Genomic DNA, 56742 nt, shown 5'->3' on the forward strand with positions numbered 1-56742 from the left:
GTAGTGGTATGAGTGGTGCGATGTCGACTATGCTTGGTGGGGAGGGAGCAAGTGGTCCATTAAGTGATTTTAATTTTGTAGAATTTATGTTTCCAGGAATTATCGGTATGACGGTTTTCAATACTGCCATTTTTTCCGCACTTTCGGTCGTCCAAGATAAAGAATTTGGTTATATGCGGGAAATTCTGGTTTCTCCAATGTCAAGAGTGTCTATAGCAATTGGTAAAGTATTAGGAGGAAGTACTGTAGCTGTTTTTCAAGGTTTAATGATGCTCGTATTTGTTCCCTTTATCGGTATATCGATTTCATATATGACGATAATAAAGCTTTTTCCAGTTATGTTTTTAGTAGCTTTTGCGATTTCGTCAATCGGCTTGCTTATAGCTAGCTCCTTAAAAACAGCACAAGGTTTTCAAATGATTGTACAAATTTTAATTTTTCCAATGCTATTTTTATCGGGAGCGCTTTTTCCGTTAAGTGGCATGCCTGCTTGGATGGACGTGTTAGTAAAAATTAATCCACTAACATACTCTGTGGATATGTTCAAAAAAATCATTTTTGATGTCGAGCAAATGAATCCTGTTCTGGTAGAAGCAATGGGCTTAAATCTAAGAATATTTGATCATGTCATTACCTTTACGGAAGAAGTTGTCGTTGTAACAATCATTAGTATTGTTTTCGTTGTATTGGCAACCATCAAATTTTCGCGTGCAGAGGCTTAATTATATATTGTCTTTCCATTAATAATATGGTAAATTTTATAAGGTAAAAAAATGATTGGAGATGTGTGATGATGAAAAGCGATGTTCAAGGAAAGGTAATTGCATGCTGATATAACCTGTAAATGTTTTTTTACAGTGTTATTTGCTATGCCATTCCATCTTTCTTGGACAACGTTCTTCGACTCGTCATGTTTCTCTTAAGATGCTTATGATGAACGAAATACGTTTGTCATGGGCTTTTTTGTGCTTTTAGAACAGTTTAGGCTTTGATGAAGTGTTAATTTATAGGAAAGAGGATATTCTTCTTATTACAAATCTACTTTTCTTTTCGCTTCTTTCAACTGAACTAATTCAATTGTTCAGAGCTTAGAAAGATGGAATCACCACCGACTATAAATCATTAAGAAAGAAGGGAATAAAATTGAGGTGGAAAGATTGGGATCTGAACTTAAAGGTTCGGTTATTTGGTGAATTTTTGATAAACGTATTGTTTTGGATGTTTTTCCCGTTTATGGCAATTTATTTTTCCAACCATTTCGGAAAAGAACTCGCTGGTGCTTTATTGATTATTTCCCAGTTAATTGCGGTTTTCGCAAACTTAATTGGGGGGTATTGCGCGGATAAGTATGGACGTAAAAAAATGATGGTATTTGCAGCGTTTGGTCAAGGGGCTGCTTTTGTGGTATTTGCTTTTGCCAATTCGCCATGGCTAGAGTCGCCTATGCTTAGTTTCATTAGTTTTTCAGCACTAGGTATTTTTGGCTCCTTCTATTGGCCTGCTAGTCATGCAATGGTTGCGGACGTAGTTCCTGCCAAACACCGTACTGAAGTGTTTGCAGTTTTTTATACAGCTATTAATATTTCAGTTGTAATCGGACCAATTCTTGGGGGTATCTTTTTCTTCGAGTATCGCTTCGCTTTATTATTAGCAAGTGCTTTAGCGAGCTTTCTTTTAACAATTTTGATTTTAAAATTAATTAGAGAAACAGCTCCTACTATAATAGGTGAAACAAGTGTGGAAGTTAAAGAGCGAAGAAAATGGTACACAGCAATAAAAGAACAGCTAAGGGACTATCGTGTTATTATAAATGATAGGGCATTCTTATTCTTTATCATCGGTGGTATTTTCGTTGCTCAAGCTTTTATGCAAATGGATTTACTTTTAGCGGTATACATGAGTGAACAAGTCCCTGCTCAACAATTATTCTCCATAGGCAACTGGACTGTTGAAGCAACAGGAGAGAAAGCATTTGGTTGGATTATTGCAGAAAATGGCCTGTTAGTAGCTTTATTAACAGTATTTATATCTAGATGGATGTCTAAATATTATGAGCGAAATGTATTTGTTATTTCAGCTTTTTTGTATGGAACTTCTATGTTGATATTTGGTCACACGACTAGTCTTTGGATTATTGCAATAGGAATGTTAGTTTTTACTATGGGTGAACTAATGGTTGTTGGTATTCAAGAAAGCTTTATTTCAAAACTTGCTCCTGAGCATATGAGAGGGCAGTACTTTGCTGCAGGTAGCTTGCGTTTTACAATTGGGCGAACGATAGCACCAATTGCTATTCCACTAACAAGCTGGGTAGGATTCCAATGGACATTCAACATTTTATTCCTATTAACCTTACTAAGTGCAGGAATGTATATGCTAACTTTTAAACTAGTTGCCGCGAGAGACAAAAAGACGTAATGAGATAACAGGGGATTGTTGAAAATTCAACAATCCTCTTTTTGGTTTGCCTCATTACATATCGGGTTATCCTAATTCAGCGTTCCATTTGAAACTTACAAAGCCGCACATAAAACACGAAAGGAAGAAAACAATAATGGTGTAGCAATAAGATGGAAGGGAGTAATAAAATGAAAAAGGCTTCGAGTGTATTTTATATTTCTGCTGCAATTATAGCTCTCTTGGTTGTGTTTGGAGTTTTTATGCCAGAAGTATTAGAGGAATTTACAGGTAAATTACAAACATTTATTTCTAATTCGTTTGGCTGGTATTATTTAATTGTTGTAACGTTAATGACAATTGTTTGTTTGTGGTTCCTAATTAGCCCAGTTGGAAGAATTAAATTAGGTAGACAGGATGAGAAACCTGAATTTACAAGACCTACCTGGATTGCCATGTTATTTAGTGCGGGTATGGGTATTGGACTTGTGTTCTGGGGTACAGCAGAACCACTAAGCCATTATGCAGTAAGTTCTCCAACAGGTGAAGTTGGAACAAATCAAGCTATTAGAGATGCGATGCGATTTACTTTTTTCCATTGGGGCATTCATGCATGGGGTATTTATGGCATTGTTGGCTTATCACTAGCTTATTTCAATTTTAGACATGGTGAACCTGGATTAATTAGTGCAACTTTAAAGCCAATTTTTGGAGAGAAAGTGAAAGGCGTTTCTGGAAAAGTGATAGATATTATAGCGGTTGTTGCAACAGTTCTTGGTGTAGCGACTACGCTTGGTTTTGGAGCAGTACAAATAAATGGCGGTTTATCTTTTTTATATGACATCCCTAATAATATTCTAGTTCAGCTCATTATTATTACAATTGTAACCGTTCTGTTTATGATTTCTGCATGGACAGGACTGAGTAAAGGGATAAAATATTTAAGCAATGCAAATATGGGACTTGCTGTTATTTTGTTTTTAATCATGTTATTTGTAGGTCCAACAATATTTATATTGAATTTATTTACAGATACGATAGGGACATACATCCAATCCATTGCTCGAATGAGTTTTAGAATTGCACCTTTAGATGGAGAAATTCGCGGATGGATAACCGGATGGACTATTTTTTATTGGGCTTGGTGGATTTCCTGGTCACCATTCGTAGGGGTCTTTATAGCAAGAGTATCGAGAGGGAGAAGTATACGTGAATTTGTGTTTAGTGTATTACTAATTCCATCTGTTATAGGTTTTTTATGGTTCGCCGCATTTGGTGGTTCTGCCATACATTTAGAACATAATGGGATTGCCCAAATTTCAGGTTTAGCCACAGAAGAAACGTTGTTTGCGGTATTTGAAAATTATCCATTAGGATTAATTGCATCCTTCATTGCGATTATTCTAATTGCAACGTTCTTCATTACTTCAGCGGATTCTGGTACGTATGTGCTTGGAATGATGACAACTAATGGATCACATTCACCAGGGAATCAAGTGAAATTAACTTGGGGTATATTACTTGCTGCCATCGCAGTAGCACTTCTTTATACAGGCGGTCTTGATGCTCTACAAAATACGATGATTATTGCAGCTTTACCATTTTCCATCATAATGGCCTTAATGACTGTTAGTTTAATAAAGGCATTATATAAAGAATCGAGGGAATTAGGTATTGGACGAATAAAAAAACGTAGTGATTTATAAAGAGAGGGACCTGATAGGTTGGTCCCTCTTATTTGATGACAAAATAATGTTTTAAAGGGATTTATTATGATAAGATAGTTATTAAATGTAATTAATAGAGGCGATAGAAATGGAACATACAGGATTAATACTAGAAGGAGGGGGGATGAGAGGTTCCTTTACAGCGGGTGTTCTCCATTATTTTATGGAAAATGATTTGTATTTTCCGTACGTAATTGGTGTTTCCGCTGGCGCTTGTAATGGTTCATCTTATCTTTCTCGTCAAAAAGACCGAAATAGAATCGTGAATATTGACTATATTGAACACCCTGAGTACATATCGATTAAACGATTTTTCAAAAATAGAGAATTACTCGGCATGGATTTTTTGTTTAATAAGCTCCCTAATGAACTAGCACCATTTGATTATGAAACTTTTTATAAGGCTCCAGAAAAATTTATTGTTGGAACGACTGATTGCCAAACAGGACAAGCCGTATATTTCGAAAAGTCAGCCCATCAGAATAATATGTTAACGATATTAAGAGCCTCTAGCTCACTTCCATTTATTGCACCTGAGGTTGAATATGACGGAAAATATTTATTGGACGGTGGTATATCTGATCCGATCCCAATTCGAAAATCTGAATCGGATGGGAATAGGAAAAACGTCGTTATTTTAACACGAAATGAAGGGTACGTTAAGTCCAAGTCTTCATTTCAATGGTATGTGAAGCGAAAATTCCGTCATTATCCATCTCTTGCGAAAACGATGTTAGAACGACATGAAACGTATAACAAGACAGTTCAGTACATAGAAGAGCAAGAGAAGAATGGTAATGCTTTTGTGATTCGCCCCATAGAAAAATTAGAAGTAAGCCGTATTGAACGTAACCCGGACAAGTTAAAACGTCTGTATGTCCAAGGGTATGAAGAAGCGCAACGTAAAGGCAAGGCATTGAATGAATTTTTGAAGAGAACTTCTATAAGCATCTGATTGTTCAGGTGCTTTTTCATTTTATGCGAATTATCCAAACAAATCGAACCAATCATAATAATAGTAGTTAAAAACGAGAGGTGTAAAGAATGAAGAACTTTACCGAGCTAGGCTTACAAGAGAATCTTTATAAGAAATTATTTATGCTTGGAATAGAAAAACCAACAGCTGTTCAGGAAAGAGCAATACCTTCTATATTGGAAGGTAATGATGTTCTAGGGCAAGCGCAGACAGGAACAGGAAAGACGCTTGCTTTCGTTTTGCCGATTTTACAAAAAATAGATCCATCTGAGCCACATATACAGGCATTAATTTTGGCTCCTACTCGTGAATTGGCTATTCAAATTACTGAGGAAATTAATAAGCTCATTACCTATAAAGATGGGCTAGAAGTTTTGGCTGTTTATGGCGGCCAGGATGTAGATAAACAATTGCGAAAATTAAAAGGAGCTACACAAATAGTTGTCGCAACCCCTGGGAGACTTTTGGATCATTTGCGTCGTGGCACGATTGATCTTTCTAAAATTTCCATGCTCGTATTAGATGAAGCGGATCAAATGTTAAATATGGGCTTTTTACAAGAAGTAGAGGATATTATAAAAAAAACGAACACTGAAAGACAAATGATGCTTTTTTCTGCTACAATGCCCCAGGAAGTTCGAACTTTATCAAAGCGATACATGAAAAAACCAGAAGATATTCGAATAAAAGAAACAAAAATAACGGTTGAAGACATTGACCAACTAGTTGTGGAAACGACAGACCGTACAAAACAAATGACATTACGGAATCTTCTTGATGAGTATCGACCATTTTTAGCTATCATTTTTTGCCGAACAAAAAGAAGAGCAAAAACGTTAAATGATGCACTGCAAACTTATGGTTACAATAGCGATGAGTTACACGGTGATTTATCCCAAGCAAAAAGGGAAAAAGTAACCAAACAATTTCGAGAGGCCAAATTGCAATTTTTGGTTGCTACCGACGTTGCTGCACGAGGCCTAGATATTGAAGGGGTAACACATGTGTTTAACTATGATATTCCAGAAGATGTTGAAAGCTACATTCACCGTATAGGTCGAACTGGTCGTGCGGGTCAAAGAGGGATGGCTATTACATTAGTTGCACCTAAAGACAATCAATCTCTACAGGTAATTGAAAAAGGCATTAAAATGTCAATAAATAGAAAAATAGTCCAAAAAACCGAGCAGAATAAAGAAAATGAAGGGAATAATGAAAGCAAGCCTAACAAAAGAAGACCTAGGACAGGATTTTCAAAACAAAAACAAACTAATCCCCGTAATGGAAAGAATACTGCTCGCAAGAGGGATAATAGAAATAGATCAAGGTAGAAGACTGTTTCAATTAGAAAGGAAAGAGCCAAATGACAGAACAATGGGAACTATTGAATACGTTTAAACCTTTTATCAAGGAAGCATGGGAAAAAGAAAACTTTACAAAACCTACATCTATTCAGGAGCAGGCAATTCCAACCATTTTAGAAGGAAAAGATGTGATTGCTGAATCTCCAACTGGTACTGGTAAAACCTTAGCTTACTTATTGCCTATTCTTCAAAACATTGATGTGGCAAACAGCGGTGTGCAGGCAGTTATTTTAGCTTCTTCACATGAATTAGTTATGCAGATTAATCAAGAAATTCAAAAGTGGACCATGAACGAACCGATAAACAGTGCATCATTTATCGGTGGGGCCAATGTCAAACGTCAATTAGAAAAATTAAAAAAGCGTCCACAAATAATCGTAGGAACTCCGGGTAGGACGTACGAATTAATAAAAATGAAAAAAGTAAAAATGAATCATGTAAAGATGATTGTTCTTGATGAGGCTGATCAGCTTTTAGTAGCTGAACATATCCCTACTGTTCAAAACATTGTAAAGTCAGCACTTGCTGACCGACAAATAGTTGTCTTTTCCGCAACGTTAAAGGAAGAAACAGAAAAAGTGGCAACAAGCCTACTTCAAAACCCTGAAAAAATTAGAATAGAAAAAGAAGATGCCCTACCTCCTGTGGAGCACATTTATTTTGAATGTGAGGCAAGAGATAAAATTGAATTTGTTAGAAAACTAGGTAGATTAGATAAGATGAGAGGGATTGCCTTCATGAAAGACATTGGTAACCTTTCCGTTTTTGCTGAAAAACTAGCTTATAAAGGTCTACCAATAGCTGTAATCCATGGTGATACAAAGAAACAAGATAGAGCAAAAGCAATACAAGAATTTAGAAGTGGTAAAAAACCATTACTTTTAGCAACAGATGTTGCAGCTAGAGGGTTAGATATTGAAGGAGTTACCCATGTTATCCATATTGATGTACCAGAAGAAGTAAACCAATACGTACATCGATCTGGACGGACAGGGAGACTAGGTTCATCTTTCGGAACTATCATTTCACTCGTCACTTCACGTGAGGAACGAACGATTAAACAATTAGCTAGGAAACTGGGTATTGATGTGCAGAAAAAAGTTTTAATAAAGGGTCAAATTAGGGATGTAAGAAGACAGAACGGTTGATTTTATCAGCCGTTTTTTCTTGTTAAAAAATATTATTTATTTTGTGTAACATAAATAAATGTTCATTCGTCTTATATGTGTAAATACTAGACTCAATTTATCAAGAAGGTGAAAATCAAAATTCAGGTGGATTAGAACATTATCAGTCTTAAGTAGTAGATTTATTCATAACATGGATGGATTGCAACAAGGTGTCTAAAAATTATAATTAGATTAACAATTCACATTTGTATGGAAAACGTAAGGAGGAATGTGAGCATGTTAACAATGGAAAGTTTAGAAAAAAATCTACAGCCATTAGACCTATTAGACGTTCAATATGATAACGAAATTAGACACGAAATACATTTCAGAAGACGCCGCCTACCATCTGGGAAAAGAAACTTGCTATCGAAAGTCGGAATGTTAAAGGATGGTACCCTAACAGGTTACATATATGTAGGGCATTTACGTGAATTTGATTATCATCCAGACAGGACAAAAATGGGCTACTTACCGATTAAAAACTTAAAAGAAGAACAATTTAAAGAACTACTTAATAAAGTAACAAAACATTATCGCTAACTTTCGAAAACGATTGTGAACCATAAAGGTTTACAATCGTTTTTTTATTTTTGGCTATTGTATAAGAAAACTGCTGTATTTTTTATTTAAATTGCGACGTAACTATAGGTTTGCATTTTGATGAGTGCTATACGACGGCTTCGGCAAACTCCGCTTCCACGGGCACGGCCTCAGCCTCTCCGCGGAATACCTTGGATTTGCACACATCAAGTTACGTCGCAGTCTCCATCAACATTAACCACTACAACAATTTTTACAAAAAGATCCTATTTTGAATGATTAGCAGAACCATACTATCTCTTCTTTTTCACTAATTCTTCACGGTTTAAGTTTTGAGGAGGTTTTTCCATCCATTGCTGTTTAATCATAAACTCAGCAAGGTCCTCTGCGTAATTGGCTAGTTCGGTAATCAGTCTGACATAATTGATTCCTAAGTCCCTCCGTAAACTTGCCCCAATAGCTGAGCCATAATTATTAATACCAATACTAATCATTGCAGATACATTATTCGTAATAAGTTTATCGGAAAATGGGGGTGTCGTGGAACCGAGTATATCACTATCCCAGCCAGAAGGAGCATGTATTGCTTCCTTCCGTAAAACTTGTGAAAATACTTCTGCATGCTTTTTAGCTATTTTGTGACCTCTATAAAGTAAATCTCGAACTTCTCTTTTTTCTGCTACTTGGCTATAGGCAAGCATCATTGCAGCAACCGTTAAGCTTCCTTCAATATTTGCTCCTAGATGGGATATTTCTACTGCTAGTAATGGTCTATCCTCATCTAAAAAACCATCCGTAAAAAATGTGGCTTTTTGCACATATTCTTTTTCTGTTGGATAGGCAAGTGAAGGACTTCTAACTAAAATACCCTTTCGTAACATTGTGTCAATAACAATGTCGTACAATTGATTGGATTGTTTTAACCATTGTCCTGCAAGTTCTCGAACATCCTTTCTTACACAGGTGGATTTTCCTAATGCATAGTTCGTCAGTCCTGCTCTTGACATATGCTCCAAAAAACGATACATCAGTAAGTCTGGAAATAACTTTGGGGCATCTTGATTCCAATCTTCCTCAGTAAAACCATCAGGGATAGGAATTCCTTCCTGTTTAAACAAAGTACTAACCTGTTGGATATGCTCATTTGAACATTCTAAAGCGAAAGATAGAATAGGATTAAGGCTAGTATCCTCATTAGTTAATTGAAAATGCTTTAATATGTAATAGGCAAGGGAATCTTGTAAATAGGTTGTCCATAGTAGAGAAATTTCTGTGGAGATTAACTTTGGATTGTGAATAGTCATTTTAGCACCTACTTTTTATGAGTAGTTTGATGTAATCTACACACAAAAATACAGTAAAAATTTATAAATGAATAGTTTTTGCTTTTTGTAGGAATAAATGATAAGACAGGAGCGTTCCTTTTCCAAATGATTTAATTTGGGGTGATTAAGTGGTATTGCTGTTATTTGTATTCATAAATATTGTAGTTGCTGTTTATGCTATTCGCTATAAAAAAACTGGATTGGATCCATTAGAAATATTTGCTTACTGGTGCTTTACAGTAATATTAATTCAAAATAATTCCGCACTTTTACATTTAAATATAGAAGGGATTATACTGTCTGAGAGGGAAAGTTATAACTGGGCAGATTTATTAAATAGACTCATTTTTTTACCAATATTTTTCGTTTGGTTTATCAATCGATATGTTAGGACAGCAAATAGAAAAGAAAAGGCAATTTTGTTTTTTCTTTCTTTAAATATAGTTGTTGGGATAGAGTGGTTTGGTGACTGGGTAGGTTTGTACGAGCATAAACATTGGGAAATTTGGTGGTCCTATTTATCAAAGGGAACAATGCTATTGCTTGCCTTAATTTTTATGAAGATTTTCCGTCATTATTACTATAAAAGGGACAAAGCAAATGAATTTTACGTTTGATTGGAACGAAACGTTTTTTATTCTCTCTAGCCTAGTCAGCTTAACCATTTTTTTCATATTACCGAAGCGATTTAATGGGTTTGTTACCTTTTTCATTTGGCTTTTTGCGATTGTATATATCGAAACAATTGACTATACCTTAGGGGTTAAACCGTATGACCTATATGATTTTCTTGATGGTCCGAAGTATCAGCCGACAACAGCATTTGCCCATTTTGCATTATATCCTTCATGTGCCTATATTTTTCTTTATTTTTATGATAAATGGGGGTTAAAAGGAATTAGTCTACTAATGTATATCGTCGTTTGGACTGTAATATCTGTATTCTATGAATGGTTATGTGTTCTAAATGAGGTATTGCATTATAAAGAATGGAAAATTTTCTATTCAATTCCTACCTATCCAATCAGTTGCTTTATTATGATTAAATTGTTTCAATTTATTAAACAAAATTTTAAGCATAGTCCACATTAAAGGCTTGGGGTAAGTTCCTAAGCTTTTTTTACGGAAAAATTTTAATAGTAACAATTACTATTTACAAAAATGGTAGTGTGCGATAGAATTTGAATCATGATAGTATGACCGTAAAAACTAGATTATTAATGTTACTTTGGGGGATTATGTAATGGGGCGTAGAACGCATTCCTTTTTAATAGATTTTACAGGTGTTATTTTAGTTGGACTAGCCATAAGTATGATTACACTAGGAAACACAATAGAAAATTGGTTTTCTGTTTCTTCAGCCTTTCAAAATTTAAATACTATTTTTCTTAGTATTTTAATAGAAGCCGTACCGTTTGTTTTAATTGGTGTGCTTATTGCAGGTTTCATACAAATATTTATAACAGAAGAACATATTCAAAAATGGATACCCAAAAATAAGTTTCTAGCGGTGACGATGAGCTGTGTTGTTGGTGCAGCTTTTCCTGCGTGTGAATGTGGCATTGTTCCGATTGTTAGAAGACTTATTGCCAAAGGGGTTCCAATATATGCAGGAATAGGCTTTTTGTTAACTGGTCCGCTAATCAACCCTATCGTTATTTTTTCAACGTATATGGCATTTGGTAATGATTTTAAAATTGCAGCTATGCGAATGATTCTTGGATTTGCTATTGCGATGATTATTGCTTTAATTATTAGCTTGTTTGTTAAAGGTAACCAACTAAAACCATCAGCATTGCATGCAAATGCTAACACGAACAAGGAACATCATAAGCAAAAGTTTAGTCAAAAAATATGGGGCATGCTAACCCATTCCGTTGATGAGTTTTTTGATATGGTAAAATATTTAATTATCGGTGCTTTTTTAGCAGCGGCAGTTCAAGTTTATGTATCATCTGAAACGTTGTTAGGTATAGGGACTGGAGTTGTTTCATCCACACTTGTTATGATGGGATTGGCATACGTTCTCTCATTATGTTCAGAGGCGGATGCATTTATCGGTGCGTCCTTCAGAAATCTTTTTCCAACAACAGCTATTATGGGATTCTTAATATATGGACCGATGATCGATTTGAAAAATACGTTTATGATGTTAAGTGTCTTTAAGGCAAGATTTGTCTTTTTCTTTGTAGCACTAGTTACAATTGTTGTCCTTAGTGTATTAATTCTTGTACAAGGTATTTTGTAGGGAGGAATAAAAATGATTTTTCATTTTCAACAGGCCCTTAGAGCATATATTTTAATAGCATTCACGGTCTTTTTATGGCATTTACATTATTCAGGTGAAATAACGAAATATATTAATCCAAAGTACGAAATGATTAGCCATATAGGAGCAGTTATTTTCCTCCTTTTATTTATCGTGCAAGTGGGTAGAATATGGACAAAAAAACATGAGCATAACGAACATTGCCACCATGATCATAACCATGACCATGGAAATACACCATTTAATCTAAAGAAGCTTGTATCTTATGCCATTGTTATTTTCCCACTGGCAACAGGCTACCTACTTCCAGCTAAAACGCTGGACGCATCTATTGCTGCAAAAAAAGGAACTATGTTAGTCCTTTCAGGGAAGGCACAGGAGGTTTCGAATCAACAAGCCAATCTTCCGGATGTGATAGAAACACCTCCTGTAGAAAGTGACAACACTACTCAAATAGATCCAGAACTTAATAATGTAGACGAATACAATAATGAAAATATTCCACCTATTGATGACAATGTTCAAGATCCCAATGCTTATTCCAATACAGTTTCAGAGGAAAAGTATAATGAAATGATAAGTGAGTTAGAAAATAGTTCTGTCATTGAAATGACAGCCCAAAACTATTCAGCTTTCTATGAAATAATCAATCGGGACTTAAGCCAATATATTGGAAAAACAATCAAATTTAAAGGATTCGTTTATAAAGAGGACGGCTTTACCTCTAACCAACTCGTTTTAGGGCAATTTTTAGTTACGCACTGTGTAGCTGACGCAAGTATAGTTGGTTTTTTATCTGAGTTTGATGAAGCTTCATCAATCGATGTAGACACGTGGGTTCAAGCAGAGGGAATAATAGAATTAGGATCCTATAACGGTGTAGAAATGCCTATTGTGAAGGTGAATAACTGGAAAGTCATAGGAGAACCAGATCAACCATATTTATATTCATTGTATACGAACTAGCTATAAAATGGTTGATTAAAATGAATGAAGGATGATAAAAAGGCTTCCGAAAATGTGCAACTTTTTGGAAAAGCCTTTTTCTTTTGAAATGGAACCGAATTGGTTGACAGAAATCCGACAGAGCTTTAAAGTTTAACTTGGTAAAAATCCCACAGCTCTTTGGAGGAGAAATGTATGTTGTATATAGGTATAGGGTTATTGATAATTGCTCTTTATTTTTTGTATGCACGATACTTTCCAATCTATGGCGTTCCTTGCATGGAGCATCTAACGATTAAGGAAGGTGTATTACTAATAGACGTCAGGGACTATATTGATGCATCAAGTGACCCAATTGCTGGGTCTAAAAATATTCCTTTAGCTTATTTAAAGAGAAATATACAAGACGTAGTTGGCCAGGAAATCTATGTAATTGCCGCAGATCGCCTTGAGAAAAATATCGGCATTCGACTTTTACAAAGAAATGGATTAAAAGTAGCTGGTTACAAACTCACTACATGCAAGTGTTTTGAAAAGGTGAATTCACCTGCATAGAGAAGCTATAAAGCGAAGTTATGCTCCATTTGGAGTTCATAACTTCTTTTTTTATACATACAATTGTTAATGGATAAGTGTAATGCTTCTTATGATGAATCTATTAAAATCACTAATAGATGAAGAGGAGAAGGGAGGGGAAAATGGGGTGAAAACGTTAAGTGTAAAGCTGTTAGTTTCTGTGATGAATAGATTTTCTCTGGATGAGGAAACTGCTACACAACTGATAAGCCAAGCACTAAAGGATCAAGAGGTAATTTCGTTTATCACGGATAAAATTGGACAAGAAAAAATTGCGTCCAGTCCATCCCTTGAATCTTTTAAGCAGGAGAAGCAACGACGAGAGTGGTATAGTGAGTATAAAAAATTAGAAGAACGAACAAGATGGGCTATGAAGGTGAGTATTCCAGAAGTACTAATCGACGAGGATTTAAAACGGAGATTCTCCGTAATAGAATGTAAACGTATTGCATTAAAAAGAGTTGCTGACCATTTTGGGGTCCGTTGTACAAGATGTAATGGAACAGGAGTATATGTTCAATCCACTATTGATGACAAAAGGTGTTGGAAATGTTTCGGGTATAAAAAATTTGTAGACTATGATGATTTGAAAATAAGAAAAAGTATTGAGCGGGCAGTGGAGAAAGATAATCCATTTCAGCCATTATCAGTTGGGGAGAAAGAATAGAGAAAACCACATATCAATATGTGGTTTTCTTCATTAATACAACCTTTTCGTATAACTTTCCTGAAGTAGCTTCTGTACTTCCTGATTAGGAATTTTGGCATGTTCTGATAATATTTTAGCTGGAGAAGGCAGATTTTTTTGATTAGTCCATGATTCCGGGTCCCAGAGTTTAGATCGTTTAAATGCTTTGGCACAGTGGATAAAGCACTCTTCTACCTCTACACAAATTCCTAGCAGTGGAATCTTTCCCTGTGCCTCCATTTTTTGCAATAGTTCTTCATCCTTGATAATTTCAGCCCTCCCATTTATTCGAAGTGTTTCTTCTAAACCAGGAATGATGAAAATTAATCCAACACTTGGGTTTGTTAAAATATTCCTCATTGAGTCGATGCGTTTATTCCCAGGTCTTTCAGGAATAACCAAGTGTTTTTCATCTAAAACATGAACAAAACCAGGTGCATCTCCTCTAGGTGACGCATCACAGGCACCATTTTCATTTGCTGTTGACATCACTAGAAAAGGGGACTTGGCTAGAAACTCTATACAATTCCCATCTAAATATGTGATTACTTTATTTTCTACTAGTTTACTAGGTGTACCTAAAATCTCTCTTAATTCATCTTCGGACTTTATTGTCTCTTTAATCTTACTCAAATTTCCTCACGCTCCCTAAGTATTTGAATAATTAAACTCAATTAAGTTTCCATCAGGATCACTAACGAATACTTGGTGCCAGCCCGTAATACTATTCGGTTTGTTTAAAATGGAAACCCCGTAATGATTCATTCTATTAATAAATTTATCTATATTTGAAACCCGGATGGCAAAATGTCCATCCCGTGAATCCAATTTCGTTGTCCCCCTTAATGTATTTCCTTCATTATGTATGATCAAATGTATTTGTGTATGGCCAACCTCATACCATGCCCCTGGAAAGTCAAAATCCGGCCGATCTTTACTTTCTTTTAATCCTAAAATTTCTTCATAAAAGTATTTTGATTTTTTTAAGTTCGTCACTAGTAAAGAAACATGATGTATTCCTTCATACATAGTTTGCCAGCTCCTTTTTTGCTAAATCAATATCCATGATATCACTTAGCTCCTTATGATACACTTAAATAGTACCGTTGATTGCAAAGGTTGGTGGAATATTGAAACTCGAAATTAGAGAACAAGCATTAACGAATTTACGTGAATTAATTGTAAATGATAAGGTATTAAGAATTGATGCAAAATATACAGGTGGTTGAAGTGCGAATACGGATTATAAATTGGTCCTGGATGGATCAAATGATACAGATATAGAACTAAATTCAGAAGGTATAAGTATTTGCATGACACCTTTCACAAAAGAGACCATAGGGGAGCACTTTATTATTGATTTTAACCAGAACTATGGATTTGTTTTAAAAACACCGAATGAAGTGTTAGCTTTTGGTTTAAAGGTGAAGTAAATAATTAATCAGTTTCATATGGAAGGCGATAGGATGAGGTTATTAAATACTCATCCTATTTTTATGGTCTTTGTGTTAATATATGACTCATATAGTTGTTTAACGAAAAGGAAACATATTATTTTTTAATTTATTACAAATTTAATAACGACACATTGTGTTATATCGGAGGAAGTATGAATCAAAAATTTGTCGCATTTCTATTAACAATATCCATCATTGCTATATCTTTTGCAGCAATTTTTGTGAAGTGGTCAGATGCACCTGCTACGATTATAAGTATGTATCGCATGTATTTAGCTTGTATTTTATTATTACCGATAATATGGATAAAAAGAAAAGAATTTAGTAAACTATCAAAAAATGAATGGTTCTTTTTATGTTTATCAGGTGTGTTTTTAGCGTTGCATTTTGCCTTATGGTTTGGATCTTTGAAACTCACAACAGTAGCTAGTTCAACCATTATCCTTTCGTTACAGCCTATCATTGCACTGTTAGGTGGATACTTCTTTTACAAAGAGAGAACGACTGTTTTTACTTTATTAACGATAGGCATTTCAATCGTAGGTGTTGTGCTGATAGGATGGGGAGATTTCGGACTAGGGAATAAATACGTCATAGTCGGTGACATTTTATCGTTCTTAAGTGTGATAGCTGTTGTTGGCTATTTGTTAATTGGACAAAACAAAGTAAGGAAAATTTCTCATTGGATTTATAGTTTTTGCGTATTTTTGTTTGCGGCTATTGTATTACATATATACAATTTAATTATTGGTGTACCTATAATGGGATATGAAGCTCAGGAGTGGGGAATCTTTTGGTTGTTAGCAATTTTTCCAACAGTAGCCCATGTTATTTTTAATATGTTACTTAAGTATGTAAACACGACCGCTATATCGATGAGCATCTTAGGTGAACCTGTAGGAGCAACGATCTTAGCAGCGTTTTTATTGGGAGAACAAGTTGTTGGATTGCAGCTCATAGGAGGATTTTTTGTTTTAGTGGGTGTATTCTTATTTATCATGCAACAAAATAGAATCTATCAGTTGAAAAAGAAAGAGATTCTGAACGAACAAGGATAAAAATGAATCTTGCTCTAACTACCTAGTACAAAAATCACTAGAAGGGATACTAAAAAATATAATTGACAATTATAGAAAAGGAGAGTAGATTATCCTTATTAAAATAATTTATCATTTTTAATCAGTGCCTTTTATTCGCTTAATCAAATTTCTGAGCGGGGGAACCAATATAGATGGAATTACATCCATCGTGGGGTGAATCTTACCTAGTAAGAGGGGATACTCTCAATTCCTAATCCGACAGCTAACCTCGTAAGCGTTCAATTACATGTGGAGAGAAAGGTCAAAAGTTGAACTTTAGACCACTCTATTTGTTGTGGTTTTTTTTAATGCAAAAAATCTAGTATTAATAGACTTCATACGAAAAAAGGGGACGTTTTACTTGTCCAATATTCTAAATAATTTAAAAAATTTAAAGCCTGCACAAATTATTGTCTTGTTTTATGCCATTGCTGTAATTGTCTCCGTTTGTTTGTTAAGTCTACCTATTGCTTTAAAGCCTGGAGTAGACTGGGAGTTTTTAGATGTACTGTTTACAGCAGTAAGTGCTATTAGTGTTACTGGACTTTCGGTTGTTTCTACAATAGAAACTTTTAGCACACCTGGGATATTTATTTTGATGTTTATTTTGCAGTTTGGTGGAATTGGAATTATGACGTTAGGCACCTTTTTATGGCTACTTATCGGAAAAAAGATTGGCCTAAAAGGGAGACAATTAATAAGGACCGATCAAAATCAATCCCATTTATCGGGATTAGTCAAACTGATGAAGCAAATTTTAGTTATCATCTTAATTATTGAGTTAATTGGTACGATTATTTTAGGAACTTACTTTCTTACGTATTTTCCTACATGGCAAGAAGCATATTTGCAAGGATTGTTTGCTTCTGTAAGTGCAACTACCAATGCAGGCTTTGATATAACGGGAAACTCATTAATCCCGTTTGCCAATGACTATTTTGTTCAATTTATTAACATTATGTTATTAACATTAGGGGCTATTGGATTTCCGGTGCTTATTGAGTTAAAAGATTTTTTGAAAAATAGAAAGTCACCCTATGGTTTCCATTTTTCCTTATATACAAAATTAACTACAATCACTTTTTTCTCGTTAATGGCTTTTGGCACCATCATTATATTATTATTTGAGTTCAATCACTTTTTTGCAAACAAAAGCTGGCATGAATCCTTTTTCTACTCCTTGTTTCAATCATCGACAACTAGAAATGGTGGGTTAGCTACAATGGATGTTAGTGAATTTTCGAATGCTACCTTATTTGCTTTGTGCTTTTTAATGTTTATTGGGGCTTCCCCGAGTTCTGTTGGAGGCGGTATTAGAACAACAACGTTTGCTGTTGTTGTGTTGGTTATCCTTTCGTTTGCTAAAGGACAGAAAAGTGTTAAAGTATTTAAACGTGAGTTACATGAAGATGACATAAGAAAGTCTTTTGTAGTAAGTTTTTTAGCCTTATTTATTTGTTTTATCGCAACAGTTATCCTATCCAAAACGGAGCCTTTTTCTGTTATGGAAATTTTATTTGAAGTAAGTTCTGCATTTGGTACAACAGGATTATCTATGGGTATAACACCAGAGCTTAGTTCGGCAGGAAAAGTTGTCATTATTGCACTAATGTTTATAGGGAGAATCGGTATTTTAACATTTATTTTCTTGTTTAATCAAGAAAAACAGGAAGCAAGTTATCATTATCCAAAAGAACCTTTAATTGTTGGTTAAAGATAAAAATTATAGTACTTTATCAATAGAAAGGGATGGATACAACAATATCCCTTTCTATTTGTTTTCGTAAACAGTTAATTCCTTTACGTTTTTCAATAACATTTCTAGATTGGTACCATCTATATCACCTATCCATACATCTTTATGGGCATCAATGATGGAGTTACCCCTAAACCAAATAAGTTTATTAATAGCATTAATGTAGGTTGGTTCGTAGTCACCTTTTCCTTTCGGTGGTTTGGTCAGTAGGAATTGTTCATTTGTTTTTCTGTTTATTTTATATAAGGATGGAAGAGGATGTTTCCTAAAATCATTCGACCATTCTGCTTCCTTCACTCTTGATGTAACAAGCAAATTATGATCAATCCATGTAAAGTCTAATTCGGCATATTTGTCGGGAGTTAAAGGCTGAGTAGTCGGAACTTCCTTAATCTTCAAGTCTTTATCCTTAAATCCAAACACAATTCTTCCACCGCCAGCAATATAGGCAATGGTGTCCTCAGTTGGTGCCCACTTTGGTTTTCCGACTCCCAAAATAACTTCATCTAGAACAGAAAATTCTTTTCCTTTACTTGATATTATACAGAGCATGTTGCTGTCCATTGACCAAGATGCAGTTGGTGACACCACAAAGGAAATCCATTTATCACTAGGGGAAAATTGAAATTGAGAGGCCTGTATCGCTAGGATACGCTCTTTATCTGTACCAACCTCTTTCGGAATGGTAAAGAAATGTTCCGTTTCTGTATCCGTTTCATGTGGATTCCAGTTTTTCTTGAAAAGAATAAGATTTGTCCATCCATTTGGCTGCCGATTTGCTTGTGAGGCTAGTAAAAATCCGTTTCCGTTTGGTAACCAGGTAAAGTCATTAACACCTATTGAAACATTTTGAAAAATGTTTAAGTCTGATACATTTAGTACTTCTTCGTTTAAAAAGGCAATGATATTTTGATTGGGTGCCCATTTTGCAGTATGCCCATTTATCGGTATTTTCTTTTTCTCTTTCCTATTTACATGATAAGCCCAAATTTCATGTATTATTTCTTTGTCTTTTTCTAATCTTGTTTGGTACATAATCCATTTTCCATCTGGTGACCATTTGGGAGAGGAAATGGCATGATCATCATCCACGATTTTTTGCTCTTTATTTTCACTGTAAATCCATAAATTACCTTCACGGATAAAAGCTATCTGAATACTTTCATCCGTTTGCATACCTAAAGAAGGAATAGTTGTAGAAAATGTCATAAGTAAGAGTGAAAATGGTAAGAGTACACGAAACAATATTATCACCTATTCATTTTTTCTTAGCTTTTAGAAATGGAGTTAAAAATATGTATAGCAAAAAATAGAGCTTGACCGTATGATTAGCTTAATGAAACATAGAAAGGGTCTTAAAGATGGAAATTGCAGTTCAATACGCGACAAAAGTAGACTTAGTAGACTTAGTTGAAGTGGATAAAGAAACGATTGGAAATGACAGTAGAAAAGCTTATATCGAGGATGCCATAAAGGAAAAAAGATGCCTAGTAGCCAAGAGGCATAACGTTAGTGTCGGCTATTTAATTTTTCATATGCATTTTTTTGATTACCCGTTTATATCACTAGTTATGGTAAGAAGGACAGAGAGAAAGAAAGGATATGCAAAAGCCCTTATGGAGTATGTGGAACAATTATTCTCTGTAGAAAAAATTTTTTCTTCCACGAACCAATCAAATAGAAAGATGCAAGACGTTTTTCAAAGGGTCGGTTATGAAAGAAGCGGAGTGATCGATAATTTAGATGAAGCAGATCCAGAATTAATTTATGTGAAATTTTTAAATTAAGGAGGTTGTGATATGAATAGAATAATTCCACACATTTTTATAGAAAATTGTAAAGAAGCTATTTCTTTTTACCATGATATTTTCGGTGGGGAAATCAGAAATATACAATTGTCAGATGGTATTGAAATGTTCAAAGGGCAAGAGGGAAAGTACATTCATGCCGAGTTACATATTAATGAGCGAAGTGTTCTGTATTTTGCAGATGTATTTGGAGAAACAGTAAAAGGATCAAACATATGGTTATCGTTGGATATCGAATCAGAAAAGGAATTGAATAATACTTATCAGGCTTTATTAAAAGAGGGAATGGTAAAACAAAAATTAAAGGAAACATTTTGGGGAGCTATTTATGCAGTAATAACAGACAAATATGGTCTTACATGGGAGTTAAACTGTACGAAACAGTAATGGAGGAGGTAAATCGTTTAATCCTTGATTGTTGTATACCAATGGAAAACCAATAGAATATGCACGGATAGGGAGATCTTATGAATATTAATCAAAAAGAGTTTGATGTTAATCGTTTACGTTATGTGATTCGATCTGCGAAAGTTGAAGATGGGAAAAGTTTAGCTAAAGTAAGGTTACAAATTGATGGAGAAACAGAAAATATGGATAGAAAGCCAGGAGAGGCTTACATAGATGAATTGGGTTTTAGACAGTTAATACAGGAGGATACTATTAGTAAATCAAATTTATTTTTAGTTGCAGAAGTGAATGGGAAGATTGCAGGTTTTTCTAGATGCGAGGGGAACAGTTTAAAGAGAACAGCTCATAAAGTAGAGTTTGGAATTGCTGTATTAAAAGAATTTTGGGGCCATGGTATTGGAAAAAACCTATTACAGCAGTCGATTGACTGGGCTGACAATAATGGAATTAAAAAAATATCATTAAGTGTTTTAGAAACAAATGAAAAAGCAATTATTCTCTATAAGAAGTATGGTTTTGAAGTAGAAGGAAGATTGAAAAATGATAAATTCCTCTCTGATGGGAAGTTTTACGACACATTAGTGATGGGCAGGTTGGTTTAATGGGTAAGTAAAATTCTTGCTGTATGTTTTTACGAAACGTTATATGGGTCTATTCCTAGGTCCGTTGTAAAAAGAAAGAGGCTATGACCAAGTATATTGGTCATAGCCTCTCTTCTTTTTTTATGATGCATATTCCTGTTGAACAGGATTTGACTTTTCTTTTTTTGCTAGTTTTACTAAAGCATATGCAATAGGGGTATCAATGATAGCAATTAATAACTTAAAGGCATATTGTGTGCCAATCATACCGAGTAGAACGGATGTTGGAACAGTTCCCCAGAAAGCAATCGTAATAAATAAAGTTGTATCAACTAATTGACTAGACATCGTAGAAACATTGTTACGTAACCACAATTTTTTCTCGCCATGTTTCGCCTTTAAGCGGTGGAACAGAGATACGTCTAAGTTTTGACTCACCGCATAGGAAATCAAACTAGCTAAAATAACACGGAAGCTTCCACCTAAAATTGTTTCGAATTCAGACTGTGCACCGAAAATTGGAGCAGATGGTAGCTGGATAGCTAAAAAGATAAATACTAAAACAATTAATTGTGTGAAAAATCCTGCTTGAACCGTTTTGCGAGCTACATCTTTTCCGTAAACTTCCCCAATTACGTCCGTAATTAAATAAGTTACAACGTAAACAATTACAGCTGCTGGTAAAACAAATTCTCCAATACTAAAAAGTTTTACACCTAATATATTGGAAACAACTAACAAACCAACAAATAAAGCATTTAAATATATAAACACGCTAACCTCTCCTTTTTTGATTGGGAGGTAGTCAGCTTTCCCTCTTTAACGATTATCAACTTTCTCAGGATACATATCGTGATTGAGCAAACGGTGTTCTGCCATTTTTTCATATTTCGTACCAGGTTTTCCGTAGTTGCAGTAAGGATCGATAGAAATACCACCTCTTGGCGTAAATTTACCCCAAACTTCAATGTAGCGTGGATTCATTAACTCTATTAGATCATTCATAATAATATTCATGCTATCTTCATGGAAATCACCATGGTTACGGAAACTGAACAAATATAGTTTTAAAGATTTACTTTCTACCATTTTCACATCCGGAATGTAACTAATATAGACGGTTCCAAAGTCGGGCTGTCGCGTCTTTGGACATAGTGTTGTAAATTCAGGACAGTTAAATTTTACGAAATAGTCACGGTTAGGATGCTGATTATCAAACGTTTCTAGTACTTCAGGAGCGTAATCAAAGGAATAGGATGTTTCTTGATTTCCTAGTAATGTTACATCTTGTAAGTCTCCATCTTTTCTTCCTGGCATTATGTTTTCCTCCTTCCAACAGTGTCAAAAAATAAAAATGCCACATCCCAAGGGATATGGCATTTATCACGTCATATGTCCTTAGTTTTTTATAGAGGGTTTAAGCTAAGAACCTCTCCCATATTGGGATATTCACTTATACTTTGCTAATTATATAAAGGCATAGAGAAGATGTCAATATAAATTCTTAAGAGGAATGGAACGTTTATCAAAGGAATATATACATTTTTATGGAACTATAAAAAGATACCATACAAAATACTGGGGGAAATGGGGATGAGAAAGAGGCTATTTGGTTTTATTGTGGTACCTATGATATTTATTTTAGTTGCCTGCAATGGGGGAGCTGTTCAGAATGCCTATGATCAGACACAAGATAATGAAGACAAAAAAGTTAGTAATGAACCAAATGATAATAGAGAAGGAAATAATCGGACGGAGCTTTTAGATATTAGTCAATTGTATTGGGGAATGAGTATCCAAGAAATAGAAGAACTATTTCCTGCTAAAAAATTTGAACACAACAAAAGTGGTGACATAACAAGTCTTACATTAACGGAAAATCGGTTTAATGGTTCAGTATGTGTGGATGGGGATTCCATGCATCTGAGTATAGATCAGAGCGGATTAAGTGCTATCTACTTCACCTTAAATATGAATAAAGCCTGTAACAAAGATAACCCTGATGCGCAAGAACTTGTCAATACTGGTTTTGAAGAGCTGTATAACAAATTTATTACAGAAGTTGACCCAACTTCAACTCGTCAAAGGAGCTCGACAGTAGAAGAGTGGAGTAATGACCATAGTGAGTTTGAATTGGCATTTTGGGTTAACTTGCATGAGAACCCTCCAATACCTTATGCAGATGTAATGATCAAAAAGAATAAAGAGAATGTCGCTGTCGTCGTAAAAGCATCTGCGGAAATTGTAGAAAATAATAATGAGGATTCATGGCTAGGTAAATGGAATCGTCCGCTTAGAAATAACAGTGCCACATTGAACGTGTTAGAAATGAATGATAAAGGATTTACCTTTACCATTAGTTCTACATGGCACGCTCGAACAGGAATGGTTGATGGATCTGCCTTTTTTACATCTACAAGCCAAGCGATATTTGAAGATGGATTAGGATGTCAAATTAGTTTTGTTAAGAATGGTGGAAAAATGGAAGTAACACAAACAATGGAATGTTCCGGATATGGTGGTTTAAACGTTACGTTTGAAGGAGATTTTTTAAAAGGTGATGTACAAGTACCAGAAGCCTCACTGTTAGATATAGGTATATTTGAAACGAAAAAACAGGATGATTTATTCCGAAAAGTAGTAGGGGAAGATTATAATTTGTTTGTAGAAAATATGGGCGTATATGCTTTAGGATCAAATTTGGATAACTTTAATGCAAACGTTGTGCAAGGATATATTGTCGGACTCGCAACGTTAAATGAGGCTATTATTATGTATAATGAGAATAACGAAATTTGGGGTGCAACTTTACATGATGGCCAAGTTCTTTACTACTCGAATGTGGGTGAATATAAGCGAAATATTCCTGTTACGATTAAAGAATGGATTCAAGATGTTGGAGGATATAACGGAAAAGTAATGTTTAAGAGTAAATAGTGTTCATACTCATCCTTATACTAAAATATGTTAACAAGAACGGATTTTAGTATATGGGAAAGCACTAATCCGTGTAATTAACGACGTGGAGGAGAAATGTAATGAAAATACTAATATTAGGTGGTACTAGATTTTTAGGACGTTTTCTTACCGAAAATGCTCGTAAAAGAGGGCATGAAGTCACTTTATTTAATCGCGGAAAAGAGAATCCTGATTTATTTCCGGATGTTGAAAAACTAATGGGTGATCGAAATGGGGATTTAAAAAATTTAGAAGGACGTAAGTGGGATGCTGTCATTGATACTTGTGGTTTCGTTCCCCGAACAGTCAGAGAATCAGCAGAACTTTTATCAAAAGAAATAGGACACTATACTTTTATATCTAGTGGCTCGGTTTATAATAATTTAGAGGAAAAGGGAATTGATGAAAACCATTCGATTAATAAACTTTCTATGGAAAAAGCAGAGGAGATGACTGAAGGAACAGCTGGTCCTATTTATAACGAATATTACGGACATTTAAAAGCTTTATGCGAACAAGAGTTAGAGAGGATCATGCCTTCTCGTAATTTAGTTGTTCGTGCTGGTCTTATCGTCGGTCCATTTGATTATTCTGATAGATTTTCTTATTGGGTAAACCGAGTGGCCAAGGGGGGAGAAGTCCTAGCACCGGGGAGAAAAGACAAAGAAATCCAATTCATTGATGTAAGAGATTTAGCGGAATGGATAATAAAAATGGTGGAAACGAATGTGATTGGAGTTTTTAACGCAACTGGTCCTCACTTCACCTTAACGATGGAACGTTTTTTAGAAGAATGTAAAAAATTAACAAATAGTAATACTACATATACTTGGGTAAGTGAAGACTTTCTTTTGGATAAAGACATTAAACCTTGGACAGAACTTCCTCTATGGCTACCTGATAAATGGAATATGTCTGGCTTCCTTTCTATGAATATAGAGAAAGCGGAAAAGAGAGGGTTAACATGTAGACCATTAAAAGAAACCATTCGTGACACGTTAACCTGGGAATCTACACGTACAAATTACGAAAGAAAAGCTGGAATGGATATAAATAAGGAGCGGAAAATATTAAAATGGTGGAATCAGTATCCTGTTTCATAAAGCCACTAATTGTTCCGGGTTTTAAACTTTTTATGTACTGCATCAAAATTGTTGGGCACAAACTGACAATTAGGGTGCAGTTTTTATATGTAAAAATAGATTATTAATTTTTCATTTAATAAGTGAACTATTTTTTAACTTAAATCGTCTAACCATTAAACTCTTTGAAAGAGGTGAATAAATGAATGCAAAAAAGGATTTATGACAGCAGGATACATGAAGAAATGAATTGCAATGTAATTAATAAAGAAGAAGTACTTAAGTGGCTAATGGAGGAGTATGGCCAACATGTTATTAGGCTTGCTTATACATATGTAAAAGATAAATCACTTGCAGAAGATGTAGCCCAAGATGTTTTTGTGAAATGTTATCAAAAGTTAGATGATTTCAGGCAGGAAAGCTCGTATAAGTCATGGCTGTACCGAATTACTGTGAATAAATGTAAGGACGTATTAAAAAGCTGGAATTTTAAAAATGTAAAACCAGTCGAGTTTTTTCATCCCAAGAGTAACCCCGTATCAGGAAGTACTCCAGAACAAATTTCCATAACAAATGAAAAAAATAGACAGATATCACAAACTGTTTTATCCTTACCGATAAAACTTCGCGAGGTCGTCATTATGTACTATTACGAAGAGCTTAAGATAGAAGAGGTAGCGAGTCTATTAAATATCAATATAAATACAGTAAAGTCTAGGTTGGTCCGTTCAAGACAAAGGCTTAAGAAAATGATGGGAGGTACTGTCTTTGAGTAACGGTTTGGACAATTTAAAAGAGAAGATGAATGAAACGGTGCTTAAAGATGTTCGTTTTGAAGAAAAACATATGCAAAATGTTTTTAACGAATTAAATACATTACAGAACCCTAGAAAAGGGAAAATGACTAAGATTTATTATATATGTTTGAGTACCGTTGTAACGTCTGGCATCCTGTTAGGTCTTGTTTACTTTGTTGGAAAGGAATCTGGATTATTTTCAGAAAGAAATGAACCGATAGAAAATAAAGCAAATATTTCCCCTGACAGTAACACAATAGAAAATCCAGTTGAACCTGATAAAGAAGACGTTATTTATACCCCTCCTAAACAAGAAGAATATAAGGAGAAAATGACAGAAGAAGAGATTCTTACAAAAATGCTGAATACAATTAATAACTTTGAAACAGCTCAAGGATCTTTCACTTATCGAAACACATTACAACAATATAACGTTGAATATGAATTAAGTTTAACAAAAAATTACGGTGGCTATAGCAAAGTAGTAACAACTGACCTTAAAGAGCAATCAAAAAACACACATTTTACGTATTACAATGATGAATTTCTTTGGCAGATAAATGAAAACATCAAAACGTATAAACAGTCAACATCGTTTAAAAATGTCAATCCAGGAGCTAGAACAATTAGTGTTGAATCTGCATTCCATACAAATAGTGACGGAGATAACGTTACCACTTTTAATAGTCGACCACATATAGGGAATGCTCAACTCTCTCTATTCCCTTATGAGTTAGCATCCAACTATACAAGAGATTACGAAAGGTGGGAAATTGAGAAACAAAATGAAGAAGTTGTTGGACACAATACTATTGTATTAAAGGGTACATTAGATAAATATGCAGCAACTAAACATGACTCAAATACTTTTCGGTTTTGGGTAGATAGGGATACCGGTATTCTGGTGAAATTTGAAACATATAACGCAAACAATGAAGTTGTACATTACTTGTATCCAAATGAACTAAATATAAATGTCCCTATAAATCGTACAAAATTTATTCCGAATTTAAAAGGTTTGTTACCTGATAATATAGATCCAAACATACTTGAAAACAATAAAGATTTGCTAGAAACAGTAAAACAAGATATCGAGAAATCATTTGATGAAGACTTTTCTACCTATAAGGAAATCGAATTGGGGAAGGTCTTTGAACAAGAATCCAATTATCATGAACTTTTTAAAATCACCGAACAAGTACTCCGAGGACAGGAGGTTGGTGATATTATACCAATCTTACTTCTACAAGATAATCACGGCATGATTATCCAAAAGAAAAAAGACGGAACAAATGTCATCCATTACATCGAAAAAAGTAATCGAGAATGGGTCGAAACAAAAAAAGTTTCCAAACCAGGGAAAATTATTGAATAGTATCGAATAAGGCTTGTCTTCGAAAAAAGAAGGCAGGCCTGTTTTTATTACTAGTTTTTTCTCTTGCAGCTTTTATCCTATATTTTAAGAAAGAAATAGATGTACCATCATATAATGATAAAAACAGCTAAAAGAATAACGGACTAAAAAACAAATCATTATCAATAAAAAAGAAGGGATGAGTTAAAAATGGTTGTCGTTTTGTACGTTTTATCTTTTACTTCTATCATTTATGGGAAATTAACACTTATGCAAGGATGGCAAGGAACATTTTCAAAATTACTAGGAAACGGGTTTTACTATGGGGGATTAATCTTATTAGTTATGGCTATTTTCCTAACAATTAAAAAATCGGTAAGAAGATAAAGAAGAAAATCAAAACGAAACATAAGTTAATAACATTGAAAAAAGGTAGGGTTTGATATAATAGAAAAATAGTAAGAAAGGTGGTAATTTTTACTACTAGATAGGAGAAAGCGATGAATATTCATTTTCGAAAATTAACCAAACCAAATAATACCTTAGTAAAAATGTTAAATAATTGGGAGAATGATCCTACTTTAATACCGTTGATTCGCCCTAACCAAAATAAATCAGAACTAGATTGTCGAAACAAATTGACCCTAGATGACCTGACTAAAAGGTTGGAGAATCATCAAATTTACTTAATATATCTAGACGACAGACTTGTAGGTGAAATGAATTATATGGTCGATCCAGGTCATCTTATTAAAAAGGAGACGGGATCAGCATGGATTGCAATTACCATCGGGGAAGCGGAAGGACGAGGTAAAGGTATCGGATATGTTGCCATTCAATATTTGGAGAAACAGATTCAGAAGCAGGGGCTTAAACGAATTGAATTAGGTGTTTTTGAATTTAATAAAAACGCTGTAAAACTTTATCAAAAACTAGGTTACAAAGAAATTGGTCGTATAGAAAACTTTACATTTTGGCAAGGAAAAAAGTGGGCGGACATTCGTATGGAAAAATATGTAGATAAAAGACAAGAGGGTGTATATAAGTAGAAAATTAGATAAACAAAAAACAAAAAGAAAAACTAAATTTCTACCTAATTAGATCGTAAATACGGTCTTTTTTTATTCATTTTTTAAAATTTACTTAGTGTAAAAACACGCGTTACTTACTTTTCGTAAATGGTTTATGTTAAAATCTAACCAATGATATGTTTGGGAGTTGACAATGAGTAGCAAAATAATTTTACAATAACGACAGGTATTACTTTATGTTTTAGCTTGGGGACTGTTCTTGTGATGAATAAAAAGTAAAAGTAATTAAAGCTTAGTAAGACATTAAAATCGGTAATTATAGTAATCAAGAAAGGTGTGTAGGAATGACACTAAAACCTTTAAAAGGACAGCATCACGTTTCTGCAATCACAGCAGATGCGAAAAGGAATTATGACTTTTATACGAAAATACTGGGTATGAGACTCGTTAAAAAAACGGTGAATCAAGATGATACGTCTGTTTATCATTTGTTTTATGCGGATGAAAGAGGAACCCCAGGTACAGACTTAACTTTTTTTGAAATTCCACGTGCTGGACAAACGTACGGAGGAAGGAACGCTATTACAGGTACTTCTTTGCGTGTTCCAAGCGATGCCTCTTTACAATATTGGAAGGAAAGATTTAAAAAGCACGGAGTAGACTATGATGATATAACAACAGATACAGGGAGACAAACACTTGCCTTCCGGGATTTTGAAGGGCAACGATTAATCTTAGTATCCGATGAAAATGATACGGGTGTTGCTGCTGGATGTCCTTGGGACAAAAGCCCTGTACCACAAGAACATGGTATTGTTGGGCTAGGCCCTGTCATGTTAACCGTAGGGAATATGGAAGCAATGATGAAAATATTAAAGGATGTTTTAGGCTATCGTGAATCTCGGTCATATAATTCTTTGGGGCATGAAACCCGTGTCTTTGAAACCGGTGAAGGTGGGACAGGTGCTGAAGTTCATGTAGTAGAGCGTTCTGATCTTCCAAGAGAAAGGCCAGGAAGAGGTAGCGTCCATCACGTTGCCTTTCGAGTAGAAAACGAAGAAGAATTAAACAAGTGGGTAGAGCTAGTAAATCAGTTGAAAATCCCTAATTCAGGCTTTGTAGAACGCTATTATTTCAAATCTCTGTACTTTAGGGAGCCGAATGGGATTTTGTTTGAGTTAGCTACGGACGGACCAGGGTTTGAGAGCGATGAACCATTTGAAACGCTAGGGGAATCCTTAGCATTGCCTCCTTATTTTGAGGATAAAAGAGAAGAAATAGAAGCGAAATTAAAGCCCTTGGAAACGAAAGAATAAACAAAACAAATGACTAACGAATTATGCATATTCGTTAGTCATTTTTCATTAAAATATTGATCAAATAGAAGAACAATCTAAAATCTATTGATAGAGAACTAAACGCTTTACTTATCCTTTGCAAGCTCTTTTCGATTTGGGGCAAGTGGTGGTTGCTCTAACCATTTGTTTTTTGTCATTATGTTGAACCATTGTTTTGTCACACTTAGGTTTTTTAATATTATTTTTTCATAGGTCATAGCAAGATCGGATCGCATAGCGGAAGCAAGTCCTGCTCCGTGATAATTCTGTGCTGTTTGTAGTAGGAATCCAGTGTGATAGAGCATTAGTTTGTCTGAAAAAGGGGATTCTGTGGAATCCGTCACTTCCGATTCCCAGGACATTGGTATCGGTAAATTATCTTGGTGTAGAATTTTACCTAATGATTGAATCTGTTCATCTGAAGTTTTTTGTGCTGACTTGAAAAATTTCCTCACTTCACTTGACTGGGTAACTTGGCTAAAACCTATGGAAAGGGCCTTCCCTAATATTTTCTTTTTCATATTCATTCATAAAGCGATAATTTCTGTAGCTGCTAAAGGACGCTTGTTCCCAAAAAATCCATCTAAAAAATCTTGACCTTGAATAAATTCTGGATTTTCATCAGGAAAAAAGTAAGGATCTCTTTGGAAATGCCTTTTTTCTAATAGTAACTCTGTTGTTTGATGGTACATTCTTTTTCCATCATTATCACAAGAATCATAAAAATATCTTAGATCTTTTCTGATAAAAGAACTTATCGACGTTGTATGACCTAATAGTCCATGTAAAGTAATAATATGTAAATAGTGTAAGCAAAATATGTCTGAGAACAATCTTTTTGTTCCTTTATTAAGGTCAGAGTCTGTAAAACCAATCGGAACTGGGAATCCATCCTTTTTAAGAAAGGTTATAATCTGTTTCTTTTTTTTACCAAATGTCCTCATGGCATTTTCAAAAAGGGCTTTAATTTTTTTATCTTCTATAATAGACAGCATATATGTGTTTATAATTTCAACAGCTGTACCGTTCATATATTGCCCCCACAGTGTACCAATTTCTGAAGAGGTTAGTTTTATATCCTTCTTATCCATGAAATCACCTCTTGTAAATGTTTCCCAAGTTAAGGAGGCTTTATTATTATTAAATTCCTTCTTTAATCTAATCGGTGTTCACAGGGATATAAGTTAACAGCTATTTACTCTCTGTTAAGAAATGGATTAATAAAAGGATAGGAGGGCCGAAGGGGTAAGTAAAATCCTTCTGCATTCGAAACAATTGCAGAAGGATTTCAATTGATAAATTTACTTGTCATTCACTCTTTGGCTTTAAACCAGTAATAGCTTCGGGAATCATTGTAAAACCTTCTACAATAGTATCTTCTTCTACTTCAATCATTAAGTAACGCTTACCATGAAAATGGACTTGTCTCACAAATTTCAAATCTTGAGGGCTAATAGAAATGTTAGCTACCTTCGTGTTAATTTTGATGGATTTTGATTTATATTTTGGTAAGATACTGCTTGCTTTCAGTTCATATTTTTCATCATCGATTACTCTTTGGAAGGCTGATTGAACTTTTTCTGTATTTACTTCTTCCAGTCCACTCATTTTCAAGACCCGCTCTACATCTTTTGAGTCTAATTTTGGTGTTTCTTCCTCTTCATTTTCTTCGATTACTCGGTTGATTTCTTCATATACGTTGGCGAGCGTTGACGTATTAAGCTCATGTCCTACAACGTCTCTTACAATTCCTTCAAAAACATCTTTATCTTCTTTTGCGGTCATTGTCTCCTGTCCATTTAATACTTTCTCAATGAAGTGATGGTCTGGTTCATTTGCTTTGCCAGCCGAGTATAGGATGTGATTAACATCTGCTGCATTGTCTGTAAAGCACGGAAATAAAAATCCAGCTACTGGGGCGTTAAGGTTAATGATAGGATCGACAACAACATTATACTTAAATTCTTTTTCGACATAATCAAAAAGCAATTCTTTTTTTGGTTCTTGTGTTTTATTGATACTACAAAGAATAAAGGAATGGGAATAAACAGCATCACGTTCACTTTCCTCGGACTCCTCATTACGGCGTTTCATCGGTTTCAAATATTCTCCTCGAATGAAGGTGACGACGATATCCATTTCATATTGTTGGTCCTGAAGCATTTTTTCCACCATAAGAAGCATTTGCTCCTTCCAGTCTTCCACGTCCGTGCTTAATAAACCCTTATGAAGAATGAGCTGACTGTGATTTTCTGCTTCTCGTTCAAATTTCAACTCAAACAACTTTTCATCTATCTGACCCGTTAATACCTTTTTAAAATTATTTAAAAACAATTCTTGTTGATCTTGGTCCAGCATTTCAAATGGTTGACTCTGCTGATGATATATTTCACTAGATTCCTTCATGATATAAACATTAAAAATTTCAGTAATTTTTAATAAATCATTGTCTATTTTGAATTGTTTTCGGATGTTTGCTATGTCTTTTTTGTTCATATGTAGTCCCTCTCCTAAGCTCAACTTTAAAGTATTTTGTATTAGCTATAAAAGCAATAGAAAGTGGAGAGCAAAATCAAACATCCATTTGATTTACTCTCCATCCTTGTAATCATCCTATAATTTTAACATAACGTCCAATCCAAAATAAGTTTTTATTTCTTCATTATGCCTTCATCCATCAACCGTTGTTTATCTGTTAAAGAAAAAAGTCCTGGAGACCAATTAGCCAAAACACCATGCCCACCAATGATGTCACCATCATACTCATATATGTGAGCAGTCATTTTTTCTCCATTTATTTGCTTTTCTTTTAATAAATAAGAAGTAATTGTTACTTCTTTACCTTCATATTCCTTTAAATCTAAATCTGCTATCCGTAAAGACTCATAATATTCTGGGAAATGATCTAATACTTTTGTTTCTGCTTTCTGGAACTTCTTTATATGCCAGTTATGTTGTAATAAATAATCATTATGTACTTCTGGAATGTCTTTCCCTCCGCAGGATACTAGAAAAAAAGCACTTACGAAAAAAAGTAGTAATAATTTTTTCATTATTTTTCCCCCTATATAAATATGAGACGAAAAACTTCTATAATTGTTTCAGCAGAATACCTTCTTTGAGGATGAATGACTTAAATATCGGAAAAATAAGATGGAAAGGAGGAATTTAAAAAATGAAAAAAGAGAAAAAAGATGTAGAACCAACAATTGCTGAGGGTATCGATACAGAGGATGAATTAAAGGAAGAAGCAACAAAAGAAGAAGTAGAAAAAGGGGATTTCACTTCGGTTACAACATTATCCTCAGATGAAAATGATCCTAGTTAACATGATGTTGCTGGCTGAAACATTCAGTCAGCTTTTTACGTTGAAAAAAAATTTTCCGTCAAAAGTCTTAGAAAAAGATTCTCTATAAGGTGGATTCGGTTTCACCTTCTCCTCTTTACAATAAGTATAAAGATATGGAAGTTTAGGAGGAGATAAAATTGACGAACTTTATTTGTCAAACATGCGGTGTGCAATACACTGATCAAGGAGAACAGCCAAGTTGTTGTGTTATTTGTGAGGAAGAAAGACAATATGTCCTTCCATCCGGTCAAAACTGGACTACTTTAGAGGAAATGCAGAATAGCAATCTATACAACAATAACATAGTGAAAGAAGAAAAGGGTCTGTATAGTCTAACGACAAATCCAACGTTTGCTATAGGACAAACAGCATATCTTGTCCAACATAATGGGTTTAATGTGTTGTGGGACTGTATTACGTATATGGATGATGAAACCATAAGTAAAATAAAGAATCTTGGTGGAATTGATGCAATCGCTGTTTCACATCCGCATTTTTACTCGACCATAGTGGAATGGGCAAAAATTTTTGACGTGCCTGTTTATCTTCATGAGGATGACCGTCAATGGGTTATAAGACCTCATGAAAATTTACATTTCTGGTCAGGTGAAGAATTTTCCTTAAAAGAAGGATTAACATTATACCGTTTAGGTGGTCATTTTAAAGGGGGAAGTGTACTCCATTGGAGCGAAGGTAATGAAGGGAAAGGTAGTTTATTGTCCGGAGACATTATTCAAGTGGTCGCGGATCAGAATTGGGTAAGCTTTATGTACAGCTATCCTAATTTAATTCCACTACCAATAAAAAAAGTAGAAGAAATTGCGGAAAAAGTGAAGCTGATTCCATTTAATCGATTATATAATGCGTTTCATAGAAAAATTTTTAATAATGCTAATCAGGCAGTTCAAAAGTCTGCAACCCGCTATATAAAGGCATTGGAAGGCGAGTTGTTTCAAACTTAATAACCCATTACCAATATTTTCTGGTTAAAATTTGTATATAAACTGAAATACTCCATAAGGCTAACTAATGTAACATCGAATACAAAAAAACCAAAGGAGGACATTAGACATGCAACAACAAAATCGTTCTAACAATTCCAACCAACTTGTAGTACCTGGTGCAGAAGGTGCAATCAACCAAATGAAGGAAGAGATTGCTCAAGAATTTGGTGTACAATTAGGAGCGGATCAAACTGCACGTGCTAATGGTTCTGTCGGCGGTGAAATTACGAAGCGTCTAGTTTCTTTTGCACAACAAAGCATGAATAAGTAAGATTTATCCGTAAGGTTTATTTTTTTAAAAGTCCCCAATTTTTTGGGGGCTTTTTTATACTTTAAGAAAGTTTAAATTTGTTAAAGGATTAAAGTATAAGAAAACTAAGGCTTTCTCCATAAGGACTTGGCGACAAGCCAAGTTTTTCTAATGTGAAATAAATGAGGTGTTGAGGTTGAAGTATTATGCAAAGAAAGGTCAAATGGATTTTGGAGAATCCATTGGAGTTATTATGTTAGATACGTTTACACCTTTTATTCCCGGAGATGTAGGGAATGCAAATACGTTCTCTTTTCCAGTACGATATGAAAAAGTAGAAGGCCTGACCGTTCAGAAGATGATGAAAGAAGATGATTTATATTATGAATCACTTTTAGAAGCTGGAAATAAACTAGCTCGACATGGAGTCAAGGCTATAACTGGTGATTGCGGGTATATGGCTATTTTTCAGGAGAAATTAGTCGATGATTTGAAGATTCCGGTCTTCTTAACAAGTTTGTTGCAGCTTCATTTTTTAAAACATCTTATTGGGAAAAAAGAAAAAATAGGGGTTATAACAGCAAATAGTAACCTGTTGGATCAACGTTTATTGCAAACAATTGGAATTGATGAAAGCTTTCCTATTGTCATAAAAGGATTGGAGAAAGAAAAGCATTTTCATGACTTTGCTATCAAGGAATCTGGCTTTCTGTATAAGCAGAAAGTAGAGGAAGAGGTGGTACATGTAGCAGAAAAATTTGTTACAGAGCATCCTAGTATGAAGATGATTTTATTGGAGTGTAGTATGCTCCCACCTTACGCAAAAGCATTACAAGACAAAGTAAAGTTACCTGTTTATGATTATGCTTCCATGATTAATTATGTCCAATCAGGACTAGTTCAAAGTGTTTACTAATTTAACAAGGAATATGTTTCTTTTAATGGTAGGATTATGTTATTGTAGAGTGTGCACTTTGCATAAAGTTAGAGATTTAGCAAAATAATAATATCAGTCATATATGTAGGAGAGAGTCATCATGAAAGAAATTATTTTAAGTTTAATAGCAGGTGTTTTCGTTGGCGTATTATTTAAGATTATTCGTCTACCATTACCAGCACCGCCTGTCTTAACAGGTGTTATCGGTATCTTTGGTGTGTATTTAGGCGGTGTGTTAGTAGACTGGGCTTCAAAGTATTTCGGACAATAAAATTAGGCATTTGACAATACGTTGTGTAAAAGGGTCCTAAATGTTTCTCGATCTTGATTGGTGAACGCTTTAGGGCCTTTTGTCTTGTACCCACTGCGCCTTGCTTTTGCGTTAGCATGGCGGGTCGTAAGTAGTTGATCAATATTTTGATGAGAGTATTCAAACCCTTTATGGTGAAGGACGCGGCATCCTTTTCCTAATCCTAATGAAGCTAAACCATAATCTTGGGTAATAATAAAATCTTCTTTTTTCGAAAGCTGCATGATCCGATAATCGGCAGCATCTGCTCCAGCGTCAACATATATTGTTTCTACACCGGGCTCGTTATCTAAATTTGAAAAATGAGAAAAACTCATCACGAGTACAACAGGAACCGAAAAGGTACGGGCCTCAGAAATAATGATGTCTTTTACCGGACATGCATCAGCATCCACAAAAATTTTCATTATAATTCTCCTTCATTGGAACTATAGCCATTATATTGATACTATATAGAATAGCGTATTTAGTATGCAAATTGAAGTTGAATGGAAAATGGACGGTTTTCCATTTGAATTTATAGGTGTGAAGTGCCTAGATTGGAAATAAAGATTTAAGTTAACAGACCCTATACTAAAGATAAAAGGAAGGATTTTAATATGAACAATTTGTTAGGAACGGTTCAAATTCTAACAGTCGCAAGAAAAATTGATACTGGTTATGTGTTATCAGATGGTGCAAATGAATATTTATTACATATTACAGAAGCTACTGGCGAACTAGAAGAAGGCCAAAACGTTGATGTCTTTTTGTATCAAGATAAAAAAGGGCAAATAGTTGCAACGATGACCATACCTGATATACGTTTTGAGGAATATGGCTGGGCAGAAGTCGTGGAAGTTGTTAGAAACTTAGGTGTTTTTGTTAATATTGGGATCCAAAAAGAAATTCTCGTATCAAAGGATGATCTTCCCCTATTAGAAGATGTGTGGCCAGATGTTGAGGACGAACTTTTTGTGAAACTAGGTACAGACAAAAGGGGAAGATTATTAGCGATACCAGCAACAGAGAGTGTTTTTGAGGAGACTTGGGAACATGCCCCTGAGTCGGTATTGAACACCCCGATGAGTGGACGAGTTTACCGAGCGAACAAAGAGGGTACAACCATTATTACAGAAGAAGGCTACCGTGGTTTCATTCATCATACAGAGCGAAAAAGAGAGCCGAGACTTGGGGAATGGGTAAAAGGTCGTGTTATTGACGTAAAATCAGATGGTACATTAAATCTATCTTTACGTCCTTTGAAACAGGAAGGTATGTTGGAGGATGCTGACGTGATTCTAGCGTACATAGAAGAAGAAGGTGGCGTAATTCCATTTAGTGATAAAACTGACCCAGAAGATATTTTGGGCACCTTTAACATTAGTAAAGCTGCTTTCAAGCGTGCATTAGGCAAGTTGATGAAAGAAAAGAAGATTGAACAACGAGATGGGAAGACATATTTAAAAACGACCGAGTGACACGGAACAAACTAGTGCCATATGGAAATCTAAAAAAACAAAAAATGTCTGTTTGGGACTTTGATTAAGCGGGTATATTATTAAAGCATAAGATTGGAGAAAAAGGGCTATTCGTAAGTGACCTTCACTTGGGATAGCCTTTTTTATACTTTAAGAAGGTTTAACTTTGTTAAAGGATCAAAGTATAAGAAAAACTAAGGCTTTCGCCATAAGGACTTCGCGACAAGCCGAGTCTTTCTAATATTGCCGTGTTGGTTACTAACCCTTCCTTCTTATCAAATTCTCAACTTAATAGTAAAAATAACTCCTAGTCTGAGGAAAAGTAGTATAATAAGATATAGATGTAATTCGACATTTTTTTAAAATGAAAAGAAAGACAGGAGAAAGTATGCTTATATTTTTACAACAACAAGAAACAGAAATGCTGAAATTATTAGAGCAACTCGTCAATATCGATAGTGGTTCCTTACATAAAAAGGGAGTAGACGAGATTGGAAATATGCTCAAGCAGCAATATGAGGCACTCGGTTTTGTCGTGCGTATTAAAAACGAAAGGGAATATGGAAACCACCTCGTGATACAACACAAGGATGCATTAGACCCCCAGATTATTCTACTCGCCCATATGGATACCGTTTTTCCTGAAGGAACAGTTGCGGAACGCCCTTTTAAAATAGAAGGAAATCGAGCTTTCGGCCCAGGTGTTATTGATATGAAAGCAAGTCTAGTAACGTTACTTTTTGCGATAAAAGGTTTAATCAATGCCGGTCATCATAGTTATAAAAATGTGAAGATTGTTTTAAATAGTGATGAAGAAGTGGGATCAATTACTTCACGTCCCCTTATTGAACAGCAAGCGAAAGGGAAAAAGTACGCACTAGTTATGGAACCTGCTAGAAAAGATGGTTCTCTTGTTTCTTCAAGAAAAGGGAAAGGGAACTATACGATTAGTGTTGTAGGTAAAGCTGCTCATTCAGGTATCGAACCCGAAAAAGGCCGGAGCGCCATTGAAGAGCTTGCCCATAAGATTATTCAACTTCACGAGCTTTCTGACCTTGAAAATGGAATTAGTGTAAACGTAGGTTTAATTGAAGGTGGCTCATCTGTTAATACGGTTTCAGATCACGCAGTCGCACATATTGATATTCGTATAGCGGAAATGGATCAAGCTGAGTCATTAGAAGAAAAATTAGAAGAAATTTGTGCAACGACAGATGTTTCCGGAACGAAAATTTCTTTAGAGGGAGAAATTAATCGACCTCCAATGGAAAAAAACAAAAAGACCGAAGCGTTACTAAGTGTCATAAAAGAGGTTGGAGAAAAAATCGGTGTGACAATTGAAGACACTGCAACAGGTGGAGGTTCGGATGCATCCTTTACTTCAGCTCTAGGAATAGCAACAATTGACGGACTAGGTCCTGTTGGAGGAAATCCACATAGTGAAAAGGAATACTTAGAAATAGATACGTTAGTTCCAAGAACGTTATTACTGGCGACTATTATTCAACGATTAACGAAAAATTAACTACATTTCAGTCAAAACCCAAATCGGAAAGTGATTTGGGTTTTTCCATAAACGGTTGGAAATGTTTTGCTTTTTTTGCGAAAAAGTAATGTTTTTCCCATATTTTATTGAATTGAAGCTACTTATTTATCTTACTTACCTTTCCTTTATTTTTAAAAGTATCCTTGTAAACCAAAACGAAACGAGGACAATACCTAGATCTAGGAGAAATAAAAAAAATTGGTTCATACCTTTTCTAAACTCCACTAAACCGAGGTAGGATTCAATAGTAGCAAAACCGAATGTGAAAATAGCACTTAAAATAACGGTATACAGATAAAAATTTTTCTTTTTTTCCGTACAGTATTGGTAGACGAGAAGAAATCCTACAGGTAGAGTCGAAGCAGTTAAATTTAATGCAAAAGGTAATTGTGGTAATAAAAAATAGGTATGTACTAAGTAATTATGTCTTTCTAGGATAATGTCTATGTATGTCCAAAGGATGTGAACGGTATAGCCAAAGAAAAACAACTCAAATATTCTTTTGCGATCCACCATAAAAATAAGTAATAACAAAGGGAAAACCATTAGGAACACTACAACCCAAAATTGCCAGTTCCCAAAACTAGAATATTCTTGCCAATAGGAATCAACTAACGAATTAAACTTATCATTATTATCAAATATTCGTTCCCAATACTCTTTATAACTCATAGGAACTCACCCCCAACATCCATCACGTATTGTTCATTAGCATGTGCAAAAAGAACAGGAATATATGATGAATTTAAAGGTTTTATAAAATAAGTATTAGGTGAATTCACGATTAATATTTACGCACCTGGAGATGATAGTAAAGTACGAAAATGTATGGGGTGGTGAGCTAGAAGATGATGTCTAAAAAAAATATGAAAATGTACTTTTGCATTCTTATGCTCTATATAGGGACAATTGGTCCGGTTTTTGCGGTTGAACAATCAATAGAAGTGCACACTCAAGTAGATAAGGATATTAAAAGCATGTTAAATGAATTTTTGCGAAATGAAGAAAACTTAAATGGGGCTATTGCTGGAATTAGTATTCGTTCTGCTAATTCAGGGGAAATTTTATTCAGTCATTATGGTGATACTCGATTAAGACCTGCATCTAATTTAAAACTTTTAACGGCAGCTGCAGCTCTATCGGTACTAGGAGAGGATTATCGCTTTTCAACAGAACTGTGGACTGATGGTACGATAAATAATGGTGTCTTAAATCGGAACCTGTATTTAAAGGGGAAAGGTGATCCTACCTTGTTAAAGGAAGATTTAGATGAAATAGCTAGACTACTACATAAAACTGGTGTGAGAGAAGTTAAAGGTGATGTCATTGGGGATGATTCTTGGTATGACGATCTTCGATTATCACAAGACCTTCCATGGACTGATGAGCATACTTATTATGGAGCACAGATTTCTGCTCTTACCGTTTCCCCTAATGATGATTTCGATGCGGGGACTGTGATTGTATCCATTAATCCTGCTAAAAATGCCGGGGAAAAAGCAACAATTACCGTAGATCCAGAAACAGACTATGTAAACATTATCAACAAAACAGAAACGGTAACGAAAACAAATGTCGAGGAATTAAAGATTGAACGTAAGCATGGTACAAACACGATCGTTGTAGAAGGTGAGATTCCAATAAACTCGAATATGGAACGAGAGTGGATTGCCGTATGGGAACCGACAGATTATGTCTTGAATTTATTTAAACACTCGTTAGAGAAGCACGGTATTCAATGGTCCGGAAACTTTAAAAGGGGTGTAACTCCCTCAGATGCCAAAAAGCTTATTAACCACGAATCTATCCCACTAGCAGAATTGCTAATCCCCTTTATGAAACTTAGTAATAACGGACATGCAGAGGTTTTAGTGAAGGAAATGGGAAGAGTGAAAAAAGGAGAAGGAAGCTGGGAAAAAGGGTTAGAAGTGATGACCGAAGAGCTATCTAAATTAGGAGTAAATGTTGATACGTTAGTATTACGAGATGGTTCAGGTATTTCACACGTCAACTTAATACCAGCGAATGAAATATCAAATTTTCTCTACACGGTACAGAACAAAGAATGGTTTCCAACCTTTTTAGATTCCTTGCCAGTTGCAGGAATTACGGACAGATTGGTTGGTGGTTCGCTCCGTCATCGGATGTATATTCCACCAATGCAAGGGAATGTAAAAGCGAAAACCGGTACAATTTCTACAGTTAGTTCATTATCTGGATATATTGATGTCCCAAATGAAGAGAAGATTATTTTTTCCATTCTGTTGAACAATGTGCTCGATGAAGATGATGGAAAGGATATAGAGGATAAGATTATCAGCCTATTAGTTCAAGGATTTACAAATAGGCAATAGGATGCATTTATCAGAACGAGTGTACTGTTAAAGGCTTGTTTATGCTATAATTTTCTTGCAGCTAACCATCCAGGGTGGGTGGTGGCACCTTTTAACTTCTCGGTTTGTGACATGTCACTACGGGAAACGGGGTGTTGCCTATGACTGTTTATGAGGCATTAATTTTAATGATTAGCTTTGCGTCATTGGTTGTGTTCATGAACAAAGAAAAGTAACCCACCCTGACTGCCATTAGGGGAATTGGGTTACTCCTTCTCTTGGGCCACCGCACATTTTGCGGATAGCTGCATGACGTCGATGTTCGCCGCATCGGCGTCTTTTTAGTATATGTTCTATCGCTATTATAATATGCTTGAAAACAAACAGCAACCGAATAGAAGAAATCATTTCCCGGGTAAGCGCAGAAAAGGACAAAATTTTCAAACCGACGACAAAAAATGTATGATTCATTCGATATCAATACATCCTACTTCATGAACGAACATTTTTTTAGGTAGACGGAGGATGATTGTGATGGATCAATCGTTAGCATATTTACATGAAGTACTTTCCAACTATATCGAAGACAATGATGCTATTCGTGATCTTGATGAAAAAATCATGCAAGGAAATTATGAATCAGAACATGTGTTTACGAGAGATTTAGATGAAGAGGAAAGTAGAATTTTGCGTGAAGTTATAACAAGAGAAATGCATCATGCCAATCAAACAGGTGACCACGAACGTGGGTATCAATTGTATGAAGTGTATGAGCTCCTTTATTAAATTTAATGAAAGAGCGTGCCTTTAATGGCATGCTCTTTCATTTGAAATAAAAGTCGTAAATAAAAATCTTACTCGAACCTAGAATATATAGGATGAAGCCTTTAAGTATGGTTCTGAACTTTCACTTATTCCGGTGAACCCTCAATAATGCCCCACAAACCTTCACTAATCTCAAGTATCCTTAAGATATCCCTTGTAAAGGTGATGTTGGAACAGTTGGGAATGGTGGAGTACTCGTTTTGATCAAATACTCATATATTTTTTGCTCAATTAAGATTCCTTGTTCCCGGATTCCTTGATTGCCAAACAATACATTAAATTCTAAAATATAAAATCTCCCGTTTGAGAAAATAATATCGAAACCTGCATGGTTAATGTTTAATTCTTTCGATACTTTTAAAACTAAATCGAGAGCTTCCTGTGGGATAAAATCATAACAAATATCGCCACCTTGAGCAATATTATGAAGAAAAGCACCATTCGTACCGATACGCCAGTAAGCCGTCACTATTTCATCACCGACGATACATACACGCATGTCTCGGTCGTCATTCTCTAAATACTCTTGTACATATAAAACATCAACTTTTTCTGCATATTCTATAAAGTCTTCTTTACTTTCAATTAAATAAACACCTTTCCCCATGGAGCTTCTAGGCTCTTTTCCTACAAAAGGAAATGGAAATGTTTCCAAAATAGCAGCTCTATTGGAGTCGGTATTTGCTAGAATTTCCGTATATGGTACGTGTTCTGGGGCAACTGTCCACAAGGCACGAGTCATCTCTATTTTACTAAAACCTAATTGAATTGTTTCAATACTAGGAAAAATATTTTTCTTCAAACCGTAAACGAGAGAGTTTGTTTGCCAAGTTTCAGGGAACAGCAAATAATCTGCATGACGGATTGCCTCTATTTCCTTAAAAGTATGTTCTGGTTTTATATAAAGAACACCAGGAATACCTAGTGTACGGAACGGATTAAACGATACAAACTTCATCTTGCATCAACCTTCTTTACAGTAAAATGTCTTAAACGAGAAAATTATAGAGGCAAATTACACCATCGTCAATACATTTTTTCAGTCAGTCCGATTCGCTTCATTACCTGCATACTTAACTCCGTCCACAACCAGCAATAAAAAAGACTAAACAGAATAATCCCACCTAATTTCCCCCATGAAAAAGATAACTCAAACCATGGATATATGGAAAAATGGAAAAAAATCATCACAAAAAGAATGCCGCTCATTAGAAGAAGAGTAGAAAAGGTGACCATATATATTTTTTTGCCGAAATAAAGTCCGATTCCGATACCTATGCCAATTACTCCCGTAGTGAAGGAAAAAATAATTAATTGGCTAATTTGGACTAAGGATAAAAGCATGATTGTAATAAAGTAAGAAATTAGACCATTGGATAGTCCAAATATAAAACTTAACAGGATGGGAAAGGTAGCTAGAGGACTAAGATAAAGAGAACTTGTAGCTTGGAGTAACGTTGCACAAGTAGCTAAAATAGCAACCCTTGTTAACCTTCTAGGGTTAGAATAATGCGTTTGAAAATAAAAATAAAACGGACGGAACCAGTATTTCTTCAATGGCTTCAACATGACATCACCCCTACAATGAACACTTATTTTCATATATATTCAGCTAATGTATGGATTATTTTTGGAAAGATTTTCAACTAAAAAATTATCCGGAAACAGCTAAATAAATGAATAAAAATTGATCTGTTGGAGACAATTAATAAAGTTATCTTAATAGGAAAGCCGCGGTGATAGAATGAGTTTTGGAATGATAGCTATAAAAATATTGGTTGGGTATGTGGCACTTTACGTAGTGACGAAAATTTTAGGTAAGTCTACATTGTCTCAATTAACCCCCTTTGATTTTATTACAGCGATATTACTAGGGGAATTAGTTGGAAGTACTATGTTTGATAGCGAAATCAAAATTAGCCATTTGTTATTTGGTTTAACCATATTAGGACTCCTTATTTATGGGACAGAATTTATTAGTCAAAAATTTAATAGTACAAGAAGGTTACTAGAAGGGGAACCCTCTATAGTAATTAGAAAAGGAAAAATTAAACGAGAAGTTTTAAAGAAAAATAGGTTGGACATTAACCAATTACAACATTTACTTAGACTCAAAAACGCTTTTTCAATACGAGATGTTGAATATGCTATTTTGGAGACAGATGGACAATTAAGTGTTGTGAAAAAAGCTCCATTTAAATCACCTACCATGTCAGATTTGAAATTACCGGTACAACCTACAATTTTGCCAGTTACGCTTATCATTGATGGTGAAGTTGTATGGGATAATTTAAAACAAATAAATAAAAATGAGGAATGGTTAAACGAACAACTGCAAGAAAACGGGGTACATAGTTATAAGGAAGTCTTCTTTGCAGATTATAAGTCAGATGAAGGAATGTTTATTGAAAAATATGAATGAATAAACTTAAAAGGGGCATTTCTATTTGTGGAAATAGATATAGCCCCTTTTATACTATTTTTAGTGAAAATAATTAAATTCTCTCTTTTCTATTATAGTAGCCTCTATATTCTAAAGTAGAGACATTCGTCTTAACACTTGATAGGTTTAATCATATCGTACTAGTAAATAGATAATAGGGAGGTGAAATGATGGGATGGTATAATCCTTGGGGCTATGGTGCTGGTTACGGATCTTATGGTACTGGATACGGTGCTTATGGCTATGGTGGATCTGGCACAAACGGTTTCTATTTGATTGTAGTACTTTTCATTCTATTGATCATCGTTGGAAATAGTTATCCAATGGGTGGCGCATATAGTTAATCATTATAGGAACACATTTTTTAACACACTATGCTAATAGCCTTATCACTTACTAGAATATTCTCATAGAATAATAGTAGAAAAATGATAAGGAGGTGAAGTATTCATGAGTTATGGTGGCGGTTATGGAAGCAACGGTTTCTTTTTGATTGTTGTTCTATTCATCTTGTTAATCATCGTAGGTAATAGCTATCCAATGGGTGGCGCATACGGCGGTGGTTACTAAAAAAGGTAAGCCCCATTTTTATAGATTCTATCCTAATAGATTCGCACATTTCTATTTTTCGCCGATAAACGCCTTATCACTTACTAGAATATTCTCATAGAATATAGTAGATAAATGATAAGGAGGTGAAGTATTCATGGGTTATTCCGGTGGTTTTGGAAACAATAACGGCTTTACTTTGTTAGTCGTATTATTCATCTTGTTAATCATCGTAGGTAATAGCTACCCAATGGGTGGCGCATATGGCGGAGGTTACTAAACTTTCGCAAACTTTTAAAACCTATCCGTAAGTTCCGTGTAGCTCATTGGAAGTTCTCCTCATTGAATATAAAGGGGAATCCTTACTGCCCGCCTCAGTAAGGATTTCCAACGCTATTATAAATTTATACTATTTAGAACCTTCCACCTTCTAAAATCATGTCTATGCTTTTTGAAAAAAATGTATGGACGAATTTCTAAAAAAATATTGATTTTTTATATTTAATATTGTATAGTTTGAGAAATATAATACGTATAACATAATGCAACGATAAGGACATGAGTTATTTTTACGGTTCACAGAGAGGGAAGACTTGCTGAAAACTTCCTAACTAAAGAAAAAGTAACTTACCACCTTGGAGCAGTATTGGGGAACAAAAGTATCCAATACCGTAGTGCGACGATACCGCAACACAAGCCACTTTTTGAAAATAATAAAAAGTGGGAACTTGGGTGGAACCACGGGTAAATAATACACTCGTCCCTTCTATAGGGGCGGGTGTTTTTTAATTTCATAAGCAAGCAATGACAAGGACATGGGTTGTTTTTAACGGTTTTACAGAGAGGGAAGGAATGCTGAGATCTTCCTAACGCAGAAAAATTACTTACCACCTTTGAGCAGTATTGGGGAAAATGTAGTATCCAATACCGTATGTGCGACGATACCGCAACACAAGCCACTTTTTTCAAAAAAATGAAAAAGGTGGGAACTTGGGTGGAACCACGGGTAAATATACACTCGTCCCTTCTTTAGGGACGGGTGTTTTTTAATACAAAAAAATGGAGTGAAAAAGATGAGTGAAAATATGTTATTAATTCAATTTCCAGATGGAAGTGAAAAAGAGTTTGGTAAAGGTGTTTCTTTGGAGCAAATTGCAGGATCTATCAGCGCTAGCCTGAAAAAGAAGGCAATTGCTGGAAAAGTCAATGGAGAGCTCTATGATCTGAAAAGACAAATAGAAGCTAATGCAGCCATTGAAATTATAACTTTGGACGAGAAGGAAGGGATAAACGTTTTACGTCATTCTGCTGCCCACGTGTTAGCACAAGCTATACGAAGAATTTACGGTAAGGTAAATTTAGGGGTTGGACCAGTTATAGAAAATGGATTCTTCTATGATTTGGATTTGAATGAGTCTATTTCTATAGAGGATTTACCGAAGATTGAGAAGGAAATGAACAAAATTGCGGCTGAAAATTTACCAATAGTTCGGGAAGAAGTATCTCTAGAGGATGCAGAAAGGATGTTTGCCGAAGATCCATTGAAATTAGAACTCCTTAAAGATATTCCAACTAATCAGAAAATCACTGTTTATCGCCAAGGTGAGTTTTATGACTTATGCCGTGGACCACATGTACCATCCACAAAATTTATTAAATCATTTAAACTAATGAATGTTTCAGGTTCGTATTGGCGTGGGGATAGCAGTAATCAAGTTCTTCAACGGGTTTATGGTGTGGCTTTCGCATCCCAACAGGACTTGGATAATTATTTACATTTTGTTGAAGAAGCAGCAAAACGTAATCATCGCAAATTAGGAAATGAGTTAGAGCTTTTCATGTTTTCGGAAGAAGCACCTGGCATGCCCTTTTATTTACCGAATGGGCAAATTATTCGCAATGAACTGGAAGGCTTTTTAAGAGATGTACAAAATAGAAGTAAGTACGTAGAAGTAAGGACTCCTTTTATGATGAATCAACGTCTGTGGGAAAAATCCGGTCACTGGGATCATTACAAAGATAACATGTACTTTTCAGAGGTAGATGAAACTAAATTTGCGCTAAAGCCAATGAACTGTCCTGGTCATATGCTCATTTTTAAAAACAAACTTCATTCTTATCGGGATTTACCAATTCGAATGGCTGAATTTGGTCAAGTGCATCGTCACGAGTATAGTGGTGCGTTAAATGGATTGTTGCGAGTCCGTACATTCTGTCAGGATGATGCTCATATTTTCGTAACAAAAGAACAGATTGAAGGGGAAATAAAATCAATCATTCAACTAATCGACTATCTATATGGCGTTTTTGGTTTTGATTATGAAGTAGAACTTTCCACTCGCCCTGAGGATTCAATGGGTAGTGACGAACTTTGGAATGGAGCGGAAAAGGCACTACAAAATGTGTTGGATGAGCTTAGGTTGGGATACAGAATTAATGAAGGGGACGGGGCGTTTTATGGTCCTAAAATTGACTTTCATATTAAGGATGCACTAGGAAGAAGTCACCAATGCGCAACTGTTCAACTAGATTTCCAAATGCCAGAAAAATTTGATTTAAACTACATTGATGAAAATAATAAGAAGCAGAGACCTGTCGTTATTCACCGAGCTATTTTCGGTTCACTAGATCGTTTCCTAGGTATTTTAATTGAGCATTTCGCTGGCGCTTTTCCAACTTGGTTGGCACCAGAACAGGTAAGAATTATACCTGTATCCGTAGACGTGCACGAAGAATATGCAAAGAAAGCAGCTGCCCAATTGAAGGATTCTGGAGTTCGAGTAGATGTTGATTGTCGAAATGAAAAACTCGGATATAAAATACGCGAGGCTCAAATCAAAAAAATTCCATACGTACTTGTAATAGGGGATAAGGAAGTACAAAATGATAAAGTGAATGTTCGTAAGTACGGAGAGGAAAAGCAAGATGCAGTATCACTTGATCGATTTGTTTCTAGTATCGAGCAAGAAATTAAAAGTAAACAAGTGTAGTAGAAAAAAGATAGGCAGCACATGGTGCTGTCCTATCTTTTTTAGCTTTTTACACCGTAAATAATAAAACATATACCAATAAAAATCCAAATTAATTTAGCGTAGGAAACCTGCTCCGCAATACTGTACACACCAATTGTAGTAGTCAAAATCATAATTAACGGACCTACAATAGCTAAGGAACTGTTTAAGATGAGTGCTTTTCCCACATCATTAAATTTTAAAATTAAAAATGCTACTAAAACTTCAATAGTGCCAGAGAACAATCGTAACAATGCCATACCGATAATTGCCTTTTCAAAAACACCAAACATATGAATTCACCTACTAATGAATTAGTCTGTCCTCATTATATGTTTGATTGTGGGAAAAAAGGACAAGAGTAATCTTTTTTTATGGAACATGAAAAATATGTTTCCCTTTTGAGCAAACTAAAACGACTTTGAAAAATAGAAGGTGATGAAGCTGCGAACAAAAGAGGAACAAAAATTCGTTTTTGAAATGATCGGCGATGATGAAAAAGTCTCCGTCAAAGGAAAGATTAGTGGAGATGCGATTATCCCGAAGCATGACGATTTAAAAATGAAGGCAATCATTGCACTATTAAACTCCATTGATCAAAAAAACTTTATAGAACATGAGCAAATGTCATTATTTCAAAAATATGTAGAAGAAATAGAAGAAACGATTCAAGCACTAAAAGAGCACGATGGATTCCAGCAGGGAATAAAGGAATAGGAGGTAAATAGAATGGCAAAAGACAAAGAAAAGAAAAATATAAATGCTGCTCTAGGCGGAATGGGACTTTATGGGACCACTGGAAATGTGGAAATAGAGGGCTATGAAATGTCTGGTGATATTGAAAACGCAGGGCAACTAGATAAAGGTTTTAAAAGGGATAAGGGAACAAGAGGTGCAAATGCAACTGTTAGTCCAAAAGATGAAGATTAGACTGCAATTAAGAATGTGGAATCAACTAAAAAACAACAATTCACTGTGATCCCTTTTATTTCAAGCATAATGGTTTTTTTAGCAAGTAATCATCCTTTGAATTGGATATATGTAATAAATTCCTCTTATTAACTAACACTAATCTCTAGAGAAGTACATAGGAGGATGAAGTATGAACACAAATTCTTCTTCTCATGAAGATAAAAAAGTAACAGAGACAGTTAAAGAACATCAACAAAATAAAAAGTTATCTTCAGCTGAAATAGCTGATTTATTTGCTAATTATCTTGGCGATTCCTTATTCAGTTGTGTATTCGAACACCATCTTCAAGTGGTAGAAGATGAAGAAATAAAGGAATATTTAGAGTTTGCCTTATCCATATCCAAAAAACATTTGCGAATGATCGAAGACATTTATGAAAAAGAAGATATACCTAAGCCAGTTGGTTTTGGAGAACAAGATGTAAGAAAAGATGCTCCTAGACTTTTTAGTGATTTATTTATGGTTTTTTATGTTACACAAATGGCTGTTGCAGGTTTAAGAACGTATGCAAGTGCACTTTCAAGCTCATCAAGGCAAGATATTGTTGAATATTTCAAAATGTGTTTAAATGACACCGTTGTCACATATGAAAAAGGATTTCACTTACTCCTTATTAAAGGAAAGGACATCTTTACTCCGACTATTCCTTATCCGAAAAAGGTTGATTTTGTTGAGAACGATTCATTTATTTCTTTAATAGCAGGAAAAAATAGGCCCTTAACTGCGTTAGAGATAAAATATTTACAAATTAATATCAATACAAACGTTCTAGGTAAAGCACTGATGCTTGGGTTTAGTCAAGTGGCATCATCTGATAAGTTGCGAAAATATTTCCAACAAGGTGCACAAATTGCAGATAGACAAGTTAAAGAATTATCTAGTTTTCTAATTAGTGGTAACTTACCTGCTCCAAGCATTATGGATGCTCATGTAACGGACTCTACTACGCCCCCCTTCTCGGATAAGTTGATGCTTTACCATGCTAGTTTAGCTAATAGTATTGGTATTGAAAACTATGGATTGGCAATCTCTAGAATGACAAGACATGATTTACATGCCCAATTTGCCATACTAATTGCAGATATCGGATCATATGCAAATAAAGGAATGAACATAGTTATTGAAAAGGGCTGGTTGGAGGAACCTCCGACTGCTCCAGACCGCCAAAAACTCTCAGACATGTCCCCAGGAAGTAAATTAGAAGAATGAATCCTTTGCGGAGAGAAGTATTTTTGTGAGAAATAGGTGCAAATTATGTAAGTGAATCTGCACCTATTTTGATTAAATATTATAGAAGTTACTCATGATTTCAAAATATAAATCATTTATTTTCCTGTCGTCTGTTGCATTCGGCAAAAGTGTTTTTTCTTTAGCATTTTCGAGCTGTTGAAACAATTCTTCTGTTAATTCAAAAAAGTCATCCCACCTTACATCCCCATTCCGTATTGATAGCAAATAGTCTCGATCAACTCCCCGATCAACAGTTAACGTCCCTTTTTCTAAAAGTTCAATTCCCATTAATAAGAGGCGAACTAAATGCATTGCGTGTTTATGAAGCTTATCAGTCGGTTTTTTGTTCTGCTGGGACGTTTTATTATAGCTTTTTAATGTTCCAGCTAATTCTGAAATACAACCATGTAATTCCGTTAAGGGAATGGCGTCAAAGGATACGGATAAATCAGCCTCTTGTTTTTGGGATTGTTGGGAGAAAACATCTTTTATTATTACGGTTCCATTTTTTAAGGAAGGGTATTTTTCATCCATTTGCGAAAGCATTCTTTGTAAGGTATATCGAACATGTTCGTTTTGATCTTTTTCTGTCACTTTATTTAAACCATTCTTAATTCGCATTAACTGATCTTTTGCATAACCATAAAAGGAGTAGTAGCAATTTTGTGATAGAAATAAATGTCGATTATTTCTTAAAAGTTCCCCATATTTCGTTTGCTTCTTAACAAACTCTTCCTTCACAAATAACGTTTCTAACATTGTCGGGTTTTGAGCGTTTAACAAATTCATCGCCTTTTTTAACGAATGATATTCTATGTCTGGATTGTGATAGGATTCTGTCTCCCATTCCTTACTTAGCTGTAGTAGGTAAGTGGGGGGCAAAATAACAATGGCTTTTTGATCCACATCCGAATGGTCATTTGCTAAACCATATGCCGTAGATCCGGTTATTACCTGATATATGGAATGCCTATGTAAAATGTCTTTAAAATTTTCTTTCATATGGATTGTCCTCCTAAATGCTGTATATTGGTTATTTTTTATAGTAAGAAGGAAATAATACGGCGTAAGGAACGATTGGAGGAAAAAAGATGCCAGAATTGCCAGAAATGGAAAATTATAAAAAACTTTTAACAGAGAAAATAGCAGAAAAAACAATTATGAATGCAATGATTAAAAGGGAAAAATCGATTAATGTACCTATAAAAACGTTTCAACAGCAAGTACATAGTCAAAAAATCATTTCGATTGAAAGAAGAGCAAAGCATTTATTATTTCATTTAGAAAATGGCTACATTCTATTGCTACACTTAATGCTCGGTGGTTGGATGTATTATGGAAATGAAGAAGATAAACCAGATCGTAGCATTCAAGTGGAGCTTTACTTTGGTGATAATAGTCTTTATTTCATCGGGCTGCGCTTAGGTTATTTACACCTTTTCACGAAAAAAGAGGTAGATTCTGAGTTGTCTGATTTAGGTCCAGAACCACTTGATATTAATTTTTCTCTAAATGCGTTTCAAGATTTGACGAAAGGGAAAAAAGGGAAGTTGAAAACCACGTTAGTAGACCAAAAATTTTTAGCTGGAATCGGTAACTGCTATTCGGATGAAATATGCTTTGAAGCACAGCTCTTGCCAACAAGGACGATGAACAATTTGAATGATCAAGAAGTTGTGCAACTTTACCATGCCATTCGCTCTGTATTGCCGACAGCAACGGAGCATGGTGGATATATGGAAAATCCACTCTTTACTAATGATCAGAAAACTGGTGGGGTGTCCAACTTTTTAAAGGTATATGACCGAGAAGGGGAGTCTTGCAAAAGATGTGGTGCTACTATCTTGTTTAAGGAAGTATCTTCACGAAAATGTTTTTATTGTACAGGCTGCCAGCATTAATTAATTTTTGAATAATAGGAGAGTTGATTCAGTGAAATTTGGATGTCATGTCAGCATAAAAGAGGGTTATTTAGGTGCTGCCGAATTAGCAAAAAGTCTTGGAGCAGAGGCATATCAATTTTTTCCGAAAAATCCACGAAGCTTAGGCGTTAAGAATTTTAACGAAACCGATGCAACAGCTTGTAAGCAATTTTGCAAACAAAATAAGTTAGTTTCCATTACACATACTCCCTATCCAACGAGTTTAACCCCAGAAGATAACAAACAAGAGGACGTCATTCAATCGCTACAAAATGATTTAGAAATATCAGAAGCATGTGGAGCTATTGGCGTTGTCGTCCATTTCGGTAAACAAAAAGATAGTAAGGACCCATTAGCAAGCTATCATGTAATGATAAATATATTAAATGCCGTACTGGAGAATTGGGAAGGGCAATGCAAAATTTTATTAGAAAACAATGCGGGGAAACCAGGTTCGATGGGTACCACTATGGAAGAGCTTGTTCAAGTTCGTAAATTATGTGATGACCCAGACCATATTGGTTTTTGTCTGGATACTTGCCATGCGTTTGCGAGTGAATTTTGGACTGGCGAAAACACAGATGAACTTATAATGAAGGGATCTGAACTTGGTTACTTTAACTATCTAGAGGCTATACATTTAAACAATTCCAAATACCCTGTCGGTTCGGGTAAAGACCGACACGCGAATATTTTTGGTCATGGCTATATTGAGGCGAGTCAGTTTGAACTTTTTCTCCAACAACCTAGCGTAAAAAAAGTACCTATGATATTAGAAACTCCTTCTGAATTTGGGATTACAAAAGAGAAGGAAATAAAGCAATTGTACGATAGATGGGGATGAAATATCATTTGTCAAGTATTAGACACAAATTTCCTCTTTTTCTTATTGTTGGTCGTTCTACACAGGAATATAATGAAGGCGTCAACAAAATAATGAAATTTTTCCTAAATAAAGGGAGGTAATTGGAATGAGTTTTAACGGCAAAGTAGTAGTTATCACAGGAGCAGCAGGTGGCCTAGGTCAAGAAGCAGCAAAGCAATTTGTGAATGATGGTGCAAAGGTAGTCTTAGTAGATTTAAAGCAAGAGGCACTTGATCAAACGGTTGCAGAGTTAGGGTTGCCAGAAGGTAGCTATATTACTGTAGCAGCTGACGTGTCAAAAGAAGAACAAGTGAAAAACTATGTAGAGAAAGCAAAAGAAGCTTTTGGACAAATAGATGTGTTCTTTAATAATGCTGGTGTTGAAGGAGTCGTTATTCCAATTCCTGATTATCCTTCAGATGTGTTCAGTCAAGTATTGGATGTAAATGTAAAAGGTGTTCTACGGTATGAAATATGTGATGCCGATTATGAAAGAGCAAAAATCTGGAACGATTATTAATACAGCATCTGTTGCTGGATTAGGTGGAACACCAGGTGTGTCAGCTTATATCGCATCTAAGCATGCCGTTATTGGTTTAACAAAAACTGCAGCATTAGAAGTGGCAGCTGACGGTATCCGTGTAAATGCTGTCTGTCCATCACCGGTAAATAACCGTATGATGCGTTCATTAGAGGCTGGTTTTAGTCCTGAAAATGCAGAGGCTGCAAGAGAAAGCTTCGCAAGTTCTATTCCTTTAGGACGTTATGCAGAAAATTCCGAAATTGTTGATTTAGTTTACTTCTTAGCATCTGAAAAAGCTAGTTTTATAACAGGTGCTATTTATAATATCGATGGTGGAATGAGAGCTTCATAACTAATTTAAAAATATGAAAAGGGGTTATTTATATGAGATTAGAAGGTAAAGTTGCCATTGTTACAGGTGCAGCTTCAGGAATGGGAAAAGCGATCGCCATTCTTTATGCAAAAGAAGGAGCAAAAGTAGTAGCATCTGATATCAATTTGGATGGTGTAAAAGAAACAGTGAAAGAAATAGAAGAAAATGGTGGAACCGGTCTTGCTGTGAAAACGAACGTTGCATCTGAAGAAGAAGTAAATACATTAGTTGACCAAACAGTTGAAGCTTTTGGAACAGTTGATATTTTAGTAAACAATGCCGGTATAATGGACGGTTTTGAGCCAATTGGAGAAATTAGCACAGATAGATTCGAACGCGTGTTAGCTATTAATACAACATCTATTATGCTTGCATCCCGCAAAGTAATGCCAATTTTCTTAGAAAAAGGCTATGGTGTGATTGTGAACAATACATCTGCAGCAGGAGTACAAGGTGCTCGTGGAGGTGCAGCCTATACAGCTTCTAAACATGCTGCAATTGGGTTAACAAAAAACACAGCCTATATGTATGCGCAAAAAGGAATAAGGGCAAATGCTATTGCAACTGGTGCAGTTGAAACAAACATTGCTTCTTCTATGACGAACATAAGTGAATTTGGAGCTGCTCGTCAAGGTGTAGGTATGCCATTAAATCCTCGTTTTGGTAAGCCGATTGATATCGCAAATGTTGCATTATTTCTTGCATCAGACGAATCAAGTTTTGTAAATGGAGCGGTAATAGCTGCTGATGCAGGTTGGACGGCTTATTAATAAAAATTAATCATTTCCTCAAAGAAATGACTACAAAAAATTAATAATTTTGTAGTCATTTTTTTATCGACTTTAAGGGCTCCATTCCCCATATATTTATTTTAAATTTACCATCTTCATTAATTAGCAAATTGATTTCTATACTAATTCATAAACTGAAATGGATATTTATGTTAGAATTATTAATAGTTTGGGTAATCATTTACTTAACTAACAATGAAGGTTGATATAATAGTTACGTAAAAAGAAAGATAGTTAAGAGGGTTAGACGACTATATGTATATGGTTTTTAACAAGAAAGTTCGGTTACTAAAGGAATGCTTCGGCGTATCATGGCAACTAATCTTTTTAAATAGAATCATCAAGTAATTTTTAATCATAACGGGTAGTGGCCCTTCAGACATGATCCATATAAATAGTAAGGGGGTATTTTTTTGACAAAGAGCAATAAGGAGTTATCACAAGAAGTACGTGAAGAATTAATAAGAGTATTAAAAAATCGTTTTGAGAATAATATGAACCGCCATAAAGATCTTAAATGGATTAATATTCAAGAAAAGCTAGAAGCTAACACGGAAAAACTTTGGTCGCTTAATGAAATGGAAAGGACTAGTGGTGAACCGGATGTGGTTGATTATGATAAGAAAACGGACGAATATATTTTTTATGACTGTTCAGCCGAAAGTCCTAAAGGTCGCCGAAGTATTTGTTACGATCGTGAAGCCCTTGAATCAAGAAAAAAACATAAACCAGAAAACAACGCTATTGATATGGCTACTGCAATGGGCATTGAACTTTTATCAGAAGAAGAATACCGGGGATTGCAGAAACTTGGTAATTTCGATAGAAAAACTTCCAGCTGGGTGAAAACACCTGCAAATATTAGGAGTCTGGGCGGGGCCATTTTTTGTGACCGTCGGTATGATACTGTTTTTATGTACCACAATGGAGCAGAATCCTACTATGCTGCCAGGGGTTTCCGTGGCTCGTTAAGAGTCTAAATTCATCCTAGGCTAGCTTTAATCTTTTTCTTAAGGGCGTTAACCAAAATAGGTTTAATGCTCTTTTTTGTTTAAGTTATATAATTAAAGTGGAAGATGAACTTAATAAAAAGTTGTTCCTATCAATGAATAATAAAAAGGAGTAAAGTAACGGAAGAGTTTTTTAGTAACCATTTTACACTTGAGAAAGTAAGTAATTATGTGTATGCAGCAATAGCAAAGGAAGGTAGCGGTTCATTAGCAATGCAGGTTTTATTGACCTAGGAGATAACGTAATTGTATTTGATACTTTTAATACTCAACAGGCTTCAGAGGATTTGAAAATGATTGCTGAAAAAGCAACCAATAATCAAGTAACATGGGTCGTAAATAGTCACTGGCATGGTGATCATATACGTGGCAATTAAACATTTAAGGGAAGTAAAATAGTATCTAGTGAAATCACATATTTAAAAATGAAAGATTACCAAATCAAACTATTAAAGATGAACTAAAATTCCAAGGGAAAAATTGTAGTGCCATACTTTTCTCTAATCGAGTATATAAATGATTCAATAAATGTAGTGAAAATAAATGATTACATAGAAGAAATAGAAATACCTGAAATGTATAAAGATTGGAGTTCTCCTGAAATTTATCACCAAAATTTAAAAATAATTAATAAAATATTATAAAAGGTATTATTTAGTGAAGTAAAGATACTAAATAAGGTAAAAACATCATAGTCGATAATGACAATTCGTTACACGAAGCTGAATTGGAACAACTTATCTATTGGTCCCAAAAACTAACGAGAAGACTTAATTGTACTCTTTACAAAAGGAGAATAATTAAATGAAAAATAAGCTTTTACTAGTAATAAGTATTTTTGTGATTACATTTATCTTTATAGGATGTAGAGCAGAAATAGAAAGAAAGATAAAAGAAGGTAATTATGAACTTGCTTTACGGTCAACAGATATAGAAGAAACAAAGGAAATAAGGGCGATGCTTGATAAAGAAAATATCGATTACTTATTTGAGGAAAAGCTGAAAAGGGGTTATTTATACATTAAAAAGAATGAAATGGATAGGTTCAACCACCTTTTAGGCTTAGATCGAGAACAACTTATCATGCTTGTTGTTGGAAAAAGAAAGATTGATCAAGATCATCATTTACTAGTAACGAATAACCAGAATAAAATAAAGAGCTTTTCGAATATGAGCTTTGACAAGGCTTTATCATTTGTCGAACAAAATGGAGGAGCTTTTATTAGTGTTAGTTCAGAAAATTATCAATTGATAGAAGCTGGCACAAGAGTTAAGGTTACTTTTAACCCTTTTGAAACCAATCGTGAATTAAACCCTCCTTTGTACAAAGCAATTCTTGTTGAAAAAATAGGTGAGTAGAGTAGATAATTACTTTCTTTAATTCAACCAAAAACAATAAGGCAATTTTAGA

The 56742-nt window shown here is 34.9% G+C and carries 63 protein-coding genes, 2 pseudogenes, 2 riboswitches and 1 other annotated feature (1 of these 68 running past the window's edge); of the genes and pseudogenes, 50 read left to right on the forward strand and 15 right to left on the reverse strand.

Features of this window, described 5'->3' with window-relative positions; all coding sequences use genetic code 11:
* The 7 genes from HNQ94_RS03930 to HNQ94_RS03960 all read left to right on the forward strand — a co-directional run.
* Positions 1-722 carry the 3' portion of an ABC transporter permease gene (locus tag HNQ94_RS03930; protein WP_174494979.1) on the forward strand. It extends 109 nt beyond the left edge of the window, so 722 of the gene's 831 nt are visible here — the last part of the coding sequence; the start codon falls outside the window, past its left edge; it ends in the stop codon at positions 720-722.
* A gap of 421 nt (positions 723-1143) precedes the next feature.
* Complete coding sequence (locus HNQ94_RS03935; protein ID WP_174494978.1) at positions 1144-2418, forward strand: MDR family MFS transporter; 1275 nt, start codon at positions 1144-1146, stop codon at positions 2416-2418.
* Positions 2419-2588: 170 nt separating this feature from the next.
* Positions 2589-4103 carry a glycine betaine uptake BCCT transporter gene (locus HNQ94_RS03940; protein ID WP_174494977.1) on the forward strand — a complete coding sequence of 505 codons (1515 nt, stop codon included), beginning with the start codon at positions 2589-2591 and terminating at the stop codon, positions 4101-4103.
* A 109-nt stretch (positions 4104-4212) separates the two neighbouring features.
* Positions 4213-5079 (forward strand): patatin-like phospholipase family protein, encoded by an 867-nt coding sequence (locus tag HNQ94_RS03945; RefSeq protein WP_174494976.1) that lies wholly within the window; start codon positions 4213-4215, stop codon positions 5077-5079.
* Between the two features lie 89 nt (positions 5080-5168).
* Positions 5169-6431 (forward strand): DEAD/DEAH box helicase, encoded by a 1263-nt coding sequence (locus HNQ94_RS03950; RefSeq protein WP_174494975.1) that lies wholly within the window; start codon positions 5169-5171, stop codon positions 6429-6431.
* A 32-nt stretch (positions 6432-6463) separates the two neighbouring features.
* Positions 6464-7612, forward strand: coding sequence for a DEAD/DEAH box helicase (locus tag HNQ94_RS03955; RefSeq protein WP_174494974.1), 1149 nt, complete (start codon positions 6464-6466; stop codon positions 7610-7612).
* A 258-nt stretch (positions 7613-7870) separates the two neighbouring features.
* Positions 7871-8176, forward strand: coding sequence for a hypothetical protein (locus HNQ94_RS03960; protein ID WP_174494973.1), 306 nt, complete (start codon positions 7871-7873; stop codon positions 8174-8176).
* A 293-nt stretch (positions 8177-8469) separates the two neighbouring features.
* On the opposite strand, the gene HNQ94_RS03965 is transcribed toward HNQ94_RS03960, so the two are convergent.
* Positions 8470-9480 carry a DUF3231 family protein gene (locus HNQ94_RS03965; protein ID WP_174494972.1) on the reverse strand — a complete coding sequence of 337 codons (1011 nt, stop codon included), beginning with the start codon at positions 9478-9480 and terminating at the stop codon, positions 8470-8472.
* Between the two features lie 149 nt (positions 9481-9629).
* Between HNQ94_RS03965 and HNQ94_RS03970 the strand changes: the two genes are divergently transcribed.
* From HNQ94_RS03970 to HNQ94_RS03995, 6 genes are all read left to right on the forward strand, one after another.
* On the forward strand, positions 9630-10118 hold the full coding sequence (locus tag HNQ94_RS03970) for a hypothetical protein (protein ID WP_174494971.1): 489 nt from the start codon (positions 9630-9632) through the stop codon (positions 10116-10118).
* On the forward strand, positions 10102-10593 hold the full coding sequence (locus HNQ94_RS03975) for a hypothetical protein (protein ID WP_174494970.1): 492 nt from the start codon (positions 10102-10104) through the stop codon (positions 10591-10593). Before HNQ94_RS03970 ends, HNQ94_RS03975 begins: the two co-directional genes overlap by 17 nt.
* Before the next feature lie 151 nt (positions 10594-10744).
* A complete protein-coding gene (locus HNQ94_RS03980; protein WP_174494969.1) occupies positions 10745-11749 on the forward strand; it encodes a permease in 1005 nt (334 codons plus the stop codon).
* A 12-nt stretch (positions 11750-11761) separates the two neighbouring features.
* Positions 11762-12736, forward strand: a complete 975-nt coding sequence (locus HNQ94_RS03985) for a TIGR03943 family putative permease subunit (protein WP_174494968.1) — start codon at positions 11762-11764, stop codon at positions 12734-12736.
* 174 nt (positions 12737-12910) lie between these two features.
* The gene (locus HNQ94_RS03990) at positions 12911-13270 is read left to right on the forward strand and encodes a rhodanese-like domain-containing protein (protein WP_174494967.1); all 360 of its coding nucleotides are present in this window, start codon (positions 12911-12913) and stop codon (positions 13268-13270) included.
* Positions 13271-13418: 148 nt separating this feature from the next.
* A complete protein-coding gene (locus tag HNQ94_RS03995) occupies positions 13419-13958 on the forward strand; it encodes a hypothetical protein (RefSeq protein ID WP_174494966.1) in 540 nt (179 codons plus the stop codon).
* 33 nt (positions 13959-13991) lie between these two features.
* On the opposite strand, the gene HNQ94_RS04000 is transcribed toward HNQ94_RS03995, so the two are convergent.
* Positions 13992-14612, reverse strand: coding sequence for a pyridoxamine 5'-phosphate oxidase family protein (locus tag HNQ94_RS04000; protein ID WP_174494965.1), 621 nt, complete (start codon positions 14610-14612; stop codon positions 13992-13994).
* Positions 14613-14627: 15 nt separating this feature from the next.
* Positions 14628-15008, reverse strand: coding sequence for a VOC family protein (locus tag HNQ94_RS04005; RefSeq protein WP_174494964.1), 381 nt, complete (start codon positions 15006-15008; stop codon positions 14628-14630).
* Positions 15009-15588: 580 nt separating this feature from the next.
* Between HNQ94_RS04005 and HNQ94_RS04010 the strand changes: the two genes are divergently transcribed.
* Both HNQ94_RS04010 and HNQ94_RS04015 read left to right on the forward strand, forming a co-directional pair.
* Positions 15589-16494, forward strand: coding sequence for a DMT family transporter (locus tag HNQ94_RS04010; RefSeq protein WP_174494963.1), 906 nt, complete (start codon positions 15589-15591; stop codon positions 16492-16494).
* Positions 16495-16620: 126 nt separating this feature from the next.
* Positions 16621-16768: riboswitch (cyclic di-AMP (ydaO/yuaA leader) on the forward strand.
* A gap of 108 nt (positions 16769-16876) precedes the next feature.
* Positions 16877-18229 carry a TrkH family potassium uptake protein gene (locus HNQ94_RS04015; protein WP_174494962.1) on the forward strand — a complete coding sequence of 451 codons (1353 nt, stop codon included), beginning with the start codon at positions 16877-16879 and terminating at the stop codon, positions 18227-18229.
* A 57-nt stretch (positions 18230-18286) separates the two neighbouring features.
* Here HNQ94_RS04015 and HNQ94_RS04020 read toward each other — a convergent pair whose 3' ends face one another.
* Positions 18287-19516: a TolB family protein gene (locus HNQ94_RS04020; RefSeq protein WP_246199924.1), complete on the reverse strand. Its 1230-nt coding sequence runs from the start codon at positions 19514-19516 to the stop codon at positions 18287-18289.
* Between the two features lie 116 nt (positions 19517-19632).
* Here HNQ94_RS04020 and HNQ94_RS04025 point away from each other — a divergent pair, with 116 nt between their 5' ends.
* The 3 genes from HNQ94_RS04025 to HNQ94_RS04035 all read left to right on the forward strand — a co-directional run bounded on the left by HNQ94_RS04025 (position 19633) and on the right by HNQ94_RS04035 (position 21089).
* A complete protein-coding gene (locus HNQ94_RS04025; protein WP_174494961.1) occupies positions 19633-20058 on the forward strand; it encodes a GNAT family N-acetyltransferase in 426 nt (141 codons plus the stop codon).
* A gap of 12 nt (positions 20059-20070) precedes the next feature.
* Complete coding sequence (locus tag HNQ94_RS04030; RefSeq protein ID WP_174494960.1) at positions 20071-20466, forward strand: VOC family protein; 396 nt, start codon at positions 20071-20073, stop codon at positions 20464-20466.
* 80 nt (positions 20467-20546) lie between these two features.
* Complete coding sequence (locus HNQ94_RS04035) at positions 20547-21089, forward strand: GNAT family N-acetyltransferase (RefSeq protein WP_174494959.1); 543 nt, start codon at positions 20547-20549, stop codon at positions 21087-21089.
* A 120-nt stretch (positions 21090-21209) separates the two neighbouring features.
* Here HNQ94_RS04035 and HNQ94_RS04040 read toward each other — a convergent pair whose 3' ends face one another.
* Positions 21210-21842, reverse strand: coding sequence for a queuosine precursor transporter (locus HNQ94_RS04040; protein ID WP_174494958.1), 633 nt, complete (start codon positions 21840-21842; stop codon positions 21210-21212).
* Between the two features lie 45 nt (positions 21843-21887).
* Complete coding sequence (gene queF, locus HNQ94_RS04045; RefSeq protein ID WP_174494957.1) at positions 21888-22385, reverse strand: preQ(1) synthase; 498 nt, start codon at positions 22383-22385, stop codon at positions 21888-21890.
* Between the two features lie 75 nt (positions 22386-22460).
* Positions 22461-22507, reverse strand: a riboswitch (PreQ1 riboswitch).
* Positions 22508-22661: 154 nt separating this feature from the next.
* Between queF and HNQ94_RS04050 the strand changes: the two genes are divergently transcribed.
* From HNQ94_RS04050 to HNQ94_RS04080, 7 genes are all read left to right on the forward strand, one after another.
* Entirely contained in the window at positions 22662-24005 is a 1344-nt protein-coding gene (locus HNQ94_RS04050; protein WP_174494956.1) for a hypothetical protein, read from the forward strand.
* A gap of 101 nt (positions 24006-24106) precedes the next feature.
* The gene (locus HNQ94_RS04055; protein WP_174494955.1) at positions 24107-25129 is read left to right on the forward strand and encodes an SDR family oxidoreductase; all 1023 of its coding nucleotides are present in this window, start codon (positions 24107-24109) and stop codon (positions 25127-25129) included.
* A 185-nt stretch (positions 25130-25314) separates the two neighbouring features.
* On the forward strand, positions 25315-25884 hold the full coding sequence (locus HNQ94_RS04060) for a sigma-70 family RNA polymerase sigma factor (protein WP_174494954.1): 570 nt from the start codon (positions 25315-25317) through the stop codon (positions 25882-25884).
* On the forward strand, positions 25877-27280 hold the full coding sequence (locus HNQ94_RS04065) for a hypothetical protein (protein ID WP_174494953.1): 1404 nt from the start codon (positions 25877-25879) through the stop codon (positions 27278-27280). The genes HNQ94_RS04060 and HNQ94_RS04065 overlap by 8 nt, the downstream gene beginning before the upstream one ends.
* Positions 27281-27469: 189 nt before the next feature.
* Positions 27470-27646 carry a hypothetical protein gene (locus HNQ94_RS04070; protein WP_174494952.1) on the forward strand — a complete coding sequence of 59 codons (177 nt, stop codon included), beginning with the start codon at positions 27470-27472 and terminating at the stop codon, positions 27644-27646.
* Positions 27647-27759: 113 nt separating this feature from the next.
* Positions 27760-28308 (forward strand): GNAT family N-acetyltransferase, encoded by a 549-nt coding sequence (locus HNQ94_RS04075; RefSeq protein ID WP_174494951.1) that lies wholly within the window; start codon positions 27760-27762, stop codon positions 28306-28308.
* 326 nt (positions 28309-28634) lie between these two features.
* Positions 28635-29606: a ring-cleaving dioxygenase gene (locus HNQ94_RS04080; RefSeq protein WP_174494950.1), complete on the forward strand. Its 972-nt coding sequence runs from the start codon at positions 28635-28637 to the stop codon at positions 29604-29606.
* Positions 29607-29713: 107 nt separating this feature from the next.
* Here the strand turns inward: HNQ94_RS04080 and HNQ94_RS04085 are convergent.
* The 3 genes and pseudogenes from HNQ94_RS04085 to HNQ94_RS04095 form a co-directional block, all read right to left on the reverse strand.
* Positions 29714-30718, reverse strand: a pseudogene (locus tag HNQ94_RS04085) (DUF3231 family protein).
* Positions 30719-30935: 217 nt separating this feature from the next.
* Positions 30936-32123, reverse strand: coding sequence for a DUF4317 domain-containing protein (locus tag HNQ94_RS04090; RefSeq protein WP_174494949.1), 1188 nt, complete (start codon positions 32121-32123; stop codon positions 30936-30938).
* Between the two features lie 155 nt (positions 32124-32278).
* Positions 32279-32680, reverse strand: coding sequence for a DUF4830 domain-containing protein (locus HNQ94_RS04095; RefSeq protein ID WP_174494948.1), 402 nt, complete (start codon positions 32678-32680; stop codon positions 32279-32281).
* A gap of 122 nt (positions 32681-32802) precedes the next feature.
* On the opposite strand from HNQ94_RS04095, the gene HNQ94_RS04100 reads away from it, so the two are divergent.
* The 5 genes from HNQ94_RS04100 to HNQ94_RS04120 all read left to right on the forward strand — a co-directional run bounded on the left by HNQ94_RS04100 (position 32803) and on the right by HNQ94_RS04120 (position 35438).
* Positions 32803-32955, forward strand: coding sequence for a hypothetical protein (locus HNQ94_RS04100; RefSeq protein WP_174494947.1), 153 nt, complete (start codon positions 32803-32805; stop codon positions 32953-32955).
* Positions 32956-33113: 158 nt separating this feature from the next.
* Complete coding sequence (locus tag HNQ94_RS04105; RefSeq protein WP_174494946.1) at positions 33114-33938, forward strand: MBL fold metallo-hydrolase; 825 nt, start codon at positions 33114-33116, stop codon at positions 33936-33938.
* 109 nt (positions 33939-34047) lie between these two features.
* Positions 34048-34251 (forward strand): alpha/beta-type small acid-soluble spore protein, encoded by a 204-nt coding sequence (locus HNQ94_RS04110; protein ID WP_174494945.1) that lies wholly within the window; start codon positions 34048-34050, stop codon positions 34249-34251.
* 175 nt (positions 34252-34426) lie between these two features.
* Positions 34427-35146: an aspartate/glutamate racemase family protein gene (locus HNQ94_RS04115; RefSeq protein ID WP_174494944.1), complete on the forward strand. Its 720-nt coding sequence runs from the start codon at positions 34427-34429 to the stop codon at positions 35144-35146.
* A gap of 121 nt (positions 35147-35267) precedes the next feature.
* The gene (locus HNQ94_RS04120) at positions 35268-35438 is read left to right on the forward strand and encodes a XapX domain-containing protein (protein ID WP_174494943.1); all 171 of its coding nucleotides are present in this window, start codon (positions 35268-35270) and stop codon (positions 35436-35438) included.
* 2 nt (positions 35439-35440) lie between these two features.
* On the opposite strand, the gene HNQ94_RS04125 is transcribed toward HNQ94_RS04120, so the two are convergent.
* A complete protein-coding gene (locus tag HNQ94_RS04125) occupies positions 35441-35884 on the reverse strand; it encodes a YaiI/YqxD family protein (protein ID WP_174494942.1) in 444 nt (147 codons plus the stop codon).
* A 192-nt stretch (positions 35885-36076) separates the two neighbouring features.
* Between HNQ94_RS04125 and HNQ94_RS04130 the strand changes: the two genes are divergently transcribed.
* Both HNQ94_RS04130 and HNQ94_RS04135 read left to right on the forward strand, forming a co-directional pair.
* Positions 36077-36937, forward strand: a complete 861-nt coding sequence (locus HNQ94_RS04130) for a CvfB family protein (RefSeq protein WP_174494941.1) — start codon at positions 36077-36079, stop codon at positions 36935-36937.
* 388 nt (positions 36938-37325) lie between these two features.
* Positions 37326-38462 carry a M20 family metallopeptidase gene (locus HNQ94_RS04135; RefSeq protein WP_174494940.1) on the forward strand — a complete coding sequence of 379 codons (1137 nt, stop codon included), beginning with the start codon at positions 37326-37328 and terminating at the stop codon, positions 38460-38462.
* A gap of 135 nt (positions 38463-38597) precedes the next feature.
* On the opposite strand, the gene HNQ94_RS04140 is transcribed toward HNQ94_RS04135, so the two are convergent.
* Positions 38598-39155 (reverse strand): hypothetical protein, encoded by a 558-nt coding sequence (locus tag HNQ94_RS04140; RefSeq protein ID WP_174494939.1) that lies wholly within the window; start codon positions 39153-39155, stop codon positions 38598-38600.
* A gap of 176 nt (positions 39156-39331) precedes the next feature.
* On the opposite strand from HNQ94_RS04140, the gene dacB reads away from it, so the two are divergent.
* The 3 genes from dacB to HNQ94_RS04150 all read left to right on the forward strand — a co-directional run bounded on the left by dacB (position 39332) and on the right by HNQ94_RS04150 (position 41602).
* A complete protein-coding gene (gene dacB, locus HNQ94_RS04145) occupies positions 39332-40837 on the forward strand; it encodes a D-alanyl-D-alanine carboxypeptidase/D-alanyl-D-alanine endopeptidase (protein WP_174494938.1) in 1506 nt (501 codons plus the stop codon).
* Between the two features lie 140 nt (positions 40838-40977).
* Positions 40978-41052: a putative holin-like toxin gene (locus tag HNQ94_RS19795; protein ID WP_221452492.1), complete on the forward strand. Its 75-nt coding sequence runs from the start codon at positions 40978-40980 to the stop codon at positions 41050-41052.
* 298 nt (positions 41053-41350) lie between these two features.
* Positions 41351-41602 carry a sporulation protein gene (locus HNQ94_RS04150; protein ID WP_174494937.1) on the forward strand — a complete coding sequence of 84 codons (252 nt, stop codon included), beginning with the start codon at positions 41351-41353 and terminating at the stop codon, positions 41600-41602.
* Positions 41603-41783: 181 nt separating this feature from the next.
* Here HNQ94_RS04150 and HNQ94_RS04155 read toward each other — a convergent pair whose 3' ends face one another.
* Together HNQ94_RS04155 and HNQ94_RS04160 are read right to left on the reverse strand one after the other, a co-directional pair.
* The gene (locus tag HNQ94_RS04155; RefSeq protein ID WP_174494936.1) at positions 41784-42599 is read right to left on the reverse strand and encodes an ATP-grasp domain-containing protein; all 816 of its coding nucleotides are present in this window, start codon (positions 42597-42599) and stop codon (positions 41784-41786) included.
* Between the two features lie 68 nt (positions 42600-42667).
* Entirely contained in the window at positions 42668-43210 is a 543-nt protein-coding gene (locus HNQ94_RS04160) for a hypothetical protein (protein WP_174494935.1), read from the reverse strand.
* 187 nt (positions 43211-43397) lie between these two features.
* Between HNQ94_RS04160 and HNQ94_RS04165 the strand changes: the two genes are divergently transcribed.
* The 5 genes from HNQ94_RS04165 (at position 43398) to thrS (ending at position 47623) form a co-directional block, all read left to right on the forward strand.
* Positions 43398-44063, forward strand: a complete 666-nt coding sequence (locus HNQ94_RS04165; protein ID WP_246199923.1) for a DUF421 domain-containing protein — start codon at positions 43398-43400, stop codon at positions 44061-44063.
* 191 nt (positions 44064-44254) lie between these two features.
* Positions 44255-44428, forward strand: a complete 174-nt coding sequence (locus HNQ94_RS04170) for a YjcZ family sporulation protein (protein ID WP_174494933.1) — start codon at positions 44255-44257, stop codon at positions 44426-44428.
* A gap of 106 nt (positions 44429-44534) precedes the next feature.
* Positions 44535-44654 (forward strand): YjcZ family sporulation protein, encoded by a 120-nt coding sequence (locus HNQ94_RS04175; RefSeq protein ID WP_174494932.1) that lies wholly within the window; start codon positions 44535-44537, stop codon positions 44652-44654.
* Positions 44655-44790: 136 nt separating this feature from the next.
* Positions 44791-44913 carry a YjcZ family sporulation protein gene (locus HNQ94_RS04180; RefSeq protein WP_174494931.1) on the forward strand — a complete coding sequence of 41 codons (123 nt, stop codon included), beginning with the start codon at positions 44791-44793 and terminating at the stop codon, positions 44911-44913.
* A gap of 258 nt (positions 44914-45171) precedes the next feature.
* Positions 45172-45401 (forward strand) — a binding site (T-box leader).
* Between the two features lie 305 nt (positions 45402-45706).
* On the forward strand, positions 45707-47623 hold the full coding sequence (gene thrS, locus HNQ94_RS04185) for a threonine--tRNA ligase (RefSeq protein WP_174494930.1): 1917 nt from the start codon (positions 45707-45709) through the stop codon (positions 47621-47623).
* A 41-nt stretch (positions 47624-47664) separates the two neighbouring features.
* Here the strand turns inward: thrS and HNQ94_RS04190 are convergent, their stop codons facing one another.
* Positions 47665-47937 (reverse strand): YqhV family protein, encoded by a 273-nt coding sequence (locus HNQ94_RS04190; RefSeq protein WP_174494929.1) that lies wholly within the window; start codon positions 47935-47937, stop codon positions 47665-47667.
* Positions 47938-48082: 145 nt separating this feature from the next.
* Here HNQ94_RS04190 and HNQ94_RS04195 point away from each other — a divergent pair, with 145 nt between their 5' ends.
* From HNQ94_RS04195 to HNQ94_RS04205, 3 genes are all read left to right on the forward strand, one after another.
* Positions 48083-48361 (forward strand): hypothetical protein, encoded by a 279-nt coding sequence (locus HNQ94_RS04195; RefSeq protein WP_174494928.1) that lies wholly within the window; start codon positions 48083-48085, stop codon positions 48359-48361.
* Between the two features lie 12 nt (positions 48362-48373).
* On the forward strand, positions 48374-48574 hold the full coding sequence (locus HNQ94_RS04200) for a hypothetical protein (protein ID WP_174494927.1): 201 nt from the start codon (positions 48374-48376) through the stop codon (positions 48572-48574).
* A 172-nt stretch (positions 48575-48746) separates the two neighbouring features.
* Complete coding sequence (locus HNQ94_RS04205; protein WP_174494926.1) at positions 48747-49826, forward strand: DUF3231 family protein; 1080 nt, start codon at positions 48747-48749, stop codon at positions 49824-49826.
* A gap of 72 nt (positions 49827-49898) precedes the next feature.
* Here HNQ94_RS04205 and HNQ94_RS04210 read toward each other — a convergent pair whose 3' ends face one another.
* On the reverse strand, positions 49899-50849 hold the full coding sequence (locus tag HNQ94_RS04210; RefSeq protein WP_174494925.1) for a DNA polymerase beta superfamily protein: 951 nt from the start codon (positions 50847-50849) through the stop codon (positions 49899-49901).
* Between the two features lie 89 nt (positions 50850-50938).
* On the opposite strand from HNQ94_RS04210, the gene HNQ94_RS04215 reads away from it, so the two are divergent.
* The 7 genes and pseudogenes from HNQ94_RS04215 to HNQ94_RS04245 all read left to right on the forward strand — a co-directional run bounded on the left by HNQ94_RS04215 (position 50939) and on the right by HNQ94_RS04245 (position 56690).
* Positions 50939-51748, forward strand: a complete 810-nt coding sequence (locus HNQ94_RS04215; RefSeq protein ID WP_174494924.1) for an Fpg/Nei family DNA glycosylase — start codon at positions 50939-50941, stop codon at positions 51746-51748.
* A 31-nt stretch (positions 51749-51779) separates the two neighbouring features.
* A complete protein-coding gene (locus HNQ94_RS04220) occupies positions 51780-52613 on the forward strand; it encodes a deoxyribonuclease IV (protein ID WP_174494923.1) in 834 nt (277 codons plus the stop codon).
* Positions 52614-52740: 127 nt separating this feature from the next.
* Positions 52741-53509 (forward strand): annotated as a pseudogene (locus tag HNQ94_RS04225) (SDR family NAD(P)-dependent oxidoreductase).
* 32 nt (positions 53510-53541) lie between these two features.
* On the forward strand, positions 53542-54300 hold the full coding sequence (locus tag HNQ94_RS04230) for an SDR family oxidoreductase (RefSeq protein ID WP_174494922.1): 759 nt from the start codon (positions 53542-53544) through the stop codon (positions 54298-54300).
* A gap of 434 nt (positions 54301-54734) precedes the next feature.
* The gene (locus tag HNQ94_RS04235) at positions 54735-55301 is read left to right on the forward strand and encodes a DUF4256 domain-containing protein (RefSeq protein WP_174494921.1); all 567 of its coding nucleotides are present in this window, start codon (positions 54735-54737) and stop codon (positions 55299-55301) included.
* A gap of 275 nt (positions 55302-55576) precedes the next feature.
* On the forward strand, positions 55577-55708 hold the full coding sequence (locus HNQ94_RS19585; RefSeq protein ID WP_246199929.1) for an MBL fold metallo-hydrolase: 132 nt from the start codon (positions 55577-55579) through the stop codon (positions 55706-55708).
* Between the two features lie 427 nt (positions 55709-56135).
* The gene (locus tag HNQ94_RS04245; protein WP_174494920.1) at positions 56136-56690 is read left to right on the forward strand and encodes a hypothetical protein; all 555 of its coding nucleotides are present in this window, start codon (positions 56136-56138) and stop codon (positions 56688-56690) included.
* The last annotated feature ends 52 nt before the right edge of the window (positions 56691-56742 follow it).

The organism is Salirhabdus euzebyi (assembly GCF_014207435.1).
GTDB classification, from domain to species: Bacteria; Bacillota; Bacilli; order Bacillales; family Alkalibacillaceae; genus Salirhabdus; species Salirhabdus euzebyi.

What these genes read in the sequence shown, in the direction of transcription:
- HNQ94_RS04050 (WP_174494956.1), top strand. Translation starts at nt 22,662, where the DNA reads ATGAGAAAGAGGCTATTTGGTTTTATTGTGGTACCTATGATATTTATT.
- HNQ94_RS03975 (WP_174494970.1), top strand. Translation starts at nt 10,102, where the DNA reads ATGAATTTTACGTTTGATTGGAACGAAACGTTTTTTATTCTCTCTAGC.
- HNQ94_RS04120 (WP_174494943.1), top strand. Translation starts at nt 35,268, where the DNA reads ATGAAAGAAATTATTTTAAGTTTAATAGCAGGTGTTTTCGTTGGCGTA.
- HNQ94_RS03940 (WP_174494977.1), top strand. Translation starts at nt 2,589, where the DNA reads ATGAAAAAGGCTTCGAGTGTATTTTATATTTCTGCTGCAATTATAGCT.
- HNQ94_RS04095 (WP_174494948.1), bottom strand. Translation starts at nt 32,680, where the DNA reads ATGAAAAAATTATTACTACTTTTTTTCGTAAGTGCTTTTTTTCTAGTA.
- HNQ94_RS04005 (WP_174494964.1), bottom strand. Translation starts at nt 15,008, where the DNA reads ATGTATGAAGGAATACATCATGTTTCTTTACTAGTGACGAACTTAAAA.
- HNQ94_RS04170 (WP_174494933.1), top strand. Translation starts at nt 44,255, where the DNA reads ATGGGATGGTATAATCCTTGGGGCTATGGTGCTGGTTACGGATCTTAT.
- HNQ94_RS03945 (WP_174494976.1), top strand. Translation starts at nt 4,213, where the DNA reads ATGGAACATACAGGATTAATACTAGAAGGAGGGGGGATGAGAGGTTCC.
- HNQ94_RS04035 (WP_174494959.1), top strand. Translation starts at nt 20,547, where the DNA reads ATGAATATTAATCAAAAAGAGTTTGATGTTAATCGTTTACGTTATGTG.
- HNQ94_RS03980 (WP_174494969.1), top strand. Translation starts at nt 10,745, where the DNA reads ATGGGGCGTAGAACGCATTCCTTTTTAATAGATTTTACAGGTGTTATT.
- HNQ94_RS04140 (WP_174494939.1), bottom strand. Translation starts at nt 39,155, where the DNA reads ATGAGTTATAAAGAGTATTGGGAACGAATATTTGATAATAATGATAAG.
- HNQ94_RS04060 (WP_174494954.1), top strand. Translation starts at nt 25,315, where the DNA reads ATGCAAAAAAGGATTTATGACAGCAGGATACATGAAGAAATGAATTGC.
- HNQ94_RS03985 (WP_174494968.1), top strand. Translation starts at nt 11,762, where the DNA reads ATGATTTTTCATTTTCAACAGGCCCTTAGAGCATATATTTTAATAGCA.
- HNQ94_RS04200 (WP_174494927.1), top strand. Translation starts at nt 48,374, where the DNA reads ATGGCAAAAGACAAAGAAAAGAAAAATATAAATGCTGCTCTAGGCGGA.
- HNQ94_RS04125 (WP_174494942.1), bottom strand. Translation starts at nt 35,884, where the DNA reads ATGAAAATTTTTGTGGATGCTGATGCATGTCCGGTAAAAGACATCATT.
- HNQ94_RS03960 (WP_174494973.1), top strand. Translation starts at nt 7,871, where the DNA reads ATGTTAACAATGGAAAGTTTAGAAAAAAATCTACAGCCATTAGACCTA.
- HNQ94_RS04175 (WP_174494932.1), top strand. Translation starts at nt 44,535, where the DNA reads ATGAGTTATGGTGGCGGTTATGGAAGCAACGGTTTCTTTTTGATTGTT.
- HNQ94_RS04070 (WP_174494952.1), top strand. Translation starts at nt 27,470, where the DNA reads ATGGTTGTCGTTTTGTACGTTTTATCTTTTACTTCTATCATTTATGGG.
- HNQ94_RS04030 (WP_174494960.1), top strand. Translation starts at nt 20,071, where the DNA reads ATGAATAGAATAATTCCACACATTTTTATAGAAAATTGTAAAGAAGCT.
- HNQ94_RS04195 (WP_174494928.1), top strand. Translation starts at nt 48,083, where the DNA reads ATGAAGCTGCGAACAAAAGAGGAACAAAAATTCGTTTTTGAAATGATC.
- queF (WP_174494957.1), bottom strand. Translation starts at nt 22,385, where the DNA reads ATGCCAGGAAGAAAAGATGGAGACTTACAAGATGTAACATTACTAGGA.
- HNQ94_RS04075 (WP_174494951.1), top strand. Translation starts at nt 27,760, where the DNA reads ATGAATATTCATTTTCGAAAATTAACCAAACCAAATAATACCTTAGTA.
- HNQ94_RS04080 (WP_174494950.1), top strand. Translation starts at nt 28,635, where the DNA reads ATGACACTAAAACCTTTAAAAGGACAGCATCACGTTTCTGCAATCACA.
- HNQ94_RS04025 (WP_174494961.1), top strand. Translation starts at nt 19,633, where the DNA reads ATGGAAATTGCAGTTCAATACGCGACAAAAGTAGACTTAGTAGACTTA.
- HNQ94_RS04135 (WP_174494940.1), top strand. Translation starts at nt 37,326, where the DNA reads ATGCTTATATTTTTACAACAACAAGAAACAGAAATGCTGAAATTATTA.
- HNQ94_RS04130 (WP_174494941.1), top strand. Translation starts at nt 36,077, where the DNA reads ATGAACAATTTGTTAGGAACGGTTCAAATTCTAACAGTCGCAAGAAAA.
- HNQ94_RS04180 (WP_174494931.1), top strand. Translation starts at nt 44,791, where the DNA reads ATGGGTTATTCCGGTGGTTTTGGAAACAATAACGGCTTTACTTTGTTA.
- thrS (WP_174494930.1), top strand. Translation starts at nt 45,707, where the DNA reads ATGAGTGAAAATATGTTATTAATTCAATTTCCAGATGGAAGTGAAAAA.
- HNQ94_RS04160 (WP_174494935.1), bottom strand. Translation starts at nt 43,210, where the DNA reads ATGTTGAAGCCATTGAAGAAATACTGGTTCCGTCCGTTTTATTTTTAT.
- HNQ94_RS04100 (WP_174494947.1), top strand. Translation starts at nt 32,803, where the DNA reads ATGAAAAAAGAGAAAAAAGATGTAGAACCAACAATTGCTGAGGGTATC.
- HNQ94_RS04010 (WP_174494963.1), top strand. Translation starts at nt 15,589, where the DNA reads ATGAATCAAAAATTTGTCGCATTTCTATTAACAATATCCATCATTGCT.
- HNQ94_RS03955 (WP_174494974.1), top strand. Translation starts at nt 6,464, where the DNA reads ATGACAGAACAATGGGAACTATTGAATACGTTTAAACCTTTTATCAAG.
- HNQ94_RS04090 (WP_174494949.1), bottom strand. Translation starts at nt 32,123, where the DNA reads ATGAACAAAAAAGACATAGCAAACATCCGAAAACAATTCAAAATAGAC.
- HNQ94_RS04165 (WP_246199923.1), top strand. Translation starts at nt 43,398, where the DNA reads ATGATAGCTATAAAAATATTGGTTGGGTATGTGGCACTTTACGTAGTG.
- HNQ94_RS04245 (WP_174494920.1), top strand. Translation starts at nt 56,136, where the DNA reads ATGAAAAATAAGCTTTTACTAGTAATAAGTATTTTTGTGATTACATTT.
- HNQ94_RS03950 (WP_174494975.1), top strand. Translation starts at nt 5,169, where the DNA reads ATGAAGAACTTTACCGAGCTAGGCTTACAAGAGAATCTTTATAAGAAA.
- HNQ94_RS04230 (WP_174494922.1), top strand. Translation starts at nt 53,542, where the DNA reads ATGAGATTAGAAGGTAAAGTTGCCATTGTTACAGGTGCAGCTTCAGGA.
- HNQ94_RS04055 (WP_174494955.1), top strand. Translation starts at nt 24,107, where the DNA reads ATGAAAATACTAATATTAGGTGGTACTAGATTTTTAGGACGTTTTCTT.
- HNQ94_RS04215 (WP_174494924.1), top strand. Translation starts at nt 50,939, where the DNA reads ATGCCAGAATTGCCAGAAATGGAAAATTATAAAAAACTTTTAACAGAG.
- HNQ94_RS04205 (WP_174494926.1), top strand. Translation starts at nt 48,747, where the DNA reads ATGAACACAAATTCTTCTTCTCATGAAGATAAAAAAGTAACAGAGACA.
- HNQ94_RS04190 (WP_174494929.1), bottom strand. Translation starts at nt 47,937, where the DNA reads ATGTTTGGTGTTTTTGAAAAGGCAATTATCGGTATGGCATTGTTACGA.
- dacB (WP_174494938.1), top strand. Translation starts at nt 39,332, where the DNA reads ATGATGTCTAAAAAAAATATGAAAATGTACTTTTGCATTCTTATGCTC.
- HNQ94_RS04150 (WP_174494937.1), top strand. Translation starts at nt 41,351, where the DNA reads ATGGATCAATCGTTAGCATATTTACATGAAGTACTTTCCAACTATATC.
- HNQ94_RS04110 (WP_174494945.1), top strand. Translation starts at nt 34,048, where the DNA reads ATGCAACAACAAAATCGTTCTAACAATTCCAACCAACTTGTAGTACCT.
- HNQ94_RS03965 (WP_174494972.1), bottom strand. Translation starts at nt 9,480, where the DNA reads ATGACTATTCACAATCCAAAGTTAATCTCCACAGAAATTTCTCTACTA.
- HNQ94_RS03990 (WP_174494967.1), top strand. Translation starts at nt 12,911, where the DNA reads ATGTTGTATATAGGTATAGGGTTATTGATAATTGCTCTTTATTTTTTG.
- HNQ94_RS04210 (WP_174494925.1), bottom strand. Translation starts at nt 50,849, where the DNA reads ATGAAAGAAAATTTTAAAGACATTTTACATAGGCATTCCATATATCAG.
- HNQ94_RS04155 (WP_174494936.1), bottom strand. Translation starts at nt 42,599, where the DNA reads ATGAAGTTTGTATCGTTTAATCCGTTCCGTACACTAGGTATTCCTGGT.